Genomic DNA, 57671 nt, shown 5'->3' on the forward strand with positions numbered 1-57671 from the left:
CCGCAGGCATCGCGGCCGGTCCCGGTCGAAGGCGTGAGCGCAGGCCCGCAGGCATCGCGGCCGGTCCCGGTCGAAGGCGTGAGCGCAGGCCCGCAGCCGTCGCGGCCGATCCCGGTCGAAGGCGTGAGCGCAGGCCCGCAGGCATCGCGGCCAATGCCGGTCGAAGGCGCGAGCGCAGGCCCGTAGGCATCGCGGCCGGTCCCGGTCGAAGGCGTGAGCGCAGGCCCGTAGGCATCGCGGCCGGTCCCGGTCGAAGGCGTGAGCGCAGGCCCGCAGCCGTCGCAGCCGATCCCGGCCGAAGGCGTGAGCGCAGGCCCGCAGCCGTCGCGGCCAATCCCGGCCGAAGGCGTGAGCGCAGGCCCGCAGCCGTCGCGGCCGATCCCGGCCGAAGGCGTGAGCGCAGGCCCGCAGGCATCGCGGCCAATCCCGACCGAAGGCGTGAGCGCAGGCCCGCAGCCGTCGCGGCCGATCCCGGCCGAAGGCGTGCCGTCACAGGAGCGCGTCTCCCGCCATCAGGACGGCCACCGCGAGCAGCGCCCAGGCGAAGGCCCGCTCAAGTGCCGACGCGGACACCTTCGCCGCCAGCCGCCGCCCGTCCCACGCCCCCAGTACGGCCGCCCCGGTGAAGGGCGCGAGGAGGGTCCAGTCCAGGCCCTCGCCGGTCCCGGCGCGCAGGGTGAGCGCGGCCAGGGCGTTGACGGTGATGACGAGAAGGCTGGTGCCCACCGCGGCCCGCATCCGCAGCCCGACGCCGGTCACCAGGGCCGGCACGGCGAGGAAACCGCCGCCGACTCCGAGGACTCCGGTGACCGCGCCGAGTCCGGCACCGACCGCCGCCGCCCGGCGGGGTCGTAGCGGACGCTCGCCCATGACCGGCTCCGTACGGCTCGCGCGGAGCATCCGGGCCGCGACCAGAGCCGTGAGGACGGCGAAGGCCCCGGTGGTCAGGGTCTGCGGGGTCCGCGCCGCGACGGCTCCGCCGAGCAGGGCCGGGCCGACTCCCGCCGCCGCGAACGCCAGCCCGGTGCGCCAGCGGACCCGTCCGTCCCGGGCGTGCGCGCACAGCGCGGTGGCGGAGGTGAGGGCCACGATGACGAGAGAGGCGGTGGTGGCCGCCGCCGGGCTGAAGCCGAGCAGATAGATCAGCGCGGGCACCGCGAGCACACCGCCGCCGCCCCCGAGCCCCCCGAGCGCCAGACCTACGACGGCCCCGGCGGCCAGGGCGAGGAGCAGCGCGGTCACGCGCCGCCCTTGACGACCACGGTGAGTCCGGCCCGTTCCGCGGCGTCGAACCCGTCGTCCACCGCGACGACCTCGCGGCCGGAGGCGTCGAGCAGGGACGCGGCGATCGCGGCGCGCATCCCGCCCGCGCAGTGCACCCACACCTCGCCCTCGGGGATCTCGTCCAGCCGCCGGTGCAGGGTGTGCAGGGGAATGTGGAGCGAGCCGTCGACGTAACCGCCGGCGCGTTCGGAGGCCCGCCGCACGTCGAGGACGACGACGTCCGCTGCCGGGCGGCGGTTCGCGAGGTCGGCGAAACCGGCCCGGGGGAAGGCGGCCGGGGTCTCGCCCGCGCGGACCCAGTCGGACGGTCCGCCGGTGGCCGCCGCGGCCGGCCGGTCGATGCCGACGCGCACCAACGCGCGCTGGGCGTCGGCCAGTTGCTCCGCCGACTCGGCGAGCAGCGTGACCGGCCTGCCCCAGGGAATCAACCAGGCGAGGTAGGTGGCGAGTTGGCCGTCGGCCTCGAAGTTGAACGAGCCCGCGACATGTCCCTCGGCGAAGGCGACCCGGCTGCGCAGGTCCACCACCCACTCCCCCGCCGCCAGCCGCGCGGCGATCTCCCCCGCGTCGGCCACGGCCGGCGCGGTGAGGTCGACCGGCTCGGGCCCGGCCGCGTTGAGGGGACCCATGTGGGCGTAGTACGCGGGTATGTCGTCCAGCCCCGCGAGCAGTTCGGCGACGAATGTGTCGACGTCGCGGGTGAGCGCCTCGTTCGCCGCCTTCTCCGTCCCGATGGTCGTGGCCTCACGCGCGGCCTGGGCGGACGAGCAGAAGCTGCCGAAACCATGGGTCGGCAACACCGGCGTCTCGTCCGGCAGTTCGGCGGCCAGGCGGTGGGCGGAGGCATGCTGGGCGCGGGCCAGTTCCTCGGTCAGCCGGGGTTCGACAAGGTCGGGACGACCGACGGTGCCGATGAGCAGGGAGCCGCCGGTGAAGGCCGCCACCGCCGAGCCGTGCTCCTCCAGGACGTAGGAGGTGTGGTGCGGGGTGTGGCCGGGCGTGGCAAGGGCACGCAGGGTCAGACCCGCCTCCACGTCGAGGGCGACGCGGTCTCCGTCGCGTACGGGGGTCCGGGCGAAGGCGACCCGGGCGCCGGCCGGGACGAGGTAGGCGGCGCCGGTCAGCCGGGCGAGTTCCAGACCGCCGGAGACGTAGTCGTTGTGCAGGTGCGTCTCGACGACATGGGTGACGCGCACCTCCCGCCGGGCGGCCTCCGCCAGCACCCGGTCGATGTCACGCGGCGGATCGACCACGACCGCCGCGCGCTCGCCGCCCGCCAGATAGCAGCGGTTGCCGAGTCCCGTCACGTCGAGGGTGTCGATGAAGAACACGTCGGGCATTCCTTTCCGAGCCAGAATTACCCCCCGGGGTATACGACGACGATAGCACGGGTACCCCCGGGGGTATTTTCGAGAGCGAGAAGGGGCCCGCGGGCGCTGACGGTGCCGAACCACCACCACGCCTGGTGGCAGCGGCACCGTCAGTGATTCGGGGCGGCCCTGCTGATGTCCGCCAGGGCGGTGTGCGGGTCCTCGGTGACGGCGAGGTCGCCGAGGGAGACCATGCCGACCGGGCAGCCGCCGTGCTCCACCACGGGCAGCCGTCGCACGGCGTGCGCGCGCATCAGCTCGACGGCGTGCTCGGTGGTGTCGTCGGGGCCAATGGTGACGACCGGCGGCCTGCTGCACACCGCCCCGACCGCCGTGGTGTGCGGGTCGGCTCCGTCGGCGACGGCCCGGACCACGATGTCGCGGTCCGTGAGCACCCCGAAGAGATCACAGTCGTACGCCACGAGGACGTCACCGACGTTGTGCTCGCTCATCACGCGGGCCGCCTTCTCCACCGTGGTCATCGGCTCGACGGCCACCGCGCCCGGCGACATCACGTCACGTATCCGATGGGTCATGAGGCACCTCTTCGGTCATCGGCCCTTGCGCAGGAAGCGGCGCAGTCGGGTCAGGGTCCAGGTGTTGATCACGTCGTCCTTGGTCAGCCAGCCGCGCTGCGCGGTCGCCACGCCGTACCGCAGGTTGGCCAGGTGGGGTACGGCATGGGCGTCGCTGTCGATCGCGAAGCGCGCGCCGTGCCGCTTGGCCCGCAGGATGTGCTCGTCGCCGAGGTCGAGCCGGTCGGGGTGGGCGTTGATCTCCAGAGCCGTTCCGGTGCGGGCGCAGGCCGCGAAGACCTCGTCGAGGTCGGCGTCGATGCCCGGCCGCTTGCCGATCAGGCGGGTGGTGGGGTGGCCGATGACGTTGACGTACGGGTTCTCGCAGGCCCGCACGAGCCGTCGCGTGAGAGCGTCCCGCCCTTGGTTGAAGTGCGAATGCACCGAGGCCACGCACAGGTCGAAACCGGCGAGGAAGTCATCGGGCCAGTCGACGCCCCCGTCCGGGCCGATGTTCAGCTCGACTCCGTGGAGCAGCCGCATGCCGCCCTTGGGCTTGAGCGCGCGCACCCGCTCCCGCTGGGCGAGCATCCGCTCGTCGGTCATGCGCTGCATGTACAGGTCGGGGCCGTGGTCGGTGATCGCGTAGTAGGCGTAGCCGCGTTCGGCGGCCGCGGTGACCATGTCCTCCAGGGAGGCCAGACCGTCGGTGAGGTCGGTGTGGGTGTGCAGATCGCCCCGCACGTCCGCCTCGGTGACCAGCTCGGGCAGTTCGCCGCGCAGGCCCGCCTCGATCTCCCCGCGGTCCTCGCGCAGCGTGGGCGGGAACCACGGCAGCCCGAGCCGCCCGTAGACGTCCTCCTCCGTGCGGGAGACGATCTTCTTGCCGCTCTCGGCGTCGAACAGGCCGTACTCGGAGAGCTTCAGCTTCTGGTGGACGGCCCGTTCCCGGATCTTGATGTTGTGCGCCTTGGACCCGGTGAAGTAGATCATCGCCGCGCCCCAGGAGTCCGGCGGTACGACGCGCAGGTCGACCTGGAGGCCCCGGTCGGTGCGCACGGACGTCTTCTTCTCGCCGTGCGCGATCACCTCGGTGACGTACGGCAGCTCGGTGAAGGCCCGCATCACCGGCCCCGAGCCGCGCGCGGCGACCAGGACGTCGATGTCGCCGATCGTCTCCCGCCCCCGCCGCAGCGACCCCGCGTAGGCGCACCGCAGGACACCGCTCAGCTCACCGAGCGCGCTGACGACGTCCTCGGCCAGATCGGCGGCCACGTCGACGAGCACCCGGTCCCCGGAGGAGCGCAGCAGGTCGATGCCGTGCAGCAGGTTCTCCTCGGTGCGCGGTCCGAAGCCCTTGAGGTCGCGCAGCTTCTCCGCGCCGATGGCGTCGGCCAGCTCGTCGACCGAGGAGATGCCCAGCTCCTCGTAGAGCGTCAGGGCCTTCTTGGGGCCGAGCGTGGGAATGGCCGTCAGCCGGCGCACCCCGGCCGGGATCTTGCCGCGCAGTTCCTCGACCGCGGCCACACTGCCGCTGCCCAGGTACTCGACGACCTTCTCGGCGATCGACTTGCCGACGTTCGGGATCTCCTTGAGCCCCTTGACGTCCAGCGTGGACACATCGGCGTGGTGGCCGCCGATCGCGCGGGCGGCCTTCTCGTAGACGCGAGCCCTGAACGCGTCTCCTCCGGTGATCGAGATCAGGTCCGCGTACTCCTGGAAGAGCGCGGCGATCTCGTCGTTGGCACGAGCCACACGTTCAGGGTAGGCACGGGGAACGACTTCAGTCCCCCGCGGAGGCCCGGACGTGGTCGGCGCACCACTGCCGGGCCACGTCGGCGACCTCGTCCAGGGCCCCGGGCTCCTCGAACAGATGGGTGGCGCCCCGCACGACATGCAGCGTGCAGGGCACTCGCAGCCGCCCCGCCGCCTCCTCGTTGAGGCGCATCACCTGCAGGTCCCGCCCGCCCACGATCAGCAGCACGGGCACCCGTACGACGGACAGGGCGTCCTCGGCCAGGTCGGGCCGCCCGCCCCGGGAGACCACGGTCAGCACACGCGCGGGACGCTCGGAAGCGGCCACCAGGGCCGCGCCCGCCCCGGTACTGGCGCCGAAGAGGGCGACCAGCAGATCCCGGGTGTCGTCCCGTCGGCCCAGCCAGTCGATCGCGGCCACCAGCCGCCGGCCCAGCAACGGGATGTCGAAACGATGCTCCCGCGTGAGGGCGTCCCGGCGCTCCTCCTCCTCGGTGAGCAGGTCCATCAGCAGCGTGCCGAGAGCGGCGGTGCGCAGCGCCTCGGCGACCCGCCGGTTGCGTGGGCTGTGCCGGGAGCTGCCGCTGCCGTGCGCGAAGAGCACGACGGCCCGCGCGGAGTCCGGTACGACGAGGTCGCCCGCCAGTTCTACGCCCGGGCCCGCGGGCACGACCACAGAGTGGGAGATCATCACCATCGCTCCCTTCCACACCTCCCGGGTTCCTCCGATCCGGCCGGGCAACCGGCCTACCGTGGAGACATGGGCGGCGACGCGGTGACGCTGTTCCTGTGCGGCGATGTGATGCTCGGGCGCGGCGTCGACCAGATCCTCGCGCACCCGTGCGATCCGGGCCTGCGCGAGCCGTACGTGCACGACGCCCGCGACTACGTCCGGCTCGCGGAGTCGGTCAGCGGCCCGGTGCCCGCCCCGGTGCCGCCGTCCTGGCCGTGGGGCGAGGCCCTGCCGGTGCTGGAGGCGACCGCCCCGGACGTGCGGATCGTGAACCTGGAGACGTCGGTCACCGGCGGCGGCGCCTTCGCGCCCGGCAAGGAGATCCACTACCGGACGCATCCCGACAACCTGGCCGCCCTGGCCGTCGCCCGGCCCGACGTCTGCGTCCTCGCCAACAACCACGTCCTGGACTTCGGCCGCTCCGGACTGACGGAGACGGTGGACTGCCTGACCCGCGCCGGACTGCGGACGGCGGGCGCCGGCCGGGACGCGGCAGAGGCGTACGCGCCGGCCGTGGTCCCGCTCGCCGGCGGACGCCGGGTGCTGGTGTTCGCACTCGGGATGCGCTCCAGCGGCGTCCCGCCCTGGTGGGCGGCGACCGACGAGCAGCCCGGGGTGGCGTACGTGCCCGCTCCGACGCCGGCCGCGGCGAGGCAGGTCGTTGAGCGGATACGGCGGTTCCGGCTCCCCGGCGACCTCGTGGTGGTGTCGGTGCACTGGGGGTCCAACTGGGGCTACGGCGTGCCCCGGAACCAGATCGCCTTCGCGCACGCCCTGGTGGACGGCGGCGTCGACCTCGTCCACGGGCACTCCTCGCATCACCCGCGTCCGGTGGAGGTGTACCGGGAGCGGCTGATCCTGTACGGCTGCGGGGACTTCGTCGACGACTACGAGGGCATCGGCGGATTCGAGCAGTACCGGGACGACCTCCGGCTGATGTTCCTCGTCACGCTCGCGGCCCGCAGCGGCCGGCTGACCGGGCTCAGCATGGTGCCGCTGCGGGCCCGGCGGATGCGGCTCGAACGGGCGGCGGCACGGGACCGGGCGTGGCTGCGCGAGACGCTCGAGCAGATCAGCGACGACGTCCGCCTCCTGCCTGCCGACGACGGGTCACTGACCCTGGCATGAGCGGTTCCCGCGCAGGTCAAGGACCCCGGCGGGGCATTGTCAGTGGTCTCGCCTAGAGTTCCGGTCACTTGATCACCGAAGTGCGGGGAGGCACCTGTGGGGTGGGTGACGGCGGGCGACTACGAGGTCGCGCTGGACGCGGGGAAGGTAGTGTGCCGCAACGCGGCCGGACGGCGGCTGAAGTCGGTGCCGGCCAAACTCGCCGACGATCCCGCGGTGGTGGGGCTGCGGCAGCTCGCCGAGTGGCTGGAGCGGCACGAACGGCAGTGCCTGACCGACGTCGAGCGCTGGATGGTGCGCTCGCTTCCGGTGCCGCTCCCGGTCATCGCCCGGGTGTGGCCGGACCCCGCGTGGCAGAGCGCCCTGCGCGACCTCGTCGTGACGGGCCCGGACGGTGAAGTGGCCGGATTCCTGCGCGACGCCGACCCCGACCGCGGACTCGGTCTCGTCGACCTCGACGGCGACACCGTGCGCATCAGCCCCGACCTCGTCCGCATCCCGCACCCGGTGCTCCTCGACGATCTGGAGGAACTGCGGGAGTTCGCCGTCGAACTCGGCGTCGAGCAGCGGGCCCAGCAGCTCTTCCGCGAAGTGTGGCGGCGCCCGGACACCGTCGACACCGAGGCGACGGCCGTCGACGAATACTCGGGCGGTTCGTTCAAGGAACTGCGCTTCCTGGCCGGCCGGACCACCCAGCTCGGCTACCGCGTCCGCGGCGGCGACGCCGTCTGCTCGCTGCGCGAGGACGGCCGCGCGATCGAGGCCCGCGTCTGGATCGGCGACTACGAGTCCTACTACGAGACCGAGACAGGACCGCTGACCTGGGCAGACGGCAGCGGCCGGGCACTGAGGCTCGGTCAGGTCGGGCCGGTCGCCTGGTCGGAGGGCATGCGCATGGCGGCCGCGCTCTACGCGGGCCGTGACATCGAGGACGAGGAGCAGGCCGCATGAGCACGTACGACGAGACCACCGCGGCCGCGCTGCTGGAGGCGGGCGCCGTCCTGCCGCCGGGTTCCACCACCCGCGAGGACGCGGACACCCTCACCGTCCGCACGTACACCCACCCGGCGTTGGACGACCGGCAGGTCGTCCGCCTGGTGCCGGGCACCCTCGGCGACGCCGAGGACCTGGCCCTGGAGTTCCTGGGTCTGGCCCGTGAGCCGGAGGCGCCCGAGGTCGGCCAGGTGCGCCGCGAGACGCTCGGCTTCCCGGCCTGGGCGCTGGTGAACGACCCGGCCAACGGCCACCACGCGCTGGCCCTGGTCAAGGACGTCGAACGGCTCGCCCGGCAGGCCAAGTCCCGCCCCGGCACCGCCAAGGAGGGCTTCGAGCAGCTGGGCGAGCGCCTGGGACGGGCCGTCCCGCACTTCCTGCCGACCTTCTACGAGCAGGCGGCGCGGATCTTCCTCGGGCACGAGAACACGACCTACGCGGCGGCCTTCTTCGGCAAGGCGCGCGCGGCGGAGCGCGTGCACGCGCTCGCCGTGGACGAGGACCGGCAGCGTGCGGTGTTCCTGGAGTTCGCGTTCGCCGGGGCGCTGACGGTCAAGGCGCTCAAGGAGCATGTGAAGGACCTGTCCCGCCGTCTCGACCCCGGTGAGGCGTGGTCGCAGTACCGGCAGTTGACGGTGGAGCGCTGCGCCGCGGGCATGCCGCCGTACGCCTCGCTGCCGCAGGACGCCCGCGGTCTGATCAAGGCCGCGGGTCTGTCCCGGTCCGTCGAGGAGGGCTCCCTGGTCGCCGACCTGATCGCCTCCCCGGCGGCGGTGCGCGCCCCGGCCTCCTTCTGGAACACCTACCGGGCCACGCTGGCGGTGCTCGCCAAGGAGCGCCCCGCCGTACGTCTTCGGCTGCTGGAGATCATGCCGAACGGCCTCGGACGGTCCGTCGAGGACGACGAGTTCTGGCTGGCGGTGCTCGCGGAGAGCGGCGCGGACCTGCTGCTCACCGGTGAGGATGCCGAGAGCGCGGGTGAGGTCGACGCGGCCGACTGGCTCGGGCGGTGGGCGCTGCACCGCAAGCACGGGGCCACGTGGTGCGGACGGTCCCCCGCCACCCTGGCGCTCGTCGAGCGCATGGCGCCGCGGCTGCGGGCCGACGGCCGCGCGGTCGACCTGTTCACGGGCCGCTGGCACGCCGGAGCCGACCTGGACCTGCTCGACCTGTGCGCGGCGCAGGGCGTCCCGCTGGCCGTGCCCGACGCGGAGACCCGCGTCCATCTCGCCCTGGACCGCTGGCTGCGCGACGACCGCCCCGGCCGCCGCGACCTCACGGCCACCGCCGCGGACCCCCGCCTGCGCCGCCTGCTCTACGAGGCGATCGGCACCCTGGGCAGTGACCGTTCCCTGTCCGACCTGCTGACGGGCCTGGCCGACCATCCGGTGCTGGGCGAAGTCCTGGGCGAGTGGCTGGCGGACTCGGCCACGGAGTTCACCGAGGCGACCGGCCTGCCCGACGCCCGTACCGCGCTGGAGCGGCTGCGGCCCTTCCGCCCGGTGGCGTTCCGCGTCCACGCCGAGGCCGTCGCCCGGGTCGCCGCCCACGACATCGCGCCGCTGCTCGGCCGTACGCTGCGCGCGGGCATCCTGGACGAGCTGGGCTGGCCCGCCCTCGAGGAGGCGCTGCGGATCCTCGACTCCGAGACCCGGGACAAGGGCCCGTTCAACGAGCTGGCGGTCAACGAGGCCTGGCCCGCGCTGATCGTCTCCCGCGGCCACAAGGCCGTGGTCGTCGGCCCGGAGAAGGTACTGCTCGAACACGACCTGCGGCTGCCCGCCGGGCTGGACCGCTGGAGCCGCCCGCAGTTCCGCTGGGCCGACGGCGAGCTGCTGGTGATGTGGCGGCACGACGGCAAGCAGTCCGCCTACTGGTCGTCCCGCCCGGCCGAGGTGTTCACGCTGGGCGGCGAGCAACTCGGCTACTGGTACGGCCGTTACATCGGCTCCCCTTCCCTCCCGCTGCCCGGTGGCGGCCGGGCCACCGGAGGCCGCACCCTCCATCCCGGTGACACCGTCCTGCCCCCGAGCCGTCCCGTCATCGGCGACGGCACCACACTGTGGCGCCAGGGCAGGCAGGGACGGCAGGAGGCGTGGCTGGAGTACGACCCGGCGACCGGCACCCACGGGCGTGCCTCCCTGCCGGCCTTCCTGCGGTGCGCCATCCGCGACGACGCGCGGCTGGAACAGTTCCTGTGCGAGGTACTGCCGCTGCAACCCGGCCTCGAGAACAGCCCGTTCGGCACCGACGGCACCGTGCTGGGGCACTGGGTGCGCACCGAGGGGACGGGCAAGGAGGCGCTGACGACCGCCGGCACGCCGGACGGCCGGACCGTCACCATGCGGCGGGCCCGCGGAGTTCCGGTGGGCGCGCTGCGGCTGCCCGGCGGCGCCGAGCCCGTCGTCGCGATGGCCGACGCGCAGATGGCGCTGTTCGCGACCGACGGCGGCCTGCTCGGCCGGGTGACGGTGGGCGAGCGGGGCAGCGAGTTCGCGGCCGGCACCCGCTATGTGCCGCCCACGGCGTTCTGGCACGCCCTGCGCCCCAGGGACGAGCGCGGATCGGCCGCGCTGCGGGCCCTGAGCGACGAGCGGGCGACCGAGCTGCTGCGCGCCGCCGCCGTGGCCCTGGCGGAGCGTCAGGATCAGCTGACCGCGGCCGGTGACAGCCCCGCCCGGGCCCAGGTGCCGGCCGCGGACGAGTTCATCCGGCGGGCCGTGGCCTCGACCGTTCCGGAACTCACCGACGAGCGGCTGCGCATCGGCGTCGGCGCCCTGGTCCGCGCCACGCTGTGGCTCCTCGACTCGGCGACCGCCTTCGCGACGCCCCCGGTCGAGCGGGCGCGACCCGATCGGCGCCGCACCGAGGGCATGTTCGCCGACTACAGCCCCCGCCACGGCGACGACCGGACGCTGCGCGACGCCACCGGCGCCATCGCCTCCCTGTGGGGCGGCTGGGGCGGTGAGAACAGGTGGACGGTACTGCGCCAGATCCGCGCGGTGAACCACGTCCTGTCCGGGCACCCCGCCGACGGCAAGCCGCTGCCCGCCGAGAACGGCCGTCCGGCCCCGCTCGGCGACGGCTGGCTCAGCGAGGAGCACACGATCCCGGCCATCGGCACGGTCTGGCCGTCGCTGCTGGGTCTGCTGCGCCCGCTCGCCTACCGGGCCGCCCTGCCGACCCTGCCGGAGGGCCAACGGGAAGCGCTCCTCCTGCTGTTGGAGGCCATCGCCGAGGGCCCGCTCGCCACGCCCGGGGAGAGCCTGCGCGAGATCGTCCTCGGCGAACCGCACGACAAGCAGCAGCGGGTCGGGCAGGTGCTGCGCCAGGACGGCCGTACCGTCGTCGTCCTCGGCTGCCAGAACGTCGACACCGCCCGCGGCCGGGTGAACTGGCTGGCTCTGGACCACGATCCGTCCGGCGCGTTCGGCGCGGTCGCCCACTTCACCCTGGAGAGCGAGACACGGCACGCGCAGGCGTTCCCCGCCGAAGGGCTCGCCGCCGTCACCCGACTGATCCGGGACAAGGGCGCCGCGCCCTGGCGGGCCGAGGCCGTCGAGGCGTTGGCCGCGGCGACGGGCGGCGGGCTCGGCCCGCTCCAGGCGACCGTGCTGCTCGCGGGCCGCCCGAGCGACCGCGACCCCCACGCGCTCGCCGTGACGGGCCTGAAGCCGCGCCAGATGGACCAGGCGAACGGCATGCTGGGCTCGCTCCCGGCGGAGGCCCGTAACGCCCTGATCGCGGCTCTGCTGCCCGCCGACCCCGCCGACCTGTGGACGACCGGCCCGGACGTCGAGGCCGCGGGCCGGGTGTACGCCGAGCGGCTGGGCTCCGTCGTCCGGCTGCCCGAGGAACTGACGGCCGACCTCGCCGGTCTGCCCTGCGGCACCGGCGAGCAGGTGCTCAACCCGGGGCGCACGCCCTGGATCAGCCGCACCACCGTCCTGCGTACCGACAAGGACGGCAACCTGGTACCCGAGGACCCGTCGGCCCTGCCCGGCCGGTACGAGTTGACGGCCGCCGAATCGAGCCTGGCCTGCCTCGCCTACGCCCTCCCGTACGGGTACCCGCTGCGCGCCGCGCTCCCGGAGGGCCTCGCCGCCCTGCGGCGCCGGATCGCCGATCCGGAACTGATGCTGCAACTCGACGTCGACTGGACGGAGAAGGGCAGCTCGGTCGCGGTGGAGGTGCGCAAGGCGTACGGCCTCCCGGAGACCGGCGGGGCCGACGCGCAGGGCCTGACCCGGGCCGGCGAGGCGCTGATCCTGCGCCCGTGGCACGGCGACGTGGAGGGCACCTGGGTCCGCCCGGCGGGCCTCACCGGCCCGGACGACGCCGTGTTCGGTCTCCTCGAAGGGCTCGTGGGGCCGAACCGGGGGGCCGGTCTACGGTCGTTGCGGGCACTGCTCTCCGACGACCTGACCCGGGCCGTGACGGCGGGCACCGACCCCGCCGGGCCCGTCGGCCACGCCCAGGACCCCACCGTCAGCGTGCCCGAGCTGGTCACCGAGGTCGCCGCGACGCACGGCCTGAGCGAGGACGCGGCGGCGCTCTACCTCCAGCTGCTCACCCTGCCCGACCCGACGGACCGCAACTGCGCCCGCTGGACCGGCTGGCGGCCCGCCCGCCTGAAGCAGGCGCGCGCGGAACTGGCGGCGACCGACCTGGTCGTCGAGGCCAAGCGCCCCCGGGCCGGACGCACCCTCTTCCTGCCCGGCGGCTGGCGCGACCTGAAGGATTCCGCGCTGCCGGTGGAGACCTGGAAGGAGAACCTGTACCCGGTCCGCGACAACCTGCGCGCGGTCCCGCGGCTCCCGCTGCCCGAACTGTTCGCCCGCGCCTGGCAGCGCGTCCGCGACGGCGACACCCCGGCCTACGAGGAACTGACCACGCGGGCCACGCGCAAGGGGCGGCGCCGATGACGACCACCCCGACCCGTCCGCACTCCGACCGACCGGAAGAACCTCTGACGATGCCCACCGCTCCCACTCGCCAGATCGTCCCGCCCGAGGATCTGTACACCGCCGAGCTGGCCTTCCTCGCCGCGTACGACGCCGGGCCGCGGCCGCCCGCGTGGCGGCTCACGCCCCGTGCCGTCGTCACGTTCGTCATGGGCAGCGGCGGCCGTGCGCTGAGGCTTCCCGACGACGCCGAGGCGCCGGACGGGGTGCCGCGGCGGCTGGAGGTGTCCGCGAAGTTCGTGGGCGACCGGGCGCTGGTCGAGCGGTGTGTCGTCACGCTCGCCGGTGAGCGCGGGCTGCTGCTGGTCGGTGAGCCGGGTACCGCCAAGTCGATGCTGTCCGAACTGCTGTCGGCCGCCGTGTGCGGCACCAGCGGACTGGTCGTGCAGGGCACCGCGGGCACGACCGAGGACCAGCTCAAGTACGGCTGGAACTACGCCCTGTTGCTCGCCCAGGGCCCCAGCCGCCAGGCCCTCGTGCCCTCGCCCGTCCTGACCGCCATGACCCGCGGCGGCATCGCCCGGGTCGAGGAGGTCACCCGCTGTCTGCCCGAGGTGCAGGACTCGCTGGTCTCGCTGCTCTCCGAGCGGCGGATCGCGGTGCCCGAACTGGCGGGCGGCGAGGACTCGTTGGCGCACGCCGCGCCCGGCTTCAACCTCATCGCCACCGCCAACCTGCGCGACAAGGGCGTCTCGGAGATGTCCGCCGCGCTCAAGCGCCGCTTCAACTTCGAGACGGTCGGACCGATCGCGGACCTCGACGCCGAGACCGCCCTGGTGCGCAGCCAGGCACGGGCCTCGGTGGAACGCGCCGGAGCCGATTTCCAGGTGGACGACGCGGTGCTGGAGGCGCTGGTGACCGCCTTCCGTGATCTGCGGGAGGGCCGGTCGGCGGAGGGCTGGGAGGTGGAGCGGCCGTCCACCGTGATGAGCACCGCGGAGGCGGTGTCCGTGGCGGGCGCGCTGGGTCTCGCCGCCGCGTACTTCCCGGGCGACCACGATGTGCTGGGACTGCTGCCCGGCCATCTGCTCGGCGTGGTCCGCAAGGACGACCCGGCCGACGCGGCCCGGCTGCGCGGCTACTGGGACGGCCCGGTCCGGCGGCGGGCCGAGCAGGGCAGTGCCACGTGGCGCACCCTGTGGGACCTGCGCACAGTGCTGGAGGGCTGAGGAAGTGCCCCTCTCCCCCGACGAGGCCGTGACGGCCCTCACCGACCCGGCGGCGCCGTACCTCATCGGCGTACGGCATCACGCGCCGTCACTCGCCGCGGCCGTGCCCGCGCTGCTGGACGCGGCGAAGCCGGACGTGGTGCTCGTCGAGCTGCCCGCCGAGATGCAGGAGTGGCTGCCGTGGCTCGGCCACGAGGAGACCCGGGCGCCGGTGGCTCTCGCGGCGGCGCCGGCGGACGGGGGCGGTGGCCCGGCGTTCTACCCGTTCGCCGACTTCTCGCCGGAACTGGCCGCGGTGCGCTGGGCGGCCCGGCACGGCGTCCCGGTGGTCGCGTGCGATCTGCCGCTGGCGGACCGCGCGTGGGGCGAGGGACGAGGGCCGGCGGGATCGCCGTCGACGGGTCCCGGCATCGCGGACGCGCTGCGTTCCCGCCTGACCGGCCGCCCCGGGGACGACCTGTGGGACCGCCTCGTGGAGGCCACCGCCCCGGGCTCCCCGCCGGAAGCCCTGCGCCGAGCGGCCCTGCTCACCGGGTGGGCCCTTCGCGAGGACGCGGCACGCTCGGGGGGCGTTCCGGAACTGGACCTGCGCCGCGAGCACTGGATGCGGGCATGTCTGGCGACGGCCATCGCGGGCGGGCAGCGGGCGGCGGCGGTCGTGGGGGCGTTCCATGCTCCGGCGCTGGTGGGGACATCGGAAACGGGCGCGCTGGTCGACGGCGCCCCCGACGCGCCGACGCCGGTGGCGGGCGAGCCGGCTGCGGATGCCCTCGACGTGCCCGCTTTGAAGGGGAGTTGGACCACCTCCCTCATCCCCTACACCTACGCGCTCCTCGACGAGCGGTCCGGGTATCCCGCCGGTATCCGGGACCCGGAGTGGCAGCACCTGGTGCTTCGGGCGGCGGGAGATCCGGGCGCGCTGGAGGAGGCGCTGACGCGGGCGGCCGTGGAGGTGTGTGCCGAACTCCGGTCGCTCGGGCATCCCGCGGGGCCCGCCGACGCGCGGGAGATCAGCCGGCTGGCCGGTGACCTGGCCCGGCTGCGGGGGCTGCCCGCCGCGGGGCGCGGCGAGTTGGTCGAAGCGGTGCAGACGGTGCTCGCGCAGGGTGAGCCGTACGGCCGGGGGCGGGCCGTGGCCCGGGCGATGGAGCGCGTGCTGGTGGGGACCCGCGTCGGACGGCCCGCGCCCGGCGCACCCCGCAGCGGTCTCGCCCCGGCGGTGGAGGCGGAGCTGTCCGCACTCGGCCTGCCCGGCCCGGGCGCCGACGGCACCGCGCGTGATCTGCGGCTCGATCCGCTGCGCTCCGACCTCGACCGTCGGCGCGAGCTGCTGCTGCGTCGCCTGACGGTGTGCGGGGTGCCGTACGCGCAGGCGCGGGAGGTGACCGGGGCGGGCGGTGCCGAGGCGCTCACCTCGCGCTGGGAGGTGCGCTGGACCCCGGCGACGGCGGCGATGCTGACCGCGGCCGGCGTCCGCGGAGTCACCCCGGCGCAGGCCGCCGAGGGCGTGCTGCGCGAGCGACGGAAGGGGGAGCGGGACGAGGGCGGCGCCACGGCCGACCAGACGCTGCGGGGCCTGCGGGAAGCGGCGGAGTGCGGCCTGCCCGCGCTCGCGGACGAACGGCTCACCGACGTCGCCGACGTGCTCCCCCAGTCCGGCACGCTGCCCGAACTCCTCGCCGGTCTGGCCCTGTTGGACCAGCTGCACGCCGGTCACATCCCCGGGCTCGGCGCCGACGAGGACCGTACGACCCGGGCCGCGGCCGTGGCCGAGCTGCTGACCTCCGCCGCGGTGCGCCAGGTGGACGGACTGACCGGTTCCGAGGACCCGGCCGACGCCCACGCCCTGCTCGAACTCGCGCACCGAGCAGACCAGTTGGGCGGAATCCGGCTCACCGACGCCCTGGCCCGGCTCGCCGCCGACGGCTCCCCGCTGATGCGCGGCGCCGCCGGAGCCGTTCGTGTCCTGCTCGGACACGAGGCACCCGACGCCCTGGGGGGCCGTATCGCCTCCTGGGTCGACTCGGCCACCGCCCCGGAGTCCCGCTCGGAGCTCACCGCCCGTCTGACGGGCGTCCTGACCGCCGCCGGACCGCTCCTGGAGTCGGCGCCCGCCGCGCTGGAACCGCTGCTGAGCCGGGTGGCGGAGCTGCCGGACCGGGAGTTCCTCGACCGGCTGCCCGCCCTGCGCGGCGGCTTCGACACGCTCAGCCCCGCGGCCCGCGAACGCCTCCTCGGCGCCGTCGACGATCGCCTCGGCACCTCGGTCGGCGTCACCGACACCGGCGGCGTCGACCCGGCCGCGCTCGCCACGTGGACGCGGGCGGACCTGGCGGCCCGGGGTGAACTGGACCGGCTGGGCCTGCTTTCGAACCCTCGGTCGGCAGACGACGAAAAGGCGGCCGGACGAGTCGCTCCGTCAGTGCCGGGCCTCTCCCAGGAGCCGTCGGCCCCCTCCCCGGCGGACCACCGCCTCTCCCCCACCGACCGCTGGCGTCTCGTCCTGGGTCGGCGGGCCGATCAACTGCCGCGTTCCGCCGCCGGGTTGGCGACCGCCCTGGACGAGCTGTACGGCACCGGTCGCGGCGAGGGCAGCAGAGGCGGCTTGCCCGGGGCGGCGGGTGGCGGCGGCCGGGAGGCGCCGTACCCGGGTGTGCGGGAGTGGTCCGAGGAACTGGCCGCGCTGTTCGGGCCCGGGATCCGGGAGGAGGTGCTGGCGGCAGCCGCCGCCTCGGGGCGTACCGATGTGCTGGCCGAGCTCGATCCGGACCGTGCGCGGCCCTCCGTCGACCTGTTGCGCACGGTGCTCATGCACGCGGGAGGACTGCCCGAGGCGCGCCTGGCCGCGCTGCGTCCGCTGGTGCGCCGCCTGGTGGAGGCGCTGACCCGGGAGCTGGCCACACGGCTGCGCCCGGCCCTGCACGGCACGGCGCTGCCCCGCCCGAGTCGTCGGCCGGGCGGCGGCCTGGACCTGCCGCGCACCCTGCGCGCCAACCTGGCGACCGCGCGGCGCGGCCCGGACGGCCGGGTCGTGGTCGTCCCGGAGCGCCCGGTGTTCCGTACCCGGGCGAAGCGGGCCGCCGACTGGCGGCTGATCCTGGTCACCGACGTGTCGGGGTCCATGGAGGCGTCCACGGTCTGGGCGGCGCTGACCGCCTCCGTGCTGGCCGGGGTGCCGACCCTGTCCACGCACTTCCTCGCCTTCTCCACGGAGGTCATCGACCTCACCGGCCATGTCGACGACCCGTTGTCGCTGTTGCTCGAGGTCAGCGTGGGCGGCGGCACGCACATCGCCGCCGGGCTGCGACACGCGCGCGAACTGGTCACCGTGCCGTCCCGCACGCTGGTGGTGGTCGTCAGCGACTTCGAGGAGGGCTATCCGCTCGGCGGACTCCTCGCCGAGGTGCGCGCCCTGGTCGGGGCCGGCTGCCACGTGCTGGGCTGCGCGAGCCTCGACGACGCGGGCCGACCCCGCTACTCCACCGGCGTGGCGGGACAGCTCGTCGCCGCGGGCATGCCGGTGGCCGCCCTCAGTCCGCTCGAACTCGCCCGCTGGGTAGGAGAGAAGATCGCATGAGCCCGGGCCTTCCGCCGGTCGCCCCGGAGGTGACCGCAGAACTGGTCGGAGCGTTGTCGCCCCGGCTGCGCAAGCGGCTGGACGCGGGGATCGCCAAGTTGGCGGCCCGGCCGGTCGTCGTCGACGGCGACACGGTACGCCTCGCCGTCGACGACGACACCGACCTCGAACTGCACGCCCCGGGCGGGGTGGTGACCAGCGCGGGCGCGATCCGCTGCGGGTGCCTGCTGGCACCGGACTGCCTGCACCGCGCGGCGGTGGCGTCGGCGGCGCCGATCGCCTCGGAGACGCAGACGGGTCCGGGCACGTCGGAAGAGGCTGACGCGGCACCTGACACAGGCCAAGCGCCGGACCCGGCACCCGGGTCGGAATCGACGCCCGAGTCGGCGTCGGCGCCCCGGTCGAAATCGGCCACCGAACCGACAGCTACCCCCGACCGGACTTCCGCCCCCGACCCGACGGCCACCCCCGCCCCGGCCGTCGCCCCCGATCAGCTCGCCGCCACCCCCGCCCAACTCACGGCCGCCCGTGCCCTGCGCGAAGCCGCCGCCGCCGTGCTCGACGCCGGTACGGACGGGTCCGGAGCCGTGCTCCAGGCGGAGTTGCTGCGCGCGGCGCATACCGCGCGGCTCGCCGGGCTGCCCCGGGCCTCGGCCTCGGCGGTCGCCGCCGTCACCGCCCTGCGCGCGGCGCGCGGCGCGGATCCGTCGTACCGGCTCACCGACCTCGTCGCCCGGCTGCACGCAGTCCTGAGCGCTGCGCATCGCGTCCCGCGCGCCACGGGCCCGGAGTTGGCCGCGCTGAGGGGCAGCGTCCGCCAGCCCTACACCCCGGACGGGTCCTTGCGGCTGTACGGCCTGTTCTCGGAACCCGTGCTCACCGCGACCGGCTACGCGGGCGCCGTGACCTGGACCGCCGACGCCGAGGGCCGCCTGTACACGGTGTCCGACGTGGCGCCGGGCGGGGCGGGCCGGGCGGTCGGGGCGGCCGAGCGTGCCGTACGCGTCGGCGATACGGCGTTGTCCCACCGGGAGTTGTCCCGCGCGGGACTCGCCGTGTCCGGGGCGACCGTGTCGCCGACGGGACGGCTGGGCGCGGGAAAGGGGGTACGGGCGGTGCGCGCGTCCGGGGCGGCCTGGGACGGCGAGCCACTGGACCGGCTGTGGCGCGTGCCGGTCGCGGAGCAGGCGGTGCGCGCGCTGACCGAGGACGGGCACGGCCTGCTGTTCCTGGAGGTCACCCTGGTCGGCGCGGTCCGTGAGGCGGCGGGCGACTGTCTGCTGGCCGACTGCGCGGGGCTGACGGTCCGCCTGGCCGCCGCCCATGACGACCCGGCGCTGCCGTACCGCGACAACCTACGGCTGCTCGCCGCGGCGCCGGGCACCCGCCTGCGCGTCGTCGCCCGCCTCACCCCGGCCCCGCTGGCCCGCGCCCTCCTGCTGGCCACCAGCCACCCCACCGACCCCGACGCCCGCATCGACCTCGGCTTCGACCGACTCCAGCGCGCCGACCTGCCGACGGCCGTGTCGACGTCGCCCGTGGGCCCGTCGCCCAGCGCCGACGAACCACCGCTGCACCTGCTCCGCCGACGAGTTCAGCAGGCGAGCTCCGGGGGCCGACGCGTCCTGGCCTTCCCCGGCGACAGCGCCGCCGACAGTCGGCGCCTGCGCCGGCTGGGACTGGCCACGGCCGGAGACCTTCTCGACGAACTGCACGCGGCGGCGGCCGAGCGGGACCGGGATGTCTTCGGGCGTCTCGTCCCGGCCGATCTCGACCGCTTCGCCCGGGCCTGGCTGGCGGCGGCCCACTACACGTCGGAGGTCGACCGGGCTCTGTGCGCGGCGGCATGGGGAGCGGAGCCCCGGGTCATGTGACACGCGGCTGCCGGAACCACGGGACCCTCAGCCGCCGTACGCCGGAGCGGCCTCACACCGCCCCGGGCATACCCCCGCCGCCCTTCAGCCGTTCCAGATCGGACGGCCGGACCTGGATCACCAGGACCGCGATCAGCGCGGCCACCACCGTGAAGATCGCCGCCGTGGTGAAGGCCGAGGAGACTCCGGCCGTGAGGACCTCGTCACCCCAGGGTGGCGGCAACTCACCCGTGCGTTGGAACTCCAGCCGTTGCGCCGGGGTCGCCTCGGCCTGGAAGAGGGGGATCTGCTGCTCCGCCTCGTTCCTGCTGGCCGTGCCGTACATCGTGACCAGGATGGACAGGCCGAGGGAACCGCCGACCTGCTGGGTGGCGTTGAGGAGGCCGGAGGCCGCGCCGGTCTCCCGGACGGCCACATTGGACAGGGCCATCAGCGTCAGCGAGACGAACTCCATACCCATGCCCAGGCTGAACACGAGCATCGGTCCGAGCACGCTGCCGGCGTAGGTGGAGTTCACGTCGGTCAGCGTCAGCCAGCTCAGTCCGGCGGCGGCGAGGATCGCGCCGACCACCATGAAGGGTTTGGGCCCGTAGGTGGGCAGGAACTTCGAGGCCAGTCCGGCGCCGATCGCGATGACCGCGCTGACCGGCAGGAACGCGAGCCCGGCCTGCAAGGGGCTGAAGTCCAGCACGTTCTGCACGAAGAGGGTGAGGAAGAAGAACATGCCGAAGATCGCGGCGGCCAGACACAGCATGATGCCGTAGGTGCCCGCGCGGTTGCGGTCGGCGAACATGTGCAGCGGGGTGATCGGCTGGGCGGAACGCCGTTCCACGAGGACGAACACGACGAGGATGACGACCGCCGCGGCGAACGAGGCCAGCGTCAGCGGATCCCGCCAACCGTCCTGTGCGGCGCGGATGAAGCCGTACACCAGCAGCACCATGCCCGCGGTGGAGGTCAGCGCGCCGGTGATGTCGAAGTGGCCCGGGTGGCGTTCGGACTCCTTGATCCAGCGGGGTGTGGCGAGCGCGATGAGCAGGCCGATCGGGACGTTGACGAAGAGCACCCAGCGCCAGTTCAGCCACTCCACGAGCATGCCGCCGGCGAGCAGTCCGATCGCGCCGCCGCCCGCCGAGACCGCGGCGAACACCCCGAACGCCCGGTTGCGTTCAGGGCCTTCGCGGAAGGTGGTGCTGATCAGGGCGAGGGAGGTCGGTGACGCGATGGCGCCGCCGACGCCCTGGAGGGCGCGCGCGGCGAGGAGTTGGGCCTCGTTCTGGGCGAAGCCGCCGAGCAGGGAGGCGAACACGAACAGCAGGACGCCGAAGATGAACACCCGGCGCCTGCCCAGGATGTCACCGGCCCGTCCGCCGAGCAGGAGCAGTCCGCCGAAGGTCAGCGTGTAGGCGTTGACCACCCAGGACAGGCTGGTGGTGGAGAAGTCCAGGGAGCGCTGGATGTCCGGCAGCGCGATGTTCACGATGGTGATGTCCAGGACCACCATCAACTGACATGAGGCGATGACCAGCAGGGCCATCGCGCTTCCGCCACCGCCGTTCTCCTGGGCGGTGGTCTGCGGGGAGGTGGGCTGCGGGCTGCTTGTCATGGCGTCTCGCACTCTCGGGGCTCTCACCCACGCGCGGGGTCGGTGAACGACCGCGTCCACTGTCGGTCCACCGTTCGACGGTACGCCCGCCCCCGAACCGCCACCACTCGAATGGCGGTACGCCGCCCCCGCGCACCACCACTGGAACCGTCCCCCTTGACGCCCCGTAGGCCCGTTGGCACACTCCCGAGCCGTTGCAGAAAACGCTTGCTATGTCACGCCGCGTACGTGAATCGATTCAATCTCCTCGGTTTCGGCCGCCTCGGACGTACCGGCGTGAACCACCCCCCATAGGAGCCGAGATGAAGAACAGAAGCCGGGCCGTAGCCTCCGCCGCCTGTGCCACCGCGCTGCTCACCGGCGCCGCGTTACTCACCGAACCCGCGAGCGCCGTCGCCCCGCGTCTCGCGGCGGCCTGCGGTGAGGGCGCCTACCAGGCCGAGGCCGTGCTCAGCGGCAGTACCTGGACCGCCCGCCGCGGCGGTGCCGTCGTGTACACCGGTACGGACATGCGGGCCGCGATGCAGGCGGCAGTCAACAGCCTGACCGCGGGGCGCACTTCGAAGGAGCGGGTCGTGGTCCGCGGCTCGGGATCGATCAGCGCCGGATCCCGGGTCTCCCTGCCCAGCTACACCGTGCTGGACGTGTGCGGCACGATCAACGTCACCGGATCCGGCTCCGGCGACCAGGCCCCCGTCTACGCCCGGGGCGTCCGGGACATCGAGGTCCAGCACCTCAACGTCACCGGCGCGCCGCTCTACGGCATCTTCCTGCGCAACGTCCAGAACGTGGTGCTCGGCCAGATCGACATGCGCCTCTCGGCGGGCCTGGGTGTCCGCATCGACAACCGCGGCGACACCAGCCAGTGGACGCGGAACGTGCGGATCGACAACGTCTACGTGTCCGGAGCGAGCAGTCACGCGGTGGAGACGTACGGCGTGGACGGCCTCACCGTCGGCACGGTCACCGCCCGCCATGTGGGCGAGTCCGGGCTGCTGCTGAACCAGACGATCAACGCCACGGTCACCAGGGTCGACGCCGACGGCGCGGGTACCGGCACCGGTTACGCGGCCTTCCGCATGGCCAACCGCAATGGCCGGGTGGGCAGTTCGTACCCCACCAACATCCGGGTCGGCGAGGTCGTCGCGCGCGGCGGCGGACGCGGGGTGTTCTGCGTGTCCGAGAGCGGTGGCGCGGTCATCGACCGGGTCAACCTCTCGAACACGGGCAACAACTCGATCCTGATCGAGAACTGCTACAACGTGAACATCGCAGCCCAGAGCGGCAGTGTGACCGGCGGCGGCGAGATCCGGCTCGCGGCCCGCTCGGAGTTCCCCAACAACTCCGACATCACCGTCCAGAACCTGACGGTCACCAACTCGGCGATCATCGAGAACCCCTGCGGGACGAACACCACGTTCCGCAACAACACGCTGGTGAACAGCCGGCAGACCATCTGCTGAGAAGGAGGAGGGGCGGAGGGGCCTCGGCCCCTCCACCCCTCACGCGTGTGGACGGATCAGCAGGTGCGGCCCACGTAGTGCGCGCCCTGGATCTTGGAGGCGGAGCCCAGCCAGCTCCTGCCGGGTCCGACACATCGTTCGTAGTCGGCCTGCCAGGCGACCTCGACCTTGATGACGACATTCGAGCCGTCGGAGGTGCAGTGGTTGTACCAGGCGTCCGAGCCGGTCTCGTAGAAGCCGCACGGGTCGGCGGCAACGGGTACGGCGGACGTGGTGACCACGCCGAACGAGGTGAGGACGAGGGCCGCGCTGCCGAGAGCGCCGGTCAGGAAACGACGAACACGCAAGGGGAACTCCATGCCGCTAGGAGGACCGGGGCCGGACGACGCTCGCCGGACGGTCCGTTGATCGATGCCGACCCAGGATCACCGCCCCACATCGCCGAGTTGATCAAGGGGCGGGCCTCTTCACCCGCTGTATCGATTTGTCGTTGCGCCGACCGGTTGATCTCCGCCCGAACCCTGGCCCCCTGATCTCATTTCGGCTCGCGCAGCCCCGCGACCAGCAGCGCGACCAGTCGGCGCGCGTCGTAGCGCGGGTCGCTCTCGGCGCCGATGCACAGGTTTCCGATGCCGCGCATGAGGTGGTAGGCGTCGAGGTCGGAGCTGATCTCGCCGGAGGCGGCGGCAGCGTCGAGGAGGTCGGCGCAGACCGGCAGGAGACGTTCGAGGAAGTAGGCGTGCAGGGCCTCGAATCCGGTGCCGTCCCCCTGCATCGCGGCGGCCAGGCCGTGTTTGGTGACGAGGAAGTCGACGAAGAGGTCGACCCAGCGCGCGAGGGCCGCGTGGGGCGTGGGGCCGCTCGCCAGCAGGGCCGGGCCCGCCTCGGCGCAGGCGTCGACCTGATGGCGGTAGACGGCGATGACGAGGTCCGCCCGGGTGGGAAAGTGCCGGTAGATCGTGCCCACCCCGACACCGGCCTCGGCCGCGATGTCCCGCACGGGCGCGTCCACGCCGGAGGCGACGAAGACCGCCGCGGCGGCGTCCAGCAGCGTCTGCTGGTTGCGCCGCGCGTCCTTGCGCTTGGACCTTGCCGAGCTTCCCGCGCCCTGGCCGCTGTCGTTCACCGGCGGCACTCCTTTCCTGAGGCCTTGCAAAACGGAACAGCGTTCCGTATCGTCGTGATTAACGGAACGCCGTTCCGTTTCACTCCATGATGGCAGACCGGGCCACGGCCGACCATGCCGCCCGAGCCACCCCGAACCGAACCCGGAGTGCGCGAGCACCGAAGGGAAGGCACCTCCATGTCCGCATCCCCGCACCACCGCGCGGGCGCGCCCGCCACCGTTCTCTCCGCGAAGCCGGTCGTCCTGTCCGCCCCGGGCCGTGGCGAGGACCTCCAGGTCCGCGTGTCCGCCCCCGCGACCGGCGACAAGCTGCCCGTTCTCGTCTTCTCGCACGGCTTCGGCTGGTCGATGGACGGCTACGCCCCGCTGGCCGACTACTGGGCCGCCCACGGCTTCGTGGTCCTGCAACCCACTCACCTGGACTCCAGGACCCTCGGCCTCCCCGCCGAGGACCCCCGTACGCCCCGGATCTGGCGCCACCGCATCGAGGACCTCCGGCGCGTCCTCGACGAACTCGACCTCCTGGCGGCCGCGTTGCCGGGTCTGGCCGGTCGGGTGCGCCGCGATCGCGTCGCCGTGGCCGGTCACTCCTGGGGAGCCCAGAGCGCGAGCGCGCTGCTGGGCGCTCGGGTCCTCGGCTCCGACGGGCTGCCCGGCGAGGACATGACCGACCCTCGCGTCCAGGCCGGCGTCCTGCTCGCCCTGACCGGACTCGGCGACGATCTGACCCCTTTCGCCGCCGAGCACTTCCCCTTCATGCGGCCGTCCTTCGCCACCATGACCGCCCCGGCGCTGATCGTCGCCGGGGACAAGGACCAGTCCCAACTGTCCACGCGCGGACCGGACTGGTTCACCGACCCCTACACGCACAGCCCGGGCCCCAAGAGCCTGCTCACGCTGTTCGACGCGGAGCACTCACTCGGCGGCGTCTCCGGACACGAGGCCGCCGAGACGACGGACGCCAGCCCCGCCCGGGTCGCCCTCGTCCAGCGGCTCACCACCGCCTTCCTGCGCGGCGCCCTCCACGCCGACGACACCGACTGGCGGGCGGAGGTCACCGCACTGGCGGAGGGCCCGAGCCCGCTCGGAGAGCTGCGGTCCAAGTGAACCCCCCGTATCGAAAGGACACATGATGATTCTGGTCACCGGGGGACTCGGCTTCATCGGGTCCCACACCGTGCGCGCCCTGCTCGACCAGGGCGAGAAATGCGTCGTCGTCCAGCGGCGCCCCCGCGAACTGCCCGCCGTCCTCGCCGACGCACCGGTGACGGTGGAGCAGGCGGACGTCGCCGACCGTGCGGCCCTGCTCGCCCTCGGCCGCCGCCACGACATCACCGGCATCGTGCACCTGGCCGGCTCCTTCCCCCGGTCCACCGATCCGGACACGTCGGTCGCGGCGACCCGCAGCGCTCTCGACGGCCTGCTGAACATCGTGCAGGCCGCGCAGGACTGGGGCGTACGGCGGCTCGGTCTCGCCAGCACGATCGGGGTCTACGTCGGTGCCGAGAACGCCGGCCGGTTCCGCGAGGACGTCCCGCTGGCGATGGACGTGCCCGTGTCGATCCCCGCGTTCAAGAAGGTCGGCGAGCTGCTGGGCGGCTATCTCGCCGACGCCGCCGGCCTCGACATCGTCAACTACCGCGTCTCCGGGACCTGGGGACCGCTGGGCCACAAGGACCCGTTCTTCGCCGCACCCGCCCTGGTGCACGCCGCCGCCCGGGGCACCGCTCCCGACCTCTCCCACCTCGTGGGACCGGCCCAGGCCGAGGACGGGCTCGACCTGAACTACGTGAAGGACACCGGGCGCGCCATCGCCCTGCTCCAGCTCGCGGACCGGTTGAACCACCGTACGTACAACGTCGGATCCGGCCGGGCCACCACCAACGCCCAGCTCGCCGACGCGATCAGGAAAGTGGTGCCCGACGCCCGGGTCGACCTCCCCGCCGGAGGCTCGGCGCAGCACCTGGTCCTGGACATCAGCCGCCTGACGCAGGACACCGGCTACCGGCCCGAGTACGACACCGAGCGGGCCGCGGCCGACTACATCGGGTGGCTGCGGGCGGGCAACGAGAGCTGACCCGGACGGCGACCGGAGCTCACCGCGTGAGCGCTCAACCCACCGCGAGCGGCAACCGCTCGGCGAGCTCTCCCAGCTCCGCCCGCTCCGCCTCCGTCGGCGCGCGCCGCCCGGTGCCGATCAGCAGCGCGTCCTTGTCCGAGAGCGCGGCCGGGAACGGCGTGTCCGCGAGCCTCTCGAGCAGATCGCGGGTGGCCGCGAGGGTCTCGGCGGGTGGTTCGGGGACCGAGGGGAGGTGGGCGGCCAGGTCGAGGTGGTGCAGGGTCCATTCGAGGACGTAGGCGTGCAGGAAGTCGCCGACGGTCAGCACCTCGTCGCGGGTGCTCACCCGGGCGCCCAGGTCGGCGAGTTCGGCGGCGCGGCCCGCGGCGGAGCCGACGTCGTCGAAGTGGAGCTTCAGCCACTTGGGCTCGCCGTACGCCGCGGCCAGGCGCGGGATCAGCGCGTCCAGCGGGTCCTCGCCGGTCGGGGCCTCGACGAGCCGCCAGTAGGTGACCGCGTTCACGGTCGGTTCGGTCTCGGCCGGGGTGACCAGGGTGATCAGCACGTCCTGGGCGCCGATGAGCAGATGGCACACCAGGTCCCTGACCGACCAGCCGGCGCAGCCGGTGGGGCGTTCGAAGTCCTCGTCGGGCCGATCGGCGACCGCCGTGCGCAGGGCGGTCCAGGAACGGGAGAAGAGATCCACCGCTCGACGGTAGGCCGGTGGGGCGAGGTCCGACAACCGCGCTCAGGCCCGCGCCTCGTCCTCCTCCCGTGCCCCGCTCACCCGCCCGTTCAGGCTGTACCGCCGCTCAGGTCGGCCCGTCGTGCCGTAGCGCAGGGAGACGGCGGCTCGGCCGATGGTGTGGAAGTGCTCCAGATAGCGGCGGGCGCTGACGCGGGAGATGCCGGTGAGGCCCGCGCATTCGGTGGCGGAGAGGGTGCCCGCGCAGTCGCGCAGGGTGCGTTCGATCAGTTCCGCGGTCTCCACGCTCATGCCCTTCGGCAGCGCGCCGACCACCGAGGCCGGTGCCGACGCTCCCGCCAGCACCCGGTCCACGTCGGCCTGGCTGTGCACGACGGTGCCGTGCAACCGGCCGCGCTGCTCGGCGTACCGCTCCAGGCGCAGCCGTAGATCCTGGAACTCGAAGGGCTTGAGGAGGTAGTCGACGACACCGTGCCGTGCGGCGCCGCGCACGGTGTCGGCCTCGCGGGCGGCGCTGATGACCATGACGTCGCAGTCGTGTCCGGCGGTGCGCAGCCGGGGAATGACGTCCAGGCCGAAGATGTCGGGCAGGTAGAGGTCCAGCAGCACCACGTCCGGGCGGAGCTCGTCGACCGCGGTGATGGCCTGCTCGCCGGTGCTGGCGGTGCCGACGACCTCGAAGTGCGGGACGCGTTCGACGAAGGCGCGGTGGACCCTGGCCACCATGAAGTCGTCGTCCACCACCAGGACGCCGATGGCGCGCCGCTCGCCCGCCTCGTGCCGTGCGTCTGTACCGTGCCGCTCGTCGGTCGTCATGTCGCTCCTTCCGCCACCGCGTCGGTGAGGTGGCCGACGGTCATGCGCGCGGTGAACATGGCCCCGTCGGGCGTGTTGGTCACCGCGATCTCACCGCCGTGACGTTCGCAGACCAGCCGGGTCAGCGCCAGACCCACGCCTCGTTCGCCCTCCTGGGCCGCTTTGGTGGTGAAGCCGTGGGTGAACACCTCGCGGGCGAGTTCCGGCGCGACCCCGGGCCCGGAGTCGCGGACCACGATCTCCACGCCGCAGGTGTCCCCCCGCAGTTCGACCTCGACCCAGCCGTCGGGCGCCGCCGCGTCCACGGCGTTGTCGACGAGGTTGCCGAGCACGGTCGCCACGTCGGCGGCGTCCTCGGGGGTCAGCCGGTCCAGGGCGGTGCTCTCGGAGATCCGCAGCGTCACTCTGCGTTCCGCGGCCAGGGACGCCTTCGCCATGAGAAGGGCGGCCACGGCGGTGTCGCGGACCCGTCTGCTGAGCGTGACGTCGAGGGACTGGCGGCGCTGGTTGAGGGCTCGGATGTAGCGGACCACCTCGTCCTGTTCGCCGATCTGGATGAGCCCGGAGATGGTGTGCAGCTGGTTGGCGAACTCGTGGGCCTGAGCCCGCAGCAGCTCGGTGGAGCTGCGGAAGGAGCCGATCTCCCGTTCGAGGCGGGCCAGTTCGGTGCGGTCCCTGAGGGTGGTGACCGAGCCGAGCGGGCGGCCGTCCTTGGTGACCGTCATCCGGTTCATCACCAGGACCCGGCCGCCCCGGACCACGACCTGGTCGCGGCGGTCGTCGACGCTCCCGGCGAGGACGTCTCGCAGCCGGCCCTCGATGCCGAGCTGGTCGAGGCTGCGGCCCACGCACTCCTCGGGCAGGTCGAGCAGGCCGCGGCCCACCTCGTTGGCGAGGGTCAGCCGGCCCGCCGGGTCCAGGGCGATGACGCCCTCGGCGATGCCGTAGAGCATGGCCTCGCGGTGTTCGGCGAGGCCGGCGATCTCGCGCGGCTCCAGGCCGAGGGTCTGTCGTTTGACGCGCCGGGCGAGCAGCCAGGAGCCGGCCACGCCGAGTCCGCTGGCGATGCCGAGATAGGCGAGGAGGTAGGAGGAGGCGCCCCTGAGGCGCTGCCACACCGTGGGGTCGGCCGCGCCGATCATCACGGTGCCGAGGTGGCGGCCGAGGTTCTCGCGGGTGGCACCGAGGACGGGGACCTGGGCGACGAGTTCCCGGCTGCCGTCGAGGGTCAGCGGGCCCGACCAGCCTCGGCCCGCCGCCGCGCCCACGCCGAGAGGCAGCCGGTCGCCGATGACGGTGGGGTCGGTCGAGCTGACGATCCGGCCGTCGGCGTCGGCGATGGTCACCGAGGTCACCCCGGACTGGGTCCGCGTGGAGTTCACCAGAGGGGCGAGGGCCTCCTGCGGTACGGGCTCGGTGAGTTCGCTGCGGACGAGCGGGGTGGCGGCCAGCAGTTCGGCCAGCGCGGTGACGCGGCGGCCCTCGACCCGGTTGAACGTCGCCTCGGACTGGGCGAGCGAGACGGCCGCGACCGCGAGCAGCACCATCACCACGACGGCGAGCTGGAGCAGCAGCATCTCGCCCGCGAGGGTCTGGCGACGGAAGGGGGTGAACACGGCCCGCTCCCTCCTGCGACCTGCGGGATCGCCCCATCATGGCGTCCGTCCGGGGCCGCGAGAAGACGTCCGGTGCGCTGACACAAAGACCAAAACCTCCGTTGGTTCCGCAAGCGAGACAGGCCCTCGCCGTCGATGCACGATGTGGCCCACCTCACTCACCCCCTACGACCGACACCGACAGGTGGTGGCACTCGTGCGCCTGCGCACTCCCCTCGCCCTGTTCGGGGCCGCTGTACTGGTCCTCGTGGGACCGCCGCTGCTGTCCAGCGGCAGCGGTGCCGAGACCGGCACACAGATCCCGGGCCTGCGCTTCATGGTTCCCAACACCCCCGGCGGCGGCTACGACATCACGGCCCGTACGGCCGCGAAGAACGCCGAGGACGCCGGACTCACCCACAACATCGAGGTGTTCAACCTTCCCGGCGCCGGTGGCACCGTCGGCCTGACCCGGCTGGTGAGCGAGCACGGCAACGGCAAGCTCGCGATGTCCATGGGGCTCGGCGTGGTGGGCGCGGCCCGCTCCAACCACGCACCCAGGACCCTGGCCGACACCACCCCCATCGCCCGGCTCACCGAGGAGCAGAACGTGGTGGTCGTCGCCGACGAGTCCCCGTACAGGTCGATCGACGAGCTGATCGCCGCATGGAAGGACGATCCGGGCAAGCTGCCGGTGGGCGGCGGTTCCTCGCCGGGCGGTCCCGACCATCTGGCGCCGATGCTGATGGCGAGGGCGGCCGGCATCGCGCCGAAGGAGGTCAACTACATCCCCTTCGACGGCGGTGGCGAGCTGCTCGCCTCGATCCTCGGCGACAAGGTGGCCTTCGGGGTGTCCGGGGTCGGCGAGTACCTGGACCAGATCAAGGCGGGCGAGCTGCGGGTGCTCGCGGTCACCGGTCCGGAGCGGGTCGAGGAGCTGGCCAACGCGCCGACACTGCGGGAGTCCGGCTTCGACGTGAACTTCACCAACTGGCGCGGCATCGTCGCCCCGCCGGGCCTGACCGAGGCCGAGCGCGACAAGCTCACCCGGCTGGTGCGGGAGCTGCACGACTCGCCCGAGTGGCAGGAGTCCCTGGAGCAGAACGGCTGGGCGGACGCCTTCCTGACCGGCGAGGAGTTCGGCGACTTCCTGGACGCCCAGGACAAGCGTGTGGTGTCGGTGCTGAAGGAGCTGGGACTGTGACGACGCAGCCGGACACGATCCCCGTCGAGCCGGGCGCGCGGCGCTCATGGCTGCGTGAGCACTCGGAACTCGGCGTGTGTGTACTGCTGTTGACGCTCGGGGTGCTGGTGCTCACCGACGCGCTCACCATGGACGTGGACATCACCCAGCGCGGTCCGGTCGGGCCGAGGACCCTGCCGATCGTCGTCGGCGTGGGCCTGCTGGTCATCGCGGCGCTGCTCGCGGCGGACGTGCTACGGGGCGGCCGGGGGCAGGCCGAGACCGGTGAGGACATCGACCTGTCGGAGCCGGCCGACTGGCGCACGGTGGCGCTGCTCGCCGGGGTGTTCCTCGGGGCGGCCGTGCTCATCGAGCCGCTGGGCTTCCCGGCGGCCGGCGCCCTGCTGTTCTGGGGCGCCGCGTTCGCCCTCGGCAGTCGCCGCGTAGACCGGGATCCGCTGATAGCGGCGGTGCTCTCGCTCGTCACCTACGTGCTGTTCGACAACCTGCTCGGAGTGCCGCTGCCCGGCGGTCCGCTGATGGGAGAGCTGTGACATGGACTCCCTCAACTCCCTGATGGACGGCTTCGGTACGGCCCTCACCCCGCTCAACCTCCTGTGGGCGGCCCTCGGTGTGCTGCTCGGCACGGCGATCGGCGTGCTGCCCGGCATCGGGCCCGCGATGGCGGTGGCGCTGCTACTGCCGGTGACGTACGGGCTCGATCCGATCGGCGCGTTCATCATGTTCGCGGGCATCTACTACGGCGCGATGTTCGGCGGTTCCACCACCTCGATCCTGCTCAACACCCCGGGTGAGAGTGCGGCGGTGGTCGCGGCCATGGAGGGCAATCCCATGGCGAAGTCCGGGCGCGGGGCGCAGGCGCTCGCGGCCGCCGCGATCGGTCACTTCACGGGCGGCCTGGTCGGCACGCTGCTCCTGGTGGCGCTTGCGCCGACGGTCGCGGAACTGGCCGTGGACATCGGCGCGCCGGACTACTTCGCCATCATGGTGCTGGCGTTCATCGCCGTGACGTCGGTGCTGGGCTCCTCCCGGATCAGGGGCCTGGCCTCGCTGCTGATCGGTCTCACGCTCGGTCTCGTCGGCCTGGACCAGATGACCGGGCAGCAGCGGCTGACCTTCGGTTCGCTCCAACTCGCCGACGGCATCGACGTGGTGATCGTCGCGGTGGGCCTCTTCGCGATCGGCGAGGCCCTGTGGGTGGCCGCCCATCTGCGGCGCAGCCCGGGCGAGGCGATCCCGGTGGGACGGCCGTGGCTGGGCAAGGACGACGTCCGGCGCACGTGGAAGTCGTGGGCGCGCGGTCCGTTCATCGGCTTCCCGTTCGGCGCGATCCCGGCGGGTGGCGCGGAGATCCCCACGTTCCTCTCCTACGTCACGGAGAAGCGCTTGTCGAAGCACAAGGACGAGTGGGGCAAGGGCGCCATCGAGGGCGTCGCCGGACCGGAGGCGGCGGCCTCGGCGTCGGCGGCGGGCACCCTCGTCTCCATGCTCACCCTCGGCCTGCCGACCACGGCGGTCGCCGCGGTGATGCTCGCCGCCTTCCAGCAGTACGGCATCCAGCCCGGCCCTCTGCTGTTCGAGCGGGAACCCGACCTGGTCTGGGGTCTGATCGCGTCCCTGTTCGTCGGCATGGTGCTGCTCCTCGCCCTGAACCTGCCGCTGGCGCCGGTGTGGGCGAAGCTGCTGCGGATCCCGCGGCCGTACCTGTACGCGGGGATCCTGTTCTTCGCCGCCGTCGGCGCCTACGCGGTGGGCGGTGAGGTGATCGATCTGGTGATCCTGCTGATCATCGGCCTGATCGGGTTCGGCATGCGGCGCTACGGCCTGCCCGTCCTGCCCGCGGTCATCGGCGTCATCCTGGGCCCGAACGCCGAGCAACAGCTCCGCCGCGCCCTGCAGATCAGCGACGGGAGCGTGTCGGGGCTGGTGAACACGCCGTTCTCGGTGGCGGTGTACGCGGTGGTGGCGGTGCTGCTGGCGTGGCCGTTGCTGCGCAGGCTGCGCGCCGGGGCCTGATCTCCTGCCGCGGGCGGCCTGCGACCGGCACAGGTCAACGGCTGTCCGGCGCTGGTCCTCCGGCTCGACGGCCAGGTCGACTCCGGCGCTGAGGCGGGGCGCTCGCGCCGCGGCACACGCCCCACCGTGCGCTGCCCACGCCACCCGCCCACCACGGTTCGGCTGAAGGGGTAGCCGAGCAAGGGGGTTCTGGTTAGCCTAACCTAAGTTGTCAGCACGGTTGTTGGGCGCTGTGGATCCGGTCCGGAGGATGCGTGAGGAAAGCGGACCCGCCGGGACGGGACGTCCTGCGGCGTGCGGTGGGCGGACAGCGCAGGGATGTCGCGCTCGGCGCCCTGCTGGGCATGGGTCACCAGACGGGTGAGGCCCTGGTGCCGCTCGTCATCGGACTCGCCGTCGAGCGCGGCGTCGTGGACGGCGACGTCGAGGGCCTGCTGGGGTGGCTCGGGGTGCTGGCCGTCGTCTACGTCGGCCTCTCCTTCAGCTTCCGTTTCTCCGCCCGCGCCGGCGAACGGGCCTCGGTGACCGCCGCGCACCGACTGCGGACCGAACTCGTCGACCGGGTCCTCGCCCCCGAAGGCGGCGCGGAGGAAGGGCGGTTGCCCGGCGAACTGGCCAACACCGCCACCGAGGACGCCAAGCGGGTCGGCGCCGTCGCGATGGCCCTCATCGTCGGCATCGCGAGTGCGGCCGGACTGGCCGTCGGCGCGGTCGTGCTGCTGCGCATGTCCGTTCCCCTGGGCTTGCTGGTCCTGTTGGGCACTCCGCTGCTGCTGTGGCTCGGGCACCTGCTGAGCAAGCCCCTGGAGCGGCGCAGCGAGACCGAGCAGGAGCGGGCCGCCCTGGCGTCGGGCGTCGCCGCCGATCTGGTGGCCGGGCTGCGGGTGCTCAAGGGCATCGGCGCCGAGACGGCGGCCGTCTCCCGCTACCGCCGGATCAGCCAGGACTCGCTCGCCGCCACCCTGCGCGCGGCCCGGGCCGAAGCCTGGCAGAACGGCGTGGTGACCATGCTCACCGGCGCCTTCCTGGCCCTGGTCGCCCTGGTCGGCGGACGGCTCGCCGCACGCGGCGACATCGGCCTGGGTGAGCTGGTGTCGGCCGTGGCACTCGCCCTCTTCCTCATCGGCCCGCTCTCCGAGTTCGCCTGGGTCAACGCCCAGTTGGCGCAGGGCCGCGCTTCGGCCGCACGGATCGCGGAGGTCCTCGGCGCCGAACACGCCGTGCCGCGGCGAGCGGTTGCTCCCGTGCTGGGCCGCGTAGCGGGCCGACTGCGGCTGAGGGGGCTGTCGTACGGCCCGCTGCGTGCCGTGGAACTGGACGTCTCCCCTGGCGAGACAGTCGGCGTCGTCACCCTCGACCCCGCCGACGCGTCAGCGCTGCTGCACTGCCTCGCCCGCCACGCCGACCCCGACGAGGGGGCCGTGGAACTGGACGGAACGGACCTCACCGCGCTGGGGCTCGCGGAGCTTCGGGCGGCGATGCTGGTCGCCGAGCACGACGCCGACCTGTTCGAGGGCAGTTTGCTGGCGAACGTGACCGCCGCCGCGGGGCCGGACGCCCCCGTCGAGGCCGTGCTCACCGCGTCCGGCGCCGACGAGGTCGTCCGCACCCTCCCCGACGGCGCCGGCACCGCGGTCACCGCGAGAGGACGCTCGCTCTCCGGAGGACAGCGTCAACGGGTCGCCCTGGCACGGGCGTTGGCAGCCGATGCCCCGGTCCTGGTCCTGCACGAGCCGACGACGGCGGTCGACGCCGTCACCGAGGCGCGGATGGCGGCCGGTCTGAGAGAGCTGCGCGCCGGACGTACGACCGTACTCGTGACCAACAGCCCCGCACTGCTCGCGGTGACCGACCGCGTCGTCCTGATCGACCGGGGCAGCGTCGTGGCGGACGACTCCCACGAGCGGCTGGTCCACCAGCACACCGATTACCGCACGGCGGTGCTGGCGTGAGCGAGTCCCAGGAGCTGCTTCCCGTCGCCACGCCCGCCCGCACCCGCGCCGCGATCGGTGAACTCCTGCGCCCGCAGCGGGGCCTGGCGCTCACCGCCTTCGCCGTCATGGTCGCCGCCACCGCCATCGGGCTGCTCACCCAGCCGATGCTGGGCCGGATCGTGGACCTCGCCGCCGACCGGGGGTCCGTGGACGCGATCACCACCACGGCCGCGCTGTTGGTGGCCGTCGCCGTCGCGCAGGGTGTCACCACCGGGTTCGGCCTGTCGCTGATCTCCCGGCTGGGCGAGACCACGCTGGCCCGGTTGCGCGAGCGGTTCGTCGAACGGGCCCTCGGACTTCCGCTGGAGCGCGTGGAGCGGGCCGGCGCCGGTGATCTCACCGCCCGGGTCACCGCCGACGTCTCCCTCGTCGCCGAGGCCGTCCGCAACGCCTTTCCGGAACTGGCCCGTTCCCTGCTGACCATCTTCCTCACCCTGGGCGCACTCGCCCTTCTCGACTGGCGGTTCCTGCTGGCCGCGCTGCTGGCGGCCCCCGTACAGGTGGCCACCGCGCGCTGGTACGTGGCCCGTGCCGTGCCGCTGTACGCCGAGCAACGGGTGGCGGCCGGCGCCCAGCAGCAGCAACTCCTCGACACCATCGCGGGATCCTCGACCGTGCGGGCGTTCCGGCTCGAGCGGGAGCACTCCGGGCGGGTCACCGAGCGCTCCTGGTCGGTGGTGGCGCTGACCATGCGCGGGGTGCGGCTGGTGCTGGGCTTCTACAGCCGGCTGCACATCGCCGAGTACATCGGTCTGGCCGCCGTGCTGTTCACGGGGTACTGGCTGGTCCGCCAGGGGTCCGCCTCCGTGGGTACGGCGACCGCCGCCGCCCTGTACTTCCACAGTCTGTTCACCCCGGTCAACGCGGCCCTCGTCCTCCTGGACGACGCCCAGTCGGCGACGGCGGGCCTGGCGCGGCTCGTCGGGGTCACCGACGAACCCGCGCCGGCGCAGCCGGCCCGTCCCGCCGGGAGGGACCGGGTCGAGGTCACCGTGCGCGGCCTTCACCACGCCTACCGCCCCGGACATCCCGTGCTGCACGACATCGACCTGACGATCCGGCACGGCGAGCGGGTCGCCCTCGTCGGCGCGAGCGGGGCCGGGAAGACGACCCTGGCCCGGCTCGTCGCGGGCATCCAGCCGCCCACCGCCGGGACGGTGCTGGTCAACGGCGTACCGCCGACGGAGCTGGCCGCGGGGCGCCGTACGGTCGCCCTGGTCACGCAGGAGACGCATGTCTTCACGGGCCCGCTCTCCGACGATCTGCGGCTGGCCAGACCCGACGCGACCGACGACGAGCTGCGCGCCGCGCTGGACCGGGTCGACGCGCTGGCCTGGGCCGAGGCGCTTCCCGAGGGACTCGCCACGGTCGTCGGCGACGGCGGTCACCGGCTCACCGGCGACCGGACGCAGGCGCTGGCGCTGGCCCGGCTGATCCTCGCGGATCCGCCCGTGGTGATCCTCGACGAGGCCACCGCCGAGGCGGGCAGCGCCGGGGCACGGGCGCTGGAGAAGGCGGTCGCCCGGGCGGTGGACGGACGTACCGCGCTGATCGTGGCCCATCGCCTCAGCCAGGCGGCGACCGCCGACCGGATCGTCGTCATGGACGGCGGACGGATCGTCGAGTCCGGCACGCACGACGAACTGCGCGCCGCCGCCGGCCCCTACGCCACTCTCTGGGCCGCCTGGTCGGACACCCGCGAAAGCGACTCGTAGAAAGCCCCGCTCCACAGGAAACCGAACAGAAGGACGACCGATGTTCCGCTCCCGCTCACGCAGAGTGCCCCGGCTCGCCGCCGCGCTCGGCTCCGCCCTCCTGCTCCTGTCCGCTGCCACGGCCTGCGGCGACGACGACTCGGACTCCGGCGCGTCGGACACCGACCCGAAGGCGAGCGCCTCCGGCGAGTCCGCCTTCCCGGTCTCGATCAGCCACAAGTACGGCAGCACGACGGTCGAGTCCCAGCCGAAGCGGGTCGTCACCGTCGGCCTCACCGACCAGGACTCGGCCCTGGCCCTCGGCACGGTCCCGGTCGGCACCACCGAGTGGCTCGGCGGCTACAAGGGCGCCGTCGGCCCCTGGGCCGAGGACAAGCTCGCCGGCGCCGAGGCGCCCACCGTCCTGAAGGACACCGGCACCGGACCGCAGGTGGAGAAGATCGCCGCGCTCAAGCCGGACCTGATCCTTGCTGTGTACGGCGGACTCACCAAGGAGCAGTACGAGTCGCTGTCCAAGTTCGCGCCCGTGGTCGCCCAGCCCAAGGAGTACAACGACTACGGCGTGCCGTGGCAGGAGCAGACCGAGATCATCGGCAAGGCCCTCGGCAAGACGCGGGAGGCGTCGGCGGCCGTCAAGGCGACCGAGGACGTGATCGCGGCGGCCGTCAAGGAACACCCCGAGTTCCAGGGCAAGTCCGCCGTGATGGCCACGCCGTACGAAGGCATGTTCGTCTTCGGCAGCCAGGACCCGCGCTCGCATCTCCTCACCGACCTCGGCTTCTCCCTGCCGAAGGACCTGGACAAGGCGATCGGTGACCAGTTCGGCGCGAACATCAGCAAGGAGCGCACCGATCTGCTGGACCAGGACGCGGTCGTGTGGCAGGTCGCCGATGTCACCAAGGACGCCGACAAGCTGCACAAGGACGCCTCGTACAAGGACCTGAAGGTGGTGGGCGAGGGCCGCGAGGTCTACGTGAACGAGTCGAGCGACTACGGCAACGCGCTGTCCATGGGCACGGTCCTGAGCCTGCCGTACGTCGTGGAGCGGCTGGCGCCGCAGCTGGCGGCGGCCGTCGACGGCAAGGCCGACACGAAGGTGGAGCAGCCCGCGTCCTGACCACGGGCGGTGCGAAGGGGGCGGTCCTCGGACCGCCCCTTCCCTGTGCGTGAATTCAGCGATCCATCGCCTCGGCCAGGCTCCGGGGCCGCATGTCCGTCCAGTGGGTCTCGACGTGGTCGAGGCACGACTGCCGTGTCGCCGGGCCGTGGACGATCCGCCAGCCCGCGGGCACCTCGACGAAGTCCGGCCACAGGCTGTGCTGGTTCTCGTCGTTGACGAGTACCAGGTAGGTGCCCTCGGGATCCTCGAACGGATTGCTGCTCATGCCTGTCCTCCCTTGTACGGGTTCGCCGCCGCCCACGCGACAAGCCCCTCCAGCGCCCGGAACCAGCTCCGGGCGAGATCCTGGACGGTCTCGCGCGTCAACAGCCCTTCCAGATACGACCAGTGCGCCGTCAGCACCGGCCCGTCCGCGCGGTCCTCGGTCACGACGTTGATGGTCAGCGCGTGGCCCTGCCGCATCGCGGCCTCGGGCCCGATGTCGGCCGCGTCCTCCTCGGGCGCGTACGACCAGTCCGTCTCCTCCGGGATGCCGAACCGGCCCAGGTAGTTGAACTCGACCCGGGCCGGTTCACGGGCCGAGAGCACCTCGCGGGTGCGGGGGTTGAGGTGGCGCAGCATGCCGTAGCCGAGGCCGCCCGCGGGCAGGGACGCCAGGTGCTGGCGTACTCCTCGCACGGCTTGCTCGGCCGCCGGGCCGCCCGCGAACGCGTCGGCGGGGTCGGCGGTCCCGGAGTCGAGCCGGACCGGGAAGACGTTGGTGAACCAGCCCACCGTACGGGAGAGGTCGGCGTCGTCCCCGGCCAACTCCTCATCGCGGCCGTGGCCTTCCAGGTCGACCAGGACCGAGGTGCCGGAGTCGCCCGCTCGCCGCCGCCAGTCGGTGACGGCGAGCGCGAGCCCCGCGAGCAGCACGTCGTTGACACCGGCTCCGAAGGCCGCGGGCACGACGGAGAGCAGCGGCCCGGTGTGCTCGGCGGGCAGGCGCAGCACGACCTCCCGCTGGGTGGCGGTGGTGTCGCGGTCCGGGTCGAGGGGCCGGGCGAGGGGGAACGGACTCGCATCCAACACGTGCTGCCACACTGCCAGTTCATCCTCACGGGCCGGTTCCTGGGCCCGCTCGGTGAGCAGCCGGGCCCAGCGGGCGAAGGAGGTCTCGACCGGCGCCGGCCGTACCTCCCGTCCGGCCCGGACGTCCTCCCAGGCCGTCGCCAGATCCGGCAGGAGCACCCGCCAGGACACACCGTCCACCACCAGGTGATGGGCCATCAGCAACAGCCGTCCGGGCGCCTCCCCCGCGTCGAACCACACGGCCCGCACCATGGCTCCCGCCTCCGGATCCAGCAACGACCGTGCCTCCTGCGCATGTTCGCGTACGCAGTCGGCGAGCTGTTCGGCACCGAGCCCGGCCACGTCCACCCGCTCGATCCACCCTCCGGCGTCCACCGAGCCCACGGGCGGGACGTGCAGCGACCAGTCCTCCCGCGACAGCCGCGCGCGCAGCATGTCGTGCCGGTCGGCGAGGGCCTGGAGCATGGCGGTCAGACCCCGCAGGTCCAGGGCCGCCGGTGTCCGTACGAGCGCTCCCTGGTGGTACGTCGAGCTGGGGCCGCCCAGTTCGCGCAGCCAGTGCATCACCGGGGTCAGCGGAACGGTTCCGGTGCCGTCGTCCTCCCGGCGCGACGCACCGGTGTCGGCGGACTCGGCGACCGTGCCCAGCGCGGCGACCGTGCGGTGCCGGAAGACGAGCCGTGGGGTGATCCGCACACCCGCCGCCCGGGCCCGGCCGACGAGTTGCATCGCCACGATGCTGTCGCCGCCCAGGGCGAAGAAGTCGTCGTCCACGCCGACCTGTTCGAGCCCCAGCACCTCGGCGAAGACCGCGCACAGCGTCACTTCCAGCGGGGTGGCGGGGGCGCGTCCGGAGGACAGGGCGGAGAAGTCGGGGGCGGGCAGCGCGGTCCGGTCCAGCTTGCCGTTGGGCAGGCGGGGGAAGCGGTCGAGGGGAACGACGACGGCCGGGACCATGTGGTCGGGCAGGTGCGCGGCGACGAATCCACGCAGCGCCGCCGGATCCGCTTCGGTGACCGCGTAGGCCACCAGCAGCTTGCGCGCGCCCTCTTGATGGACCGTCACGAGTGCCTGTGCGACCGAGGGGTGTTCGGCCAGCGCCGACTCGATCTCGGCCGGTTCGATCCGGAAGCCGCGGATCTTGACCTGGTCGTCGGCCCGGCCGAGGTAGTCCAGGCGTCCGTCGGCCGTCCAGCGGGCCAGGTCGCCGGTGCGGTACAGCCGGGAGCCCGGGGCGCCGAAGGGGTCGGCCACGAACCGCTCGGCGGTCAGCCCGGGCGCGCCGAGGTAGCCGCGGGCGAGTCCGCCGCCGGCCAGGTACAGCTCGCCGGTGACGCCTGGTGGCACCGGCTGGAGCAGCGGGTCCAGGACGTACGCCCGGGTTCCCGCCACCGGGCGCCCGACCAGGGGCCGCTCGCTGTCGCCGATCCGGGCCACCAGAGCGTCCACGGTCGACTCGGTCGGCCCGTACAGATTGAACGCCTCGGTGCCGGGCAGCTCGGCCAGCCGCCGCCACTGAGCGGCGGGGACCGCCTCGCCGCCGACTCCGACGACCGCGAGAGGACAGTCGCCGTCGAGCAGGTCGGCCATCTGGGCGAAGAAGGACGGGGTCACCTCGAGGAAGTCGAAGCGGTGCTCGCGACTTGCGGCGGCGAGCAGCTCCGGATCGCGGCGGACCTCCTCGGAGACGATGTGCACACAGTGCCCGTCCAGCAGCCACAGCTGGGGCTGCCAGGAGGCGTCGAAGAAGAACGACCAGGCGTGCCCGGCCCGCAGGTGCCGTCGTCCCGCGGTCTCGATCGCCGGGCCGTAGAGGGTCTCGCGGTGGCTGTGGAAGAGGTTGCCGAGGCTTTCGTGGGTGACCACGACTCCCTTGGGGCGGCCGGTCGAGCCCGAGGTGTAGATGACATAGGCGGGGTGGCGAGGCGTCAGTTCCGTGCTGAGGTCGGCCGGGTCCTGGGCCGCGATGCGCTCGGCCGTGGCGGGGTCGTCGAGCACCAACCGCTCGACGCCCGCCGACAGTGTGACCTCGCGGGTGGTGAGCGTGACCAGGGCTCGGGCGTCGTCGAGGACGTCGGCCGTACGGCTGTCCGGGGCGTCGGGGTCGAGCGGCACGTACGCCGCTCCCGCCTTGTGCACGGCGAGCACGGCCACCAGGAACCGGGCGGTGCGCGGCAGCGCCAGTGCCACGAACCTCTCGGGGCCCGCGCCGAGTTCGACCAGGAGGCGGGCGAGCCGGTTCGCCTCTGCGTTGAGCTCGGCGAAGGTGAACTCCAACCCGTCGGAGGCCGCCGCCGGGAGGTGCGGGAACTCGCGTACCCGCTGTTCGAACAGCGCGGGCACGGTCGTCGGAGCGGCGAGGGCGGGCCGGCTCTGCCAGCCCCCTTCCAGGCGTCGTCGTTCGTCCGCGTCGAGGAGGTCCACGCGGCTCACGGTGACGTCGGGGTCGGCGGTCACCGCGCGCAGGACGCGCCGGAGGCGGTCCGCGAAGGACTGTGCGGTGGTGGGGTCGAACAGGTCGGCGCTGTACTCCAGGACGCCGTCGACACCGGTGCCGTCGGCGCGCTCGACGAAGTCGAAGGACAGGTCGAACTTGGCCGTCGTCCCGGTCACCTCGTCCCGGTCGGCGTGCAGTCCGGGCAGGCCCGGGTCGTCGCCGTCGGCGGCGAGGTACACGACCATCACCTGGAAGAGGGGGTGCCGGGCGAGCGAGCGAGCCGGGTTGAGCACCTCCACCAGCCGTTCGAACGGCACGTCCTGGTGGTCGAAGGCGGCCAGATCCGTCTCCCGTACCCGGGCCAGCAGTTCCCGGAAGGTCGGGTCGCCCGAGGTGTCGGTGCGCAGGACCAGGGTGTTGAGGAAGAAGCCGACGAGGTCGTCGAGGGCCGCGTCGGTGCGGCCGGAGATCGGGCTGCCGATGGGGATGTCGTGGCCGGCTCCCAACCGGGTGAGCAGGGTCGCGACGGCGGCCTGGAGCACCATGAACACGCTGACGCCGTGGTCGCGGGCCAACCGCCGCAGATCGGCATCCAGTTCCGCGTCGAGGGAGAGGTCGGCGGAGCCGCCCCGGTAGCTGGACTCCAGCGGGCGGGGCCGGTCGACGGGCAGCGCCAGTTCCTCGGGAAGTCCGGCCAACGCCTGCCGCCAGTGGGCGATCTGCCGCTCACCGACCTCGGCCAGCAGCCCCTCCTGCCAGAGCGTGTAGTCGGCATACTGGACCGGCAGCGGCGCCCACTCCGGCGCCCGCCCCTGGGTGCGGGCGGCGTAGGCGAGGGCCAGGTCACGGTTCAGGGGTGCCTGCGACCATTCGTCACCGGCGATGTGGTGCAGCAGGAGCAGCAGCGTCCACTGCTCCTCACCCGTGCGGAACACATGGACGCGGAGTGGGGGTTCGCGGTCGAGCCGGAAGCCGTACGTCCCGGCCTCCCTGAGCTGCTCGGCGAGCCGCTCCTCGGTCGTGTCCACGACCTCGAAGGGGATGTCGACGTCGTCCAGGATCAGCTGATACGCCCGCCCGTCCTCGTCCGGGAAGACCGTGCGCAGCGTCTCGTGCCGTACGACGAGATCGTCCACGGCGGCCCGCAGCGCCTCGACGTCCAGCGGGCCGGTGAGCCGCCAGGCCGACGGGATGTTGTACGTCGCGCTCGGCCCCTCCACCTGGTACAGCACCCACAGCCGCCGCTGGGCGGAGGAGAGCGGGAGGCGGTCCGGGCGCGGGCGCGGGGTCAGCGCATGGCGAGTGGCCGCCGGTTCCGGGCCGGCCTCGGCGAGCCCGGCCACGGTCCGCGTGTCGAACACCGTCCGCAGGGACACCTCGACGCCGAGCGTGGCGCGGATCCGCGCGGCCAGGCGCATGGCGAGCAGGGAGTGGCCGCCCAGGGCGAAGAAGTCGTCGTCGACGCCGACGTCCGGCAGGCCGAGGACGTCCGCGAAGAGGCCGCACAGGATCTCTTCGCGGGGTGTGCGCGGCCGTCCGCCCACGGTGGCGAAGTCCGGCGCCGGCAGGGCCCGGCGGTCCAGCTTGCCGTTGGGGGTGAGCGGCAGCGCGTCCAGCGGGACGAAGGCGGCGGGGACCATGTGCTCGGGGAGGGCGGCGGCGGTGTGGCGGCGCAGGTCGGCGATGCCTTCGGTGGCCGCGACGACGTAGGCCACGAGCCGCTGGTCCTGGGCGACGACGACCGCGTGCGCCACCGACGGGTGCCGGACGAGGACGGCCTCGACCTCGCCCGGTTCGATGCGCATACCGCGGATCTTGACCTGGTCGTCGGTGCGGCCGAGGAAGTCGAGCATGCCGTCGGCCGTCCAGCGGGCCAGGTCGCCGGTGCGGTACATGCGGGAGCCGGGGGCGCCGCGCGGGTCGGCGACGAACCGCTCCGCGGTGAGGCCCGGGCGGTGGAGGTAACCGCGGGCGAGCTGGACGCCCGCCAGGTACAGCTCCCCCGGGACACCCGGCGGGACCGGGCGCAGGGCGGCGTCCAGGACGTAGGCGCGGGTGTTCCGGACCGGGCGGCCGATGAGCACCTGGCCGCCCCCTTCCGGCACCTCGGTCGCCGTCACGTCGACGGACGCCTCCGTGGGCCCGTACAGGTTGTGCAGCCTGGCCGGAAGGAGCCGGTGGAAGCGCTGGGCCACCGGGGTGGGCAGCGCCTCGCCGCTGCACATCACCTGGCGCAGGTCCGTGCACTGGGCGGCGGCGGGCTCCTCCAGGAACATCTGGAGCATCGAGGGCACGAAGTGCGCGGTGGTGACGGCCTGGTCCTGGATCAGCGCGGCCAGGTAGGCGGGGTCCCGGTGGCCGTCGGGCCGGGCGAGGACCAGGGTTGCGCCCGTGATGAGCGGCCAGAAGAACTCCCACACCGACACGTCGAATCCGGCGGGGGTCTTCTGGAGCACCCGGTCCTCGGCCGTGAGGCCGTAGGTGTCCTGCATCCAGAGCAGCCGGTTCACGATGCCCGCATGGGGGACGACGACTCCCTTCGGGCGGCCGGTCGACCCCGACGTGTAGATCACGTAGGCAGGGCTCAACGGGTCGTACGCATCCGGGATTTCGCCCTCGGGTCCGGTCGGCAGCTCGCCCTGGACGACGGTCACGGGCCGCGCGTCGTCCAGCGTGAACGCCAGCCGTTCCTCGGGCTGGTCGGCGTCCAGCGGCAGATAGGCTCCACCCGCGCGGTGCACCGCGAGCAGAGCCACCACGAGCTCGACCGACCGGGGCAGGGCCACGCCCACCGTGCGCTCGGGGCCCACGCCCGCCCCGGCGAGGACCCGTGCGGTGTGCTCGACGCGGGCGTCCAACTCCGCATAGGTCAATCGCTGTGCGCCGAAGACGAGCGCCAGGGCGTCCGGCGTTCGGGCCACCTGCGCACGGAACAGCTCCGGGAGGGTCGTCGCGGGGAGTTCGCGAACCGTGTCGTTCCACTCCTCGACGACCAGGTCGTGCTCGTCGGCGTCCAGAAGCCCGAGGTCCCGCACGGGACGGTCCGGTTGGTCGGCCACCTGCTCCAGCAACCTGACCAGATACCCGGCCAGTCGCCGTGCGGTGGTCTCGTCGCACAGGTCGAGCGCGTGTTCCAGGAGCAGCACCAGACGGCCGGGGCCCGTTTCGTCCACGAAGGTGAAGTGGAGGTCGAACTTGGCCGTACCGGTGTCCAGGTCGAACCACTCGGTGGGCAGGCCCAGCACGTCGGGGTCGCCGTCGGGCCGGTGGTGGTAGCCGAGCATGACCTGGAAAAGCGGGTTGCGGCCGGTGACGCGGGGCGGGTTGACGGCCTCGACGACCTGGTCGAAGGGCAGGTCCTGGTGCTCGAAGGCGGCCAGGGAGGACTCGCGGACCCGGGCCAGGAGTTCCCGGAAGGTGGGGTCGCCGGAGGTGTCGGTGCGCAGGACGAGGGTGTTGACGAAGAAGCCGACCAGGTCGTTCACGGCCTCGTCGGTGCGGCCCGCGACGGGGGCGCCCAGGGGGATGTCCTCCCCCGCGCCGAGCCTGTGCAGCAGGGCGGCGGTGGCGGCCTGGAACAGCATGAACATGCTGGTGCCGGTGGCCCGGGACAGTTCGCGCAGGGCACCGCCGGTGTCGGGGTCCAGCTCCAGGCGGACCCTGCCGCCCCGGCCCGTGGGCTGGTCCGGGCGCGGCCGGTCGAGGGGCAGGAACAGTTCCTCGGGGAGGTCCCGCAGCGCCTCGGTCCAGTGGGCGAGCTGTGCGGGGCCGACCTGTTCGAGGAGGGTGTCCTGCCAGAGGGTGTAGTCGGCGTACTGGACCGGCAGCGGCGCCCAGTCGGGGGCGCGGCCCTCCCGGCGGGCCTCGTAAGCGGTGGTGAGGTCGGTGAGGAAGGGCCGGTCGGACCATTCGTCGGTGGTGATGTGATGCAGCACGAGCGCCACCACGTGGTCGGCGCGACCGACCCGCAGCACCTCGGCGCGCACCGGGATTTCGGCGCTCAGGTCGAAGGGCTGGCGCTGGGCCGCCTTGACCCGCGCGGTGAGTTCCGCCTCGGCGCATTCGGCGACGACGAACTCGGGCTCGGCCTCCTCGGCGATCCACTGGTACGGCTCGCCGTCCTCGTCCGGGAAGCGGGTGCGCAGCGCTTCATGGCGGTCCGTCACATCGCGCAGCGCGGAGCGCAGTGCTTCGAGGTCCAGTTCGCCGCGGAGCCGGAAGACGAGCGGGAAGTTGTAGGCGCCGCCACCTCCGGTGATCCGCTCGACGAGCCAGAGCCGACGCTGAGCCGCCGACAGGGGTATCCGCGCCGGCCGCTCGGCCGCCCGCTCCAGCGCGGGACGTGCGGGACGGCCCGCCTCCGCGCGCAGGGCCAGCGCCTCAGGCGTCGGTGCCTCGAACAGGTCGCGGATCGCCAGCTCCGCGCCCAGCTCGGTACGCGCCCGGCTGATCAGCCGGGTGGCGAGCAGTGAATGACCGCCCAGGTCGAAGAAGTTGTCCTCCGCGCCGGTGCGGGGCAGCCCCAGCACCTCGGCGAAGAGCCGGCACAGCACCTCCTCGACTGGCGTGCGCGGACCGCGCCCCTCCGACAGGGCCACCGCGGGCTCGGCGTCCGGCAGGGCACGAATGTCCAGCTTGCCGTTGTCGTTCATCGGCAGCCGGGGCAGCACCACGAAGGCGGCCGGAACCATGTAGCCGGGCAGCCGCCGCCCCAGGTCGTCCCTGAGCCGCCGTACCAAGGCGCCCTGGCCGCGGGTGGCGGTCGGGGTGTTGGCGTAGGGAGCGGTGCCTCGGGCGGCGCGCGGGCGGTACAGGCCGTGGGTGCGTCCCGACCGGGCGGCGGGGACGAACACGGCGTCGAAGAAGCCGGGTTCGGCGGACCAGGTGGTCAGGACGCGGTATCCGTGGGCCGCGCCGAGCTGCCGTATGTCCTCGGGCTCCTCGCCCGCCTCCGGCACCGGCGCGGAGTCCATGGCCCGCATCGCGGCCAGATCCGCGGCCGTACGCGCGTCGGGGATGCGCAGGACCCTCAGTGGCTCGGTCCCGTCGAGGTGGCCGGTGAGGTCGGCGCCCCACGTCAACTCGGGTACGTCGGCCAGGCGTACCGCATCCTCCGTGTCGGGGTACAGGACCACGTCGTAGCGGTAACGCGTCAGCTCGTTGTGGTGCCGCCCCGCCTTGGTGCGCAGGTCCACGCCGACGCCCAGGGTGGTGAACCAGTCGGGGTCGACCAGGAGTTCCTTCTCCAGGGCGAGACCGCGGTCCACGGCCTGACGCAGCGGCTCGGCCTGGCGGGCGGTCTGGACGCCGGTCTGGAACACCCGCGCCTGCCGTAGGTCCCGGACGTCTCCGAGGAACAGCGCGCCGCCGGGCGCGAGCAGGCCCATGGCGCCCCGGACGACCTTGCACAGATGGTCCAGGCTCGGGAAGTACTGGACGACCGAGTTGATGACGACCGTGTCGAAGAACCCGACCGGCAGGCCGTCCGTCACCTCGGCGGCCTGGCAGCGCAGTTCCACCTTGCGGGCCAGCTCGGGGTCGGCCTTCAGGTCATCCCCGAGTTTGCGGATCACGGGTGCCGCGAAGTCGGTCGCCCAGTAGGCCTCCGTCTCCGGGGCGAGTTGGGAGAGCAGCAGGCCCGAGCCGACGCCGATCTCCAGGACGCGCCGGGGCCGCAGCTCGCGGATCCGCGCGACCGTGACCTCGCGCCACTCCCTCATGTGGTCGAGGGGGATCGGCTCGCCGTCGTAGGAGCTGTCCCAGCCCGCGAAGTCCTCGGTGAACAGGGCCGTGCCGATCTCGGTGTACTCGGCGGAGTAGATCTCCCGCCACTCCCCGATCTGCTCCCGCTCGGCCTCCTGGCGGGCCTCGGCGTCGGGCTCGGCCGGGACGACGTAGGCCACGAGCCTCTTGGTGCCGGGGGCGTTCGCGTCGTCCCGGGCGATCACGGCGGCCCGGGAGACCTCGGGGTGCTGGGCCAGCGCGGTCTCGATCTCGCCGAGTTCCACCCGGTGGCCGCGGATCTTGACCTGGTCGTCGGTGCGGCCGAGGAAGTCGAGGTTTCCGTCGGGGCGGCGGCGGACCAGGTCGCCGGTGCGGTACAGACGCTCCCCTGGGTGCCCGTAGGGGTCGGCCACGAATCGCTCGGCGGTCAGTCCCGGCCGGTCGAGGTAGCCGCGGGCCAGGCCCACGCCGGCGATGTACAGCTCGCCCGCCACACCGTCCGGCACCGGTCGCAGCCAGGTGTCCAGGACGCGGGCGCGGGTGGCGCGGATCGGGCGGCCCACGGTCGGGGTCGCGCTGTCGTGGGTGCCGCCGCCGAGGGTGTTGATCGTGTACTCGGTGGGCCCGTACAGGTTGTAGCCGTACGTCCCCTCGGTGTCCCGGAGGGTGTTCCACACCGTCTCGGTGACCGCCTCGCCGCCGAGCAGCACCAGCGGTGGCCGGTGGCCCTCCAGCAGCCCCTCCTCGATGAGGAGATGGGCGTACGTCGGGGTCACGTTGACCACGTCGACGCGGTGTTCCTCGCAGTACGCCACCAGCGCGGTCGCGTCCCGGCGCAACTCCTCGTCGCAGATGTGGACTTCGTGGCCCTCTACGAGCCACAGCAGCTCCTCCCAGGACATGTCGAAGGCGAACGACACGGTGTGCGCGATGCGCAGCCTTCGCCCGCCCGCCGAGGCGATGGCCGGGGCGAAGATCTCCTTCTGGTGGTTGAGCTGCATGTTGGTCAGGCCGACGTACGGCGTGACGACACCCTTGGGGCGGCCGGTGGACCCGGAGGTGTAGATGACGTAGGCCGGGTGGTCCAGGCTGAAGACCCGGGTGACCGGGTCGGCGGAGAAGCCCGTGAGCGTGGCCGGGTCGTCGAGGAGGACGCGCGGGGTGTCGCCCGTCAGCGTCCGGGAGACCGCCTCGGTCGTCAGCAGGAGCAGCGGTCGGGCGTCGGCCAGCATCAGGGAGAGCCGCTCGGCGGGGTGGTCCAGTTCCAGGGGCAGATAGGCGGCTCCGGTGCGCAGGACCGCGAAGAGCGCCACGACGGTGTCGATCGAGCGCGGCAGCCCGAGCGCGACGACCCGCTCGGGGCCGGCGCCGTGTGCGATCAGCAGCCGGGCCACGCGGTTGCAGCGGGCGTCGAGTTCGGCGTACGTCACGGTGTGGGGGCCGAAGACGAGGGCCGTGGCGTCGGGGGTGCGGGCGGCCTGGGCGGCCAGCATGTCGGCCACGGTCTCGGGCGGCACGGGCTGCCGGTTCGCCTCCTCCTCCCGGGCCAGCGCGGCGGCCTCGGCGGGCAGCAACGCGGAGAGGGAGCTCACGGCGGCGGACGGGTCGGCGACCAGGCGGCCGGCCAGCAGCACGAACCGGTCGAGCAGACTGCGGGCGTAGGAGTCGTCCAGCAGGTCCGGGCGGTAGGCGAGGGTGACGCGGACCCGCTCGCCGGGGGTGACGACGAGGTTGGCCGGGTAGTGCGTGGCGTCGACGTTGGCGACCGCCGTGGCCCCGTGCCGCTCGCGCAGCTCGGCGAGCCGGTCGTCGGTGTCGGCGTTGCGCAGCACGAACAGCGTGTCGAACAACCGGCGGTGACCGGTCTCGGCCTGGAGGACGCCGAGGCCCAGATACTCGTACGGCATGACCTCGAGGCGCTCGCGCTGGACGCGGCGCAGCAGCTCCAGCACCGGCTCGCGCGGGTCGAAGGCGATGCGGGCGGGCACCGTGTTGAGGAACATGCCGATGACGTTCTCGACGTCCGGCACCTCACTCGGGCGCCCGGCGACGGTCGTGCCGAAGACGACGTCGCTGCGGCCGGACGCGCCCGCAAGCACAAGACCCCAGGCGGCGTTCAGCACCGTGTTGAGGGTCAGCCCGTGGCGGCGGGCGGTCTCGCGCAGCCGCTCGGTGGTGTCGGCGTCGAGCACCGCGTCCAGGTGCTCCGGGATCACCGGTTCCAGGCCTCGGTCGTCGACGGCCGGCACCAGCAGCGTGGGCTCCTCGAATCCGGCGAGCGCGGTCCGCCAGACCCGGGTCGCCTCGGCCCCGTCCTGGCGCTCCAGCCAGGTCAGGTAGTCGCGGTACGAGCCGGGGCGGGCGAGTCCGGCCGGGTCGCCGCCGCTCTCGTACAGCGCGAACAGCTGGTCCAGGAACAGCCAGGCCGACCAGCCGTCCCACAGGATCAGATGACGTCCGACGACGAGCCGGTCGCCGCGTCCCTCGCCGAGCCGGATCAGCAGCATCCGGAAGAGCGGCGGGCGGCTCAGGTCGAAGCGGCGGGAGCGCTCCTCGTCCATCAACTCCCGCATGCGGTGGTCCTGTTCGGCAGGAGCGAGGTCGGACAGATCCACTTCCGTCAGTGGTGTGCCGACGTCCCGCGCGAGGAACTGCACCGGCTGGCGCAGGCCTTCGCTGGTGAACCCGGCGCGCAGGGAGGGGTTGCGGGCCAGGAGGGTGCGGGTCGCGGCCCGGAGTCGCTCGGCGTCGACGCGTTCGGCGAAGTCGAAGGACTCGTGGACGGTGTAGACGTCCAGGGCGCTGTCGTCGTACGTGGAGTGGAAGAACAGGCCCTCCTGGAGGGGGGCGAGGGGCCAGATGTCCTCCACGAGGCCCGGGGCAAGCCGCTCGACCCGGTGCCGCTCCTCCTCCGTGAGGGTGAAGTCGGACGCCCGGGTCTCCGCGGGCTCCGCCAGGGTCGCGGCGGCGGCGAGGGCGGCGGGTGTGCGGTGCTCGAAGACGTCACGCGGGCCGAGCAGCAGACCGGCCCGGTGGGCCCGGCTGGCGACGGCGATGGAGCTGATGCTGTCGCCGCCGAGCAGGAAGAAGTCGTCGTCGACTCCGGCGTCCGGGAGTTTCAGTACGGCGGCGAAGATCTCGGTGAGGAGCTGCTCCCGGGGCGTGCGTGGGGCGCGGGGGGCGGCGCGTTCGGCGGTCGGGGCGGGGAGCGCCTGGCGGTCGAGCTTGCCGCTGGGGGTCAGGGGCAGGGCGTCGAGGGGGACGTAGGCGGTGGGGACCATGGGCGCGGGGAGCGTGCCGGTCAGGGTCTCGCGCAGGCGCGCCGGGTCCAGGGACCCCGGGACGACGTAGGCCACGAGGGCGTTGTCCCGTACCGTCACGGCGGCCTGGGCCACGTCCGGCAGCCGGGTCAGCGCGGCCTCGATCTCGCCGGGCTCGATGCGGTTGCCGCGCAGCTTGACCTGCCGGTCGGTGCGGCCCAGGTACTCGATCACCCCGTCGGGGCGGCGCCGGACGAGGTCGCCCGTGCGGTACATACGGGTGCCGGGCGGCCCGTAGGGGTCGGCGGTGAAGCGCTCGGCGGTCAGCGCGGGGCGGGCGTGGTAGCCGCGGGCGAGTTGCACGCCGGTCAGGTACAGCTCGCCGGGGACGTCGTCGGGGACCGGGCGCAGACAGGCGTCCAGGACGCGCAGGCCGGTGTTCCACACCGGGCGGCCGATGGGCACGGAGGCGCCGTCGTCGGTGCCGTCGTAGGGGTGGTGGGTGACGTCGACGGCTGCCTCGGTGGGGCCGTACAGGTTGTGCAGGGGGACCCCGGTCAGCTCGCGCCAGCGCCGGGCAGCGGCGACGGGCAGCGCCTCACCGCTGCTGAGGACGCGGCGCAGGGAGGCGGACCAGGCGGGGTCCGCCGTGACTTCCTCGGACTGGAGGAACGCCTCCAGCATGGACGGCACGAAGTGCAGGGTGGTGATGCGCTGTGCGCGGACGAGCGCGGCCAGATAGGCGGGGTCGCGGTGTCCGTCGGGGCGGGCGAGGACCACGGCCGCGCCTTCGAGGAGCGGCCAGAAGAACTCCCACACGGAGACGTCGAAGCTGGACGGTGTCTTCTGCAGCACCCGGTCGTCGGCCGTCAGCCCGTACGCTCCCTGCATCCAGGCGAGGCGGTTGACGATGGCGCGGTGGGTGACGGTCACGCCCTTGGGGCGGCCGGTGGAGCCGGAGGTGTAGATCAGGTAGGCGGGGTCGTCGGGGTGGGCCGTCCGTACGGCCGTGGGTTCGGCCGGGGTGTCGTCGGTGTCGAGCAGGAGCAGCGCCGCCTGGTCCGGCAGCCGGTACGCCGTCTCCGCCAGGGTGACGACCGTCGTGGCCCCGGAGTCGGCGAGCATGTGGGCGACCCGGTCCGCCGGGTAGTCCGGATCGACCGGCAGGTAGGCGGCCCCCGACCTCAGGACGCCGAGCAGGGCCACCATCAGCTCGGTCGACCGGGGCACCGCGACCGCGACGAAGTCTCCCGGGCCGGCGCCGCGGTGGCGCAGGCGCAGGGCCAGCGCCGCGGCTCGGGCGTCGAGTTCGGCGTACGTCAGCACCTCGTCCTCGAAGACGACGGCCGTGGCGTCCGGGGTGCGGGCGACCTGGGCCGCGAAGGCCTCGGCCAGGGTGGTCTCCGGGAGGGTGTGTTCCTCGCCGGCCGGGTGGGCGCGCAGGGCCTCGTCCGGGGAGAGCAGGTCCACGGCGGCGACCGGGCGTGCGGGATCCCCGGTGAACGCCTCCAGGACACGGCTCAGCCGGTCGCCGAGAACGCGGACCCAGTTCCCGCCGAAGCGCTCCGCGTGGTACTTGAGCCGCAGGTCGAGCCGCTCTCCCGGCTTGACGACGAGGGCGAGCGGATAGTGGACGGCGTCGTGGAAACGGTCGCCGGTGATCCGTACCCGGCCCGAGGCGTCCCGCAGGTCCGGCTCGACGGGGTAGTTCTCGAACACGACCAGGGTGTCGAAGAGTTCGCCGTCGCCCGCGTGTCCCGCGAGCCGCTGGATCTCCGCGAGTCCGAGGTGCTGGTGGTCGAACAGACGCGCCTGTTCCTCCTGGAGGCGGCTCAGGAGCGCGCCCAGGGGCTCGCCCGGTGTCCAGCGCAGCCGTGTCGGAAGGGTGTTGATGAACAGCCCGACCATGGAGGCGACGCCCTCGACCTCGCTGTCCCGGCCGGAGACGGTCGTGCCGAACACCACGTCGTCCCGTCCGGTGAGGCGCCCGAGCAGCAGTCCCCAGGCGGCCTGGACGACGGTTCCGAGGGTGACGCCGTGCTCACGGGCGCGCTCCACCAGACGCGCGGTGGTCCGCTCGGGCAGCTCCAGCCTGATGTGATCCGGGTGGACCGGCGCTCCGGTGGCCGGGGTGTCGGTCAGCCGGGTGGCCTCGTCGAGGTCGGTGAGCGCCGCGCGCCAGGCGGTGCGGGCGGCTTCGCGGTCCTGCCCGGCCAGTCGGCGCAGGTGGGCGCGGTACGGGGTGACGTCGGGGAGGGGCGGGGTGTCGGTGCCGTAACAGGCCATGAGTTCGCGGTGCAGGACGGGCAGTGACCAGCCGTCGGCCACGATGTGATGGAAGGTCAGCACGAGGCGGCTGCGGAGTTCGCCCAGGCGGACCAGGGCGCAGCGCAGCAGTGGGGGCGCCGCGAGGTCGAATCCCGCGGCGCGCTCGTCCGCGGCCACGGCGTCGCCCAGCGCCTCGCGGGCCTCGCCCCGCTGTCCTGAGAGATCGACCTCCCGCCAGGGGAGTTCGGCGTCGCGGGTGATGATCTGCACGGGGCTGCCGTCCGGGCCCTGACGGAAGGCGGCGCGCAGGGGTGCGTGCCGGCCCAGCAGGCGCTGTGCGGCGCGGCGCAGTGCGTCACCGTCGACCGGACCGCTCAGGTCGAGCACCTGCTGGACGACGTAGACGTCGTGCTGGGTGCCGCTGGTGAGCGAGTGGAAGAAGAAGCCCTGCTGGAGGGGGGTGAGCGGGAGGAGTTCCTCGATGTCGAGGGGGTGGGCGCCCTGGATCTCGTCGATCTGGTCCGGGGCGAAGTCCAGGAGCGGTGACTGCTCCGCCCGTTCCTCGACCCGCTCGACGGCCGCCTGGGCGAGGGCCTCGGCCGTGCGGTGCCGGAAGACGTCGCGGGTGGTGAGCCGGAGACCGGATTCCCGGGCGCGGATGAGGAGTTGGATGGCGGTGATGCTGTCGCCGCCGAGGGCGAGGAAGTCGTCCTCGGCCGTGACCGACTCCAGCCCGAGCACTTCGGCGTACAGGCCGCAGAGCAGCTTCTCGCGCGGGGTCGCGGGTGGGCGCCCTGAGCTCAGCGCCGCGTAGTCCGGGGCGGGCAGGGCCTTGGCGTCGATCTTTCCGCTGGGGGTGACCGGCAGCGCGTGCAGCGGTACCAGCGCCGAGGGGACCATGTAGTCGGGGAGCCACTCGGCCGCGTGGGCGCGCAGGGTCCGCATGAGCGCGGTGACGTCACGGAAGGGGGCGGGGCGGTTGGCGTGCGGGTACGTGCCGGAGGCGCGGTAGAGGCCGGTGCGGGGCTCGTCGAGCGCCAGTACGGCGTCGAAGGCGCCGTCGTCGGCGCCGCCGTTCCAGGTGAGGGCGGCCCGGTAGCCGTGCCGGGCGGCCAGGGCGTGCAGTTCCTCGGGGTCGGCGCCGGCGGCCGTCTCGCCGCTGCTGCCCTCCAGGCGCCACTGGTCCGCCAGGTCGTCGGCGAGGCGTGCGTTGGGGACGCCGGTGATCCGCAGGCGCGAGGGGCGCTCGGTGAGCAGGGCGTCGAGGTGCGCGGCCTCCGACCAGGGGATCTCGCGCTCCTGAGGAGCGGCCCCCTGCGTACCGGGGCGCAGCACGACGTCGTAACGGTACCGGCTCAACTCGTTGTGGTGGACGCTCCGTTTGATCCGGATCTCCGCGTCGAACCCGTCGAGGGCGGCGAAGTAGTCGGGATCCAGCAGCAGTTCGCCCTCCCAGCGCACCGACTGCTCCACGGCGGCGCGCAGGGCGCTCTTGTCGTCGGTCGCGGCTCGCCGTGTCTCGACGGCCGCGCGCAGGGTGCGCAGCAGGCGGAGGTTGCGGACGTCGCCGACGAAGATCTGTCCGCCGGGGGCGAGCAGGTCGCCGAGGCGCCGCAGGACGTCCGTCAGGTACTCCGCGCTCGGGAAGTACTGGGCCACGGAGTTGAGGACGATGGTGTCGAAGTACCGGTCGGGCAGTCCGCTCGTGTCGTGGGCGGGCTGGGCGCGCAGTATGACCCCGGGAAGGTCGGTCCGGGCGCGCAGCGCGTCGATCGCCTCGGTGGAGAGGTCGGTGCCCCAGTAGGCCTCGCAGTCGGGGGCGATCCGTGAGAGGATCAGGCCGCTGCCGACGCCGACCTCCAGCACGCGCCCGGGCGTGCCGAGTTCGCGGATGCGCCGGACGGTCGCCTCGCGCCATTCCCGCATCTCCTCGACGGGGATGGGGAGTCCGTCGTACATGCTGTTCCAGCCGGCGAAGTTCTCCTCGGAGCGCTCCGATCCCACGGCGCTGTAGAGGAGTTCGTGGACCTCCTTCCACCCCTCCACCCGAACGTCCGGGCCGTCGAGGGCGGGGACGACGTAGGCCACGAGCCGCCGGTCGCCGGGACGGTCCTCGCGGGCGACGACGGTGACCTGGTCGACGGCCGGGTGACCGCGCAGGACGGACTCGATCTCTCCGGGCTCGATCCGGAAGCCCCGGATCTTGATCTGGGTGTCGGCGCGGCCGAGGAATTCGAGGCGTCCGTCGGCCCGCCGGCGGACCAGGTCGCCTGTGCGGTAGAGGCGCTCGCCGGGGGCGCCGAAGGGGTCGGCGACGAATCGTTCCGCCGTCAGGTCGGGGCGGCCGAGATAGCCCCGGGCGAGACCCGCGCCGCCGAGGTACAGCTCACCGGTGAGCCCGGCGGGGACGGGCCGGAGGAAGGCGTCGAGGACGTAGGCGCGGGTGCCGGGGTCGGGCACGCCGATCGGCACGATCGACCCGGCCGGGATGTCGGGGTCGCACAGGCCGAGGGTGGAGTTGGTGGTCGCCTCGGTGGGGCCGTAGGCGTTGAACATCATCCGGCCGCGGGCGTAACGGCCCACCAGCTCCGGGGAGACCCGTTCGGTGCCCGCCAACAAGGTAGCGGTGGGAGGCAGTTCGACGTCCTCCGGCATGGCGGCGAGCAGCGCGGGCGGCAGGATCATGAAGGTGATGCCGTGGGCGTTGGCGTAGTCGGCGAGCGGCGCGCCCGGAACCCTCAGTTCGGCCGGGACGACGACCAGACGGCCACCGGAGAGCAGACCGAGGCACAGGTCCCAGAAGGCGACGTCGAAGCTCGGCGAGGCGAACTGGAGGACCCGGCTGTGCGGGCCGACACCGAAGCGTTCGCTCTGGGTGGCGACGAGTTTCGCCACCCCGCTGTGGGCGAGGACGACGCCCTTGGGGCGCCCGGTGGATCCCGAGGTGTAGATGACGTAGGCGGCGTTGTGGACGGTGACCGGCGCTTCGGGGTCGTGGGCCGGGTGCCGGGCGAGTTCGGCGGCCGAGTCGGGCGCGTGGAGTGCCAGCAGGGCCATGCCCTCTCGTTCGGGCAGGTCGCGGGCGGTCTCCTCGGTGGTCACCAGGCAGACTGGCGCCGCGTCGCCGAGCATGTACGCGATGCGGTCGGCCGGATAGTCGTGGTCGATCGGGAGATAGGCGGCGCCGGACTTCAGCACGGCGACCTCGGCGACGATCAGCTCGGCGGAGCGGGGCAGGGCGAGGGCGACGATGCGCTCGGGGCCCGCGCCGCGGGCGAGCAGGGCGTGGGCGAGCCGGTTGGCGCGCTCGTCGAGTTCGGCGTAGGTCAGTTCCTCGTCCTCGAAGACGAGGGCCACGGCGTCGGGGCGGCTGCGGACCTGCTCGGCGAACATCGCGGGCCAGGTGTCCGCGGGGACGGTGTGCTCGGTGGCGTTCCAGTCGTGGACGACCTGGCGGTATTCCTCCTCCCCCATCAGCGCGAGCCGGTCGACGGGGGTGTCGGGGTGGGCGAGCGCGTCGGTCAGGAGGGTTCGGTAGTGGCCGAGGAGCCGCTCGACGGTAGCGCCGTCGAAGAGGCGGGGGTCGTAGGTCGCCTTCGCCTCGCCCTCGCGGATCTCCAGCAACAGGTCCAGCGGTCCCGGGAGTTCGCTCGCGGGGCGGGTGGCGGTGGCGAACGCGGTGTTGAAGAGGAGCCCGCCGCCGCGCAGGGGGCGGGGGCGCAGTTCGTCCAGGAGCAGATCGACGGGCAGCCGGTGGGTCTCGGCCTCCTCCCACGCCTCCGCCACCCGCCCCAACAACCTCTGGAAGGTGGGGGCGTGGTCGGTGGTCACCCGTAACGGCAGGCCGTCGTGGCCGACGGTGAGGTCCGTGGCCCCGCTGTAGCGGTGCAGCAGGGCGAGGTAGGCGGTGAGCAGCCGCTGGTCCGTGGCGTGCGGGACACCGGACAGCGTGCGGGTGGCGCGGCCGGGGTCGGGCTCGGGTGGATGGGGTCGGTCGGCGGGCAGGGTGATCTCGGGCGGGAGCGGGGTCAGCAACCGCCGCCAGTAGGCCAGGACTTCCTCGGAACCGCACACTGCAGCGTGCCCTCCCAGCAGGTCGTTCCCGGCCTGGGCCGGGGGTCGGCGCCATAGTAAGGTAAGGGTTACCTAATTAATAGGGCGCGCGCGGATTTGGCGAAGGGGATGGGACAGTGGTCCAACTCGCCCTACAGTCCTGACCAGTTAGGCAAGGCTGACCGAAGGAAGTGAACGTGGGGACCTCGGCGGTCCGGGAGGCGAAGGGCCCCCGCGCGATGCTCCTGCTCGCGCTGTCCGGCGCGGCACTCGTGGTGCTGTGCGGCCTGTCGATGGCCTACGGCGCCCTCAGCGTCCCGCTCGACGACGTCTGGCGCACCCTCCTGGGCGATGCGCCCAACTCCCGTATCGACAACGTCATCTGGTCCGTCCGGCTGCCCCGGACCGCTCTCGGCCTCGCCACCGGCGCCGCCCTGGGCCTGTCCGGCGCCCTGATGCAGGCGCTGACCCGCAACCCGCTGGCCGACCCCGGCATCCTCGGCGTCAGCGCGGGTGCCGCCTTCGCCGTCGTCCTGTCCGTGGGCGTGCTCGGCATCGGCTCGGTCTACGGCTACATCTGGTTCGCCTTCGCCGGCGCGTTCACCGCGAGCGTGCTGGTCTATCTGCTGGGCGGGCTCGGCCGGTCGGGCACGACGCCGGTGAAGCTCGCCCTGGCCGGGGTCGCGGTGACCTCCCTGCTCTTCTCGCTGACCAGTGCGATCGCCCTGACCGACCCGGACGCCCTGAACCGCTACCGCTTCTGGTCGGCGGGGTCCCTGGCCAACCAGAACGACGCAGTGCTGCTGTGCGTCCTGCCGTTCCTCGCCGTCGGCGGCGTCCTGGCCCTGGCCTGCGCGCCCGCCCTGAACCGGCTGGCGCTCGGTGACGACGTGGCCAGGTCCCTGGGGCTCAGGCTCGGACTGGTCCGCGTCCAGGGCGTGGTGGCCGTCACGCTGCTCACCGGCGGGGCCGTGGCCGTCATCGGCCCCGTCGTCTTCGTCGGCCTGGTCGTGCCGCACATCGCCCGCGTCCTCGCGCAGTACGCCGGTATCGGCCCGGACCACCGCTGGCTGCTGCCCCTGTCGGCCGTGCTCGCGCCCTGCCTGCTGCTGGCCGCCGACATCGCCGGACGGCTGATCGCCCGGCCGGTCGAGATCCAGGCCGGCATCCTGGTCGCCTTCCTCGGCGGCCCGTTCTTCATCGCGCTGGTGCGCCGCCGACGACTCGCGGAGCTGTGAGCCATGACCACCGACCTCGCTCCCGTGCCGCGCCGGACCGCCGGCCGGCTCACCTTCCGCCTGACCGTCCCGCCCGTCTCGGGGCTGCTCCGCCCCCGGCTGCTGGCGGTGTGCCTGGTCCTCGCCGCGGCCGCCTCCGTGCTGTTCGTCGTGGAGACCTCCGTCGGGGACATCGCCCTGCCGCTCACCGACGTGCTCAAGGCCCTGGTGGGCGCGAGCGATCCCGCCACCGAGCTGATCGTCCACGAGCTCCGGCTGCCGCGGGCCCTCGCGGGCCTGCTCGTCGGCGTCGCCTTCGGGGTCTCCGGCGCCCTGTTGCAGACCATGACCCGCAACCCGCTGGCCAGCCCCGACATGATGGGCATCACCCAGGGCGCCGGTACGGCCGTGGTGGCCGGGATCGTCCTCGGCTGGGACGGCGGTCTCGGCACCCAGGCGCTCGGGCTGCTCGGCGCGCTGCTGGCGGCGCTGCTGGTGTACACCCTGGCCTGGAAGCGGGGCACCAGCGGCTACCGGATCGTCCTCGTGGGCGTCGGCGTCGCCTGGATCTGCACCAGCGCCACCGACTACCTGATGGCCCGCGGCCAGCGCTTCCAGGCGCAGGCGGCGCTGGGCTGGCTGGTGGGCAACCTCAACGGCCGTACCTGGGAGCAGATCACCCCGCTCGCCGTGGCGATGGTCCTGCTCCTGCCGCCCGCGCTGCTGCTCGGGCGGCTGACCCGGACCCTGGAGCTCGGCGACGACGTGGCCCGGGGCCTCGGCACGCGGGTGCAGACCGTCCGGGTGGCGGTCCTGCTCGCCTCCGTGGGCCTGGTGGCCTTCGGCACGGCGACCGCCG

Annotated in this window: 30 protein-coding genes (1 of these 30 running past the window's edge); 17 read left to right on the top strand and 13 right to left on the bottom strand. The window is 73.3% G+C overall.

The genetic code is table 11. From position 1 onward, the window contains the following. Window positions 1-489: 489 nt before the first annotated feature. The 5 genes from ACWDRW_RS32155 to ACWDRW_RS32175 form a co-directional block, all read right to left on the bottom strand. Complete coding sequence (locus ACWDRW_RS32155) at window positions 490-1242, bottom strand: sulfite exporter TauE/SafE family protein (protein ID WP_451729351.1); 753 nt, start codon at window positions 1240-1242, stop codon at window positions 490-492. Continuing rightward, window positions 1239-2615 (bottom strand): MBL fold metallo-hydrolase, encoded by a 1377-nt coding sequence (locus ACWDRW_RS32160; protein WP_451729353.1) that lies wholly within the window; start codon window positions 2613-2615, stop codon window positions 1239-1241. The genes ACWDRW_RS32155 and ACWDRW_RS32160 overlap by 4 nt, the downstream gene beginning before the upstream one ends. Before the next feature lie 149 nt (window positions 2616-2764). Further along, window positions 2765-3190, bottom strand: coding sequence for a CBS domain-containing protein (locus tag ACWDRW_RS32165; protein ID WP_451729356.1), 426 nt, complete (start codon window positions 3188-3190; stop codon window positions 2765-2767). Between the two features lie 15 nt (window positions 3191-3205). Next, window positions 3206-4924 (bottom strand): DNA polymerase/3'-5' exonuclease PolX, encoded by a 1719-nt coding sequence (polX, locus tag ACWDRW_RS32170; RefSeq protein ID WP_451729359.1) that lies wholly within the window; start codon window positions 4922-4924, stop codon window positions 3206-3208. 28 nt (window positions 4925-4952) lie between these two features. Further along, the gene (locus ACWDRW_RS32175; RefSeq protein WP_451729362.1) at window positions 4953-5615 is read right to left on the bottom strand and encodes a dienelactone hydrolase family protein; all 663 of its coding nucleotides are present in this window, start codon (window positions 5613-5615) and stop codon (window positions 4953-4955) included. Window positions 5616-5684: 69 nt separating this feature from the next. On the opposite strand from ACWDRW_RS32175, the gene ACWDRW_RS32180 reads away from it, so the two are divergent. The 6 genes from ACWDRW_RS32180 to ACWDRW_RS32205 all read left to right on the top strand — a co-directional run bounded on the left by ACWDRW_RS32180 (window position 5685) and on the right by ACWDRW_RS32205 (window position 19362). Beyond that, a complete protein-coding gene (locus ACWDRW_RS32180) occupies window positions 5685-6785 on the top strand; it encodes a CapA family protein (protein WP_451729365.1) in 1101 nt (366 codons plus the stop codon). 96 nt (window positions 6786-6881) lie between these two features. After that, the gene (locus ACWDRW_RS32185; protein ID WP_451729368.1) at window positions 6882-7736 is read left to right on the top strand and encodes a DUF4132 domain-containing protein; all 855 of its coding nucleotides are present in this window, start codon (window positions 6882-6884) and stop codon (window positions 7734-7736) included. Continuing rightward, entirely contained in the window at window positions 7733-12703 is a 4971-nt protein-coding gene (locus ACWDRW_RS32190; RefSeq protein WP_451729371.1) for a hypothetical protein, read from the top strand. The genes ACWDRW_RS32185 and ACWDRW_RS32190 overlap by 4 nt, the downstream gene beginning before the upstream one ends. Before the next feature lie 50 nt (window positions 12704-12753). Beyond that, window positions 12754-13911 carry an AAA family ATPase gene (locus ACWDRW_RS32195; RefSeq protein WP_451729374.1) on the top strand — a complete coding sequence of 386 codons (1158 nt, stop codon included), beginning with the start codon at window positions 12754-12756 and terminating at the stop codon, window positions 13909-13911. Window positions 13912-13915: 4 nt separating this feature from the next. Continuing rightward, the gene (locus tag ACWDRW_RS32200) at window positions 13916-17488 is read left to right on the top strand and encodes a vWA domain-containing protein (protein WP_451729377.1); all 3573 of its coding nucleotides are present in this window, start codon (window positions 13916-13918) and stop codon (window positions 17486-17488) included. Then, window positions 17485-19362: a hypothetical protein gene (locus tag ACWDRW_RS32205; protein WP_451729380.1), complete on the top strand. Its 1878-nt coding sequence runs from the start codon at window positions 17485-17487 to the stop codon at window positions 19360-19362. The genes ACWDRW_RS32200 and ACWDRW_RS32205 overlap by 4 nt, the downstream gene beginning before the upstream one ends. Before the next feature lie 52 nt (window positions 19363-19414). Here ACWDRW_RS32205 and ACWDRW_RS32210 read toward each other — a convergent pair whose 3' ends face one another. After that, on the bottom strand, window positions 19415-20968 hold the full coding sequence (locus ACWDRW_RS32210) for an MFS transporter (protein ID WP_451729382.1): 1554 nt from the start codon (window positions 20966-20968) through the stop codon (window positions 19415-19417). A 302-nt stretch (window positions 20969-21270) separates the two neighbouring features. On the opposite strand from ACWDRW_RS32210, the gene ACWDRW_RS32215 reads away from it, so the two are divergent. After that, window positions 21271-22431, top strand: a complete 1161-nt coding sequence (locus tag ACWDRW_RS32215) for a hypothetical protein (RefSeq protein ID WP_451729385.1) — start codon at window positions 21271-21273, stop codon at window positions 22429-22431. A gap of 56 nt (window positions 22432-22487) precedes the next feature. Here ACWDRW_RS32215 and ACWDRW_RS32220 read toward each other — a convergent pair whose 3' ends face one another. Continuing rightward, the gene (locus ACWDRW_RS32220; protein WP_451729387.1) at window positions 22488-22790 is read right to left on the bottom strand and encodes a DUF6355 family natural product biosynthesis protein; all 303 of its coding nucleotides are present in this window, start codon (window positions 22788-22790) and stop codon (window positions 22488-22490) included. 176 nt (window positions 22791-22966) lie between these two features. Continuing rightward, window positions 22967-23557, bottom strand: a complete 591-nt coding sequence (locus ACWDRW_RS32225) for a TetR/AcrR family transcriptional regulator (RefSeq protein WP_451729390.1) — start codon at window positions 23555-23557, stop codon at window positions 22967-22969. A 177-nt stretch (window positions 23558-23734) separates the two neighbouring features. Between ACWDRW_RS32225 and ACWDRW_RS32230 the strand changes: the two genes are divergently transcribed. Together ACWDRW_RS32230 and ACWDRW_RS32235 are read left to right on the top strand one after the other, a co-directional pair. Next, window positions 23735-24664, top strand: coding sequence for an alpha/beta hydrolase family protein (locus ACWDRW_RS32230; RefSeq protein ID WP_451729393.1), 930 nt, complete (start codon window positions 23735-23737; stop codon window positions 24662-24664). A gap of 22 nt (window positions 24665-24686) precedes the next feature. Beyond that, entirely contained in the window at window positions 24687-25634 is a 948-nt protein-coding gene (locus ACWDRW_RS32235; protein ID WP_451729396.1) for an NAD-dependent epimerase/dehydratase family protein, read from the top strand. A 34-nt stretch (window positions 25635-25668) separates the two neighbouring features. On the opposite strand, the gene ACWDRW_RS32240 is transcribed toward ACWDRW_RS32235, so the two are convergent. From ACWDRW_RS32240 to ACWDRW_RS32250, 3 genes are read right to left on the bottom strand one after another with little or no spacing between them, the layout of a single operon-like run. Further along, on the bottom strand, window positions 25669-26322 hold the full coding sequence (locus ACWDRW_RS32240) for a maleylpyruvate isomerase N-terminal domain-containing protein (protein ID WP_451729399.1): 654 nt from the start codon (window positions 26320-26322) through the stop codon (window positions 25669-25671). Between the two features lie 42 nt (window positions 26323-26364). After that, window positions 26365-27138 carry a response regulator gene (locus tag ACWDRW_RS32245; RefSeq protein WP_451729401.1) on the bottom strand — a complete coding sequence of 258 codons (774 nt, stop codon included), beginning with the start codon at window positions 27136-27138 and terminating at the stop codon, window positions 26365-26367. After that, window positions 27135-28754, bottom strand: coding sequence for an ATP-binding protein (locus ACWDRW_RS32250; protein ID WP_451729404.1), 1620 nt, complete (start codon window positions 28752-28754; stop codon window positions 27135-27137). Before ACWDRW_RS32250 ends, ACWDRW_RS32245 begins: the two co-directional genes overlap by 4 nt. A 196-nt stretch (window positions 28755-28950) precedes the next feature. Here ACWDRW_RS32250 and ACWDRW_RS32255 point away from each other — a divergent pair, with 196 nt between their 5' ends. The 6 genes from ACWDRW_RS32255 (at window position 28951) to ACWDRW_RS32280 (ending at window position 36779) form a co-directional block, all read left to right on the top strand. After that, on the top strand, window positions 28951-29937 hold the full coding sequence (locus tag ACWDRW_RS32255) for a Bug family tripartite tricarboxylate transporter substrate binding protein (protein ID WP_451729453.1): 987 nt from the start codon (window positions 28951-28953) through the stop codon (window positions 29935-29937). After that, a complete protein-coding gene (locus tag ACWDRW_RS32260) occupies window positions 29934-30470 on the top strand; it encodes a tripartite tricarboxylate transporter TctB family protein (protein WP_451729406.1) in 537 nt (178 codons plus the stop codon). The genes ACWDRW_RS32255 and ACWDRW_RS32260 overlap by 4 nt, the downstream gene beginning before the upstream one ends. 1 nt (window position 30471) lies before the next feature. Continuing rightward, complete coding sequence (locus ACWDRW_RS32265) at window positions 30472-31953, top strand: tripartite tricarboxylate transporter permease (protein WP_451729409.1); 1482 nt, start codon at window positions 30472-30474, stop codon at window positions 31951-31953. A gap of 254 nt (window positions 31954-32207) precedes the next feature. Beyond that, a complete protein-coding gene (locus tag ACWDRW_RS32270; RefSeq protein WP_451729412.1) occupies window positions 32208-33905 on the top strand; it encodes an ABC transporter ATP-binding protein in 1698 nt (565 codons plus the stop codon). Beyond that, a complete protein-coding gene (locus tag ACWDRW_RS32275) occupies window positions 33902-35662 on the top strand; it encodes an ABC transporter ATP-binding protein (protein ID WP_451729414.1) in 1761 nt (586 codons plus the stop codon). Before ACWDRW_RS32270 ends, ACWDRW_RS32275 begins: the two co-directional genes overlap by 4 nt. A 40-nt stretch (window positions 35663-35702) precedes the next feature. Next, window positions 35703-36779 (top strand): iron-siderophore ABC transporter substrate-binding protein, encoded by a 1077-nt coding sequence (locus ACWDRW_RS32280; protein ID WP_451729417.1) that lies wholly within the window; start codon window positions 35703-35705, stop codon window positions 36777-36779. A 55-nt stretch (window positions 36780-36834) separates the two neighbouring features. On the opposite strand, the gene ACWDRW_RS32285 is transcribed toward ACWDRW_RS32280, so the two are convergent. Next, window positions 36835-37047: an MbtH family protein gene (locus tag ACWDRW_RS32285; RefSeq protein ID WP_451729420.1), complete on the bottom strand. Its 213-nt coding sequence runs from the start codon at window positions 37045-37047 to the stop codon at window positions 36835-36837. Further along, a complete protein-coding gene (locus ACWDRW_RS32290) occupies window positions 37044-55616 on the bottom strand; it encodes an amino acid adenylation domain-containing protein (RefSeq protein WP_451729423.1) in 18573 nt (6190 codons plus the stop codon). Before ACWDRW_RS32290 ends, ACWDRW_RS32285 begins: the two co-directional genes overlap by 4 nt. 176 nt (window positions 55617-55792) lie before the next feature. Between ACWDRW_RS32290 and ACWDRW_RS32295 the strand changes: the two genes are divergently transcribed. Together ACWDRW_RS32295 and ACWDRW_RS32300 are read left to right on the top strand one after the other, a co-directional pair. Further along, entirely contained in the window at window positions 55793-56833 is a 1041-nt protein-coding gene (locus tag ACWDRW_RS32295) for a FecCD family ABC transporter permease (RefSeq protein ID WP_451729425.1), read from the top strand. 3 nt (window positions 56834-56836) lie between these two features. Beyond that, window positions 56837-57671, top strand: partial view of a FecCD family ABC transporter permease gene (locus ACWDRW_RS32300; protein ID WP_451729428.1) — the 5' portion only. Its footprint extends 242 nt past the window's final position; 835 of the gene's 1077 nt are visible here — the first part of the coding sequence; its start codon is at window positions 56837-56839; the stop codon falls past the right edge of the window.

The sequence above is a fragment of the Streptomyces sp. NPDC003635 genome, assembly GCF_053587635.1.

Excerpts from the sequence above, each read along its gene's own strand:
- ACWDRW_RS32165 (WP_451729356.1), bottom strand. The coding sequence starts at position 3,190 with ATGACCCATCGGATACGTGACGTGATGTCGCCGGGCGCGGTGGCCGTC.
- ACWDRW_RS32175 (WP_451729362.1), bottom strand. The coding sequence starts at position 5,615 with ATGATCTCCCACTCTGTGGTCGTGCCCGCGGGCCCGGGCGTAGAACTG.
- ACWDRW_RS32180 (WP_451729365.1), top strand. The coding sequence starts at position 5,685 with ATGGGCGGCGACGCGGTGACGCTGTTCCTGTGCGGCGATGTGATGCTC.
- ACWDRW_RS32190 (WP_451729371.1), top strand. The coding sequence starts at position 7,733 with ATGAGCACGTACGACGAGACCACCGCGGCCGCGCTGCTGGAGGCGGGC.
- ACWDRW_RS32195 (WP_451729374.1), top strand. The coding sequence starts at position 12,754 with ATGCCCACCGCTCCCACTCGCCAGATCGTCCCGCCCGAGGATCTGTAC.
- ACWDRW_RS32205 (WP_451729380.1), top strand. The coding sequence starts at position 17,485 with ATGAGCCCGGGCCTTCCGCCGGTCGCCCCGGAGGTGACCGCAGAACTG.
- ACWDRW_RS32210 (WP_451729382.1), bottom strand. The coding sequence starts at position 20,968 with ATGACAAGCAGCCCGCAGCCCACCTCCCCGCAGACCACCGCCCAGGAG.
- ACWDRW_RS32215 (WP_451729385.1), top strand. The coding sequence starts at position 21,271 with ATGAAGAACAGAAGCCGGGCCGTAGCCTCCGCCGCCTGTGCCACCGCG.
- ACWDRW_RS32220 (WP_451729387.1), bottom strand. The coding sequence starts at position 22,790 with ATGGAGTTCCCCTTGCGTGTTCGTCGTTTCCTGACCGGCGCTCTCGGC.
- ACWDRW_RS32230 (WP_451729393.1), top strand. The coding sequence starts at position 23,735 with ATGTCCGCATCCCCGCACCACCGCGCGGGCGCGCCCGCCACCGTTCTC.
- ACWDRW_RS32235 (WP_451729396.1), top strand. The coding sequence starts at position 24,687 with ATGATGATTCTGGTCACCGGGGGACTCGGCTTCATCGGGTCCCACACC.
- ACWDRW_RS32245 (WP_451729401.1), bottom strand. The coding sequence starts at position 27,138 with ATGACGACCGACGAGCGGCACGGTACAGACGCACGGCACGAGGCGGGC.
- ACWDRW_RS32265 (WP_451729409.1), top strand. The coding sequence starts at position 30,472 with ATGGACTCCCTCAACTCCCTGATGGACGGCTTCGGTACGGCCCTCACC.
- ACWDRW_RS32280 (WP_451729417.1), top strand. The coding sequence starts at position 35,703 with ATGTTCCGCTCCCGCTCACGCAGAGTGCCCCGGCTCGCCGCCGCGCTC.
- ACWDRW_RS32285 (WP_451729420.1), bottom strand. The coding sequence starts at position 37,047 with ATGAGCAGCAATCCGTTCGAGGATCCCGAGGGCACCTACCTGGTACTC.